The organism is Nocardia australiensis, assembly GCF_020733705.1.
GTDB classification, from domain to species: domain Bacteria; phylum Actinomycetota; class Actinomycetes; order Mycobacteriales; family Mycobacteriaceae; genus Nocardia; species Nocardia australiensis.
In genome coordinates, this window is sequence record NZ_JAJFZM010000001.1 from 3,163,273 (window position 1) to 3,219,608 (window position 56,336).

General features: G+C 66.6%; 56 protein-coding genes and 1 tRNA gene (2 of these 57 only partly in view). 31 read left to right on the forward strand and 26 right to left on the reverse strand.

The features are described 5' to 3' along the window. The 3 genes from cmrA to LKE06_RS14345 all read right to left on the reverse strand — a co-directional run. On the reverse strand, positions 1–22 hold the 5' end (the start) of the coding sequence (cmrA, locus tag LKE06_RS14335) for a mycolate reductase (RefSeq protein WP_227999126.1). It extends 782 nt beyond the left edge of the window; only the first 22 of its 804 coding nucleotides appear in the window; the start codon lies at positions 20–22; its stop codon lies off the left edge, out of view. 208 nt (positions 23–230) lie between these two features. Beyond that, on the reverse strand, positions 231–2,261 hold the full coding sequence (locus LKE06_RS14340) for an NADPH-dependent 2,4-dienoyl-CoA reductase (protein WP_227999127.1): 2,031 nt from the start codon (positions 2,259–2,261) through the stop codon (positions 231–233). Between the two features lie 9 nt (positions 2,262–2,270). After that, entirely contained in the window at positions 2,271–2,840 is a 570-nt protein-coding gene (locus tag LKE06_RS14345; RefSeq protein ID WP_227999128.1) for a PadR family transcriptional regulator, read from the reverse strand. Between the two features lie 101 nt (positions 2,841–2,941). Between LKE06_RS14345 and LKE06_RS14350 the strand changes: the two genes are divergently transcribed. Beyond that, entirely contained in the window at positions 2,942–4,273 is a 1,332-nt protein-coding gene (locus tag LKE06_RS14350) for an MFS transporter (protein ID WP_227999129.1), read from the forward strand. On the opposite strand, the gene LKE06_RS14355 is transcribed toward LKE06_RS14350, so the two are convergent. Next, the gene (locus LKE06_RS14355) at positions 4,270–4,887 is read right to left on the reverse strand and encodes a TetR family transcriptional regulator (protein WP_227999130.1); all 618 of its coding nucleotides are present in this window, start codon (positions 4,885–4,887) and stop codon (positions 4,270–4,272) included. The two genes, LKE06_RS14350 and LKE06_RS14355, sit on opposite strands and share 4 nt — an antisense overlap. A gap of 178 nt (positions 4,888–5,065) precedes the next feature. On the opposite strand from LKE06_RS14355, the gene LKE06_RS14360 reads away from it, so the two are divergent. The 5 genes from LKE06_RS14360 to LKE06_RS14380 all read left to right on the forward strand — a co-directional run bounded on the left by LKE06_RS14360 (position 5,066) and on the right by LKE06_RS14380 (position 9,054). Continuing rightward, the gene (locus LKE06_RS14360; RefSeq protein ID WP_227999131.1) at positions 5,066–6,187 is read left to right on the forward strand and encodes a ferredoxin reductase; all 1,122 of its coding nucleotides are present in this window, start codon (positions 5,066–5,068) and stop codon (positions 6,185–6,187) included. A gap of 25 nt (positions 6,188–6,212) precedes the next feature. Beyond that, complete coding sequence (locus LKE06_RS14365; RefSeq protein ID WP_227999132.1) at positions 6,213–7,361, forward strand: fatty acid desaturase family protein; 1,149 nt, start codon at positions 6,213–6,215, stop codon at positions 7,359–7,361. Between the two features lie 42 nt (positions 7,362–7,403). After that, positions 7,404–7,670 (forward strand): hypothetical protein, encoded by a 267-nt coding sequence (locus LKE06_RS14370; protein ID WP_227999133.1) that lies wholly within the window; start codon positions 7,404–7,406, stop codon positions 7,668–7,670. A 75-nt stretch (positions 7,671–7,745) separates the two neighbouring features. Continuing rightward, positions 7,746–8,132, forward strand: coding sequence for a hypothetical protein (locus LKE06_RS14375; RefSeq protein ID WP_227999134.1), 387 nt, complete (start codon positions 7,746–7,748; stop codon positions 8,130–8,132). A gap of 220 nt (positions 8,133–8,352) precedes the next feature. Then, positions 8,353–9,054 (forward strand): DUF4389 domain-containing protein, encoded by a 702-nt coding sequence (locus LKE06_RS14380; RefSeq protein WP_227999135.1) that lies wholly within the window; start codon positions 8,353–8,355, stop codon positions 9,052–9,054. Here LKE06_RS14380 and LKE06_RS14385 read toward each other — a convergent pair. Genes LKE06_RS14385 through LKE06_RS14395 form a run of 3 tightly spaced genes read right to left on the reverse strand, consistent with a single transcriptional unit; the run spans position 9,006 to position 11,708 of the window. After that, positions 9,006–10,025, reverse strand: coding sequence for an ABC transporter ATP-binding protein (locus LKE06_RS14385; protein WP_227999136.1), 1,020 nt, complete (start codon positions 10,023–10,025; stop codon positions 9,006–9,008). The two genes, LKE06_RS14380 and LKE06_RS14385, sit on opposite strands and share 49 nt — an antisense overlap. Before the next feature lie 2 nt (positions 10,026–10,027). Continuing rightward, positions 10,028–10,861, reverse strand: a complete 834-nt coding sequence (locus LKE06_RS14390; protein WP_227999137.1) for an ABC transporter permease — start codon at positions 10,859–10,861, stop codon at positions 10,028–10,030. After that, a complete protein-coding gene (locus tag LKE06_RS14395; protein WP_227999138.1) occupies positions 10,854–11,708 on the reverse strand; it encodes an ABC transporter permease in 855 nt (284 codons plus the stop codon). The genes LKE06_RS14390 and LKE06_RS14395 overlap by 8 nt, the downstream gene beginning before the upstream one ends. A 157-nt stretch (positions 11,709–11,865) precedes the next feature. Here LKE06_RS14395 and ectB point away from each other — a divergent pair, with 157 nt between their 5' ends. Continuing rightward, complete coding sequence (ectB, locus tag LKE06_RS14400) at positions 11,866–13,161, forward strand: diaminobutyrate--2-oxoglutarate transaminase (protein WP_227999139.1); 1,296 nt, start codon at positions 11,866–11,868, stop codon at positions 13,159–13,161. A gap of 30 nt (positions 13,162–13,191) precedes the next feature. On the opposite strand, the gene trpB is transcribed toward ectB, so the two are convergent. From trpB to LKE06_RS14455, 11 genes are all read right to left on the reverse strand, one after another. Beyond that, the gene (gene trpB / locus LKE06_RS14405; protein ID WP_227999441.1) at positions 13,192–14,436 is read right to left on the reverse strand and encodes a tryptophan synthase subunit beta; all 1,245 of its coding nucleotides are present in this window, start codon (positions 14,434–14,436) and stop codon (positions 13,192–13,194) included. A 349-nt stretch (positions 14,437–14,785) separates the two neighbouring features. Next, a complete protein-coding gene (locus tag LKE06_RS14410; RefSeq protein WP_227999140.1) occupies positions 14,786–15,646 on the reverse strand; it encodes an alpha/beta fold hydrolase in 861 nt (286 codons plus the stop codon). After that, a complete protein-coding gene (locus LKE06_RS14415) occupies positions 15,643–15,801 on the reverse strand; it encodes an FAD-dependent monooxygenase (RefSeq protein WP_227999141.1) in 159 nt (52 codons plus the stop codon). Before LKE06_RS14415 ends, LKE06_RS14410 begins: the two co-directional genes overlap by 4 nt. Positions 15,802–15,803: 2 nt before the next feature. Beyond that, positions 15,804–16,766: an aromatase/cyclase gene (locus LKE06_RS14420; protein WP_227999142.1), complete on the reverse strand. Its 963-nt coding sequence runs from the start codon at positions 16,764–16,766 to the stop codon at positions 15,804–15,806. Positions 16,767–16,811: 45 nt separating this feature from the next. Then, complete coding sequence (gene fabG, locus LKE06_RS14425; RefSeq protein ID WP_227999143.1) at positions 16,812–17,597, reverse strand: 3-oxoacyl-ACP reductase FabG; 786 nt, start codon at positions 17,595–17,597, stop codon at positions 16,812–16,814. Beyond that, the gene (locus LKE06_RS14430; RefSeq protein ID WP_227999144.1) at positions 17,594–17,857 is read right to left on the reverse strand and encodes an acyl carrier protein; all 264 of its coding nucleotides are present in this window, start codon (positions 17,855–17,857) and stop codon (positions 17,594–17,596) included. The genes fabG and LKE06_RS14430 overlap by 4 nt, the downstream gene beginning before the upstream one ends. 68 nt (positions 17,858–17,925) lie before the next feature. Beyond that, positions 17,926–18,378: a hypothetical protein gene (locus LKE06_RS14435; protein WP_227999145.1), complete on the reverse strand. Its 453-nt coding sequence runs from the start codon at positions 18,376–18,378 to the stop codon at positions 17,926–17,928. Between the two features lie 65 nt (positions 18,379–18,443). Further along, positions 18,444–19,154: a class I SAM-dependent methyltransferase gene (locus tag LKE06_RS14440; RefSeq protein ID WP_227999146.1), complete on the reverse strand. Its 711-nt coding sequence runs from the start codon at positions 19,152–19,154 to the stop codon at positions 18,444–18,446. 85 nt (positions 19,155–19,239) lie between these two features. Next, the gene (locus LKE06_RS14445; protein ID WP_227999147.1) at positions 19,240–19,863 is read right to left on the reverse strand and encodes a dTDP-4-dehydrorhamnose 3,5-epimerase family protein; all 624 of its coding nucleotides are present in this window, start codon (positions 19,861–19,863) and stop codon (positions 19,240–19,242) included. 2 nt (positions 19,864–19,865) lie between these two features. Further along, positions 19,866–20,738: a glucose-1-phosphate thymidylyltransferase RfbA gene (gene rfbA, locus LKE06_RS14450; RefSeq protein ID WP_227999148.1), complete on the reverse strand. Its 873-nt coding sequence runs from the start codon at positions 20,736–20,738 to the stop codon at positions 19,866–19,868. 14 nt (positions 20,739–20,752) lie between these two features. Continuing rightward, entirely contained in the window at positions 20,753–20,980 is a 228-nt protein-coding gene (locus tag LKE06_RS14455) for a hypothetical protein (protein WP_227999149.1), read from the reverse strand. 320 nt (positions 20,981–21,300) lie between these two features. Here LKE06_RS14455 and LKE06_RS14460 point away from each other — a divergent pair, with 320 nt between their 5' ends. Both LKE06_RS14460 and LKE06_RS14465 read left to right on the forward strand, forming a co-directional pair. Beyond that, entirely contained in the window at positions 21,301–22,080 is a 780-nt protein-coding gene (locus LKE06_RS14460) for a cyclase family protein (RefSeq protein ID WP_227999150.1), read from the forward strand. Beyond that, positions 22,077–23,216 carry an acyltransferase family protein gene (locus LKE06_RS14465; protein WP_227999151.1) on the forward strand — a complete coding sequence of 380 codons (1,140 nt, stop codon included), beginning with the start codon at positions 22,077–22,079 and terminating at the stop codon, positions 23,214–23,216. Before LKE06_RS14460 ends, LKE06_RS14465 begins: the two co-directional genes overlap by 4 nt. Positions 23,217–23,430: 214 nt before the next feature. Here the strand turns inward: LKE06_RS14465 and LKE06_RS32900 are convergent, their stop codons facing one another. Further along, positions 23,431–24,273, reverse strand: coding sequence for an AfsR/SARP family transcriptional regulator (locus LKE06_RS32900; protein ID WP_227999152.1), 843 nt, complete (start codon positions 24,271–24,273; stop codon positions 23,431–23,433). A gap of 509 nt (positions 24,274–24,782) precedes the next feature. Here LKE06_RS32900 and LKE06_RS14475 point away from each other — a divergent pair. The 14 genes from LKE06_RS14475 (at position 24,783) to LKE06_RS14540 (ending at position 38,757) form a co-directional block, all read left to right on the forward strand. Next, positions 24,783–25,583 (forward strand): NmrA family NAD(P)-binding protein, encoded by an 801-nt coding sequence (locus LKE06_RS14475; RefSeq protein WP_227999153.1) that lies wholly within the window; start codon positions 24,783–24,785, stop codon positions 25,581–25,583. A 240-nt stretch (positions 25,584–25,823) separates the two neighbouring features. Continuing rightward, the gene (locus tag LKE06_RS14480) at positions 25,824–26,723 is read left to right on the forward strand and encodes an alpha/beta fold hydrolase (RefSeq protein WP_227999154.1); all 900 of its coding nucleotides are present in this window, start codon (positions 25,824–25,826) and stop codon (positions 26,721–26,723) included. 141 nt (positions 26,724–26,864) lie between these two features. Continuing rightward, on the forward strand, positions 26,865–27,308 hold the full coding sequence (locus tag LKE06_RS14485) for a nuclear transport factor 2 family protein (RefSeq protein ID WP_227999155.1): 444 nt from the start codon (positions 26,865–26,867) through the stop codon (positions 27,306–27,308). Between the two features lie 52 nt (positions 27,309–27,360). Continuing rightward, complete coding sequence (locus tag LKE06_RS14490) at positions 27,361–28,113, forward strand: SDR family NAD(P)-dependent oxidoreductase (protein WP_227999156.1); 753 nt, start codon at positions 27,361–27,363, stop codon at positions 28,111–28,113. Positions 28,114–28,188: 75 nt separating this feature from the next. Next, positions 28,189–28,542, forward strand: a complete 354-nt coding sequence (locus tag LKE06_RS14495; RefSeq protein ID WP_227999157.1) for an antibiotic biosynthesis monooxygenase family protein — start codon at positions 28,189–28,191, stop codon at positions 28,540–28,542. A 33-nt stretch (positions 28,543–28,575) separates the two neighbouring features. Next, on the forward strand, positions 28,576–29,832 hold the full coding sequence (locus LKE06_RS14500; protein WP_227999158.1) for a beta-ketoacyl-[acyl-carrier-protein] synthase family protein: 1,257 nt from the start codon (positions 28,576–28,578) through the stop codon (positions 29,830–29,832). After that, positions 29,829–31,079 carry a ketosynthase chain-length factor gene (locus LKE06_RS14505; protein WP_227999159.1) on the forward strand — a complete coding sequence of 417 codons (1,251 nt, stop codon included), beginning with the start codon at positions 29,829–29,831 and terminating at the stop codon, positions 31,077–31,079. The genes LKE06_RS14500 and LKE06_RS14505 overlap by 4 nt, the downstream gene beginning before the upstream one ends. After that, the gene (locus LKE06_RS14510; protein WP_227999160.1) at positions 31,076–32,104 is read left to right on the forward strand and encodes a cytochrome P450 family protein; all 1,029 of its coding nucleotides are present in this window, start codon (positions 31,076–31,078) and stop codon (positions 32,102–32,104) included. Before LKE06_RS14505 ends, LKE06_RS14510 begins: the two co-directional genes overlap by 4 nt. A 16-nt stretch (positions 32,105–32,120) precedes the next feature. Beyond that, a complete protein-coding gene (locus tag LKE06_RS14515) occupies positions 32,121–33,383 on the forward strand; it encodes an activator-dependent family glycosyltransferase (RefSeq protein WP_227999161.1) in 1,263 nt (420 codons plus the stop codon). Positions 33,384–33,426: 43 nt separating this feature from the next. Next, entirely contained in the window at positions 33,427–33,738 is a 312-nt protein-coding gene (locus LKE06_RS14520) for a muconolactone Delta-isomerase family protein (protein WP_227999162.1), read from the forward strand. Further along, a complete protein-coding gene (locus tag LKE06_RS14525) occupies positions 33,735–34,895 on the forward strand; it encodes a class I SAM-dependent methyltransferase (RefSeq protein ID WP_227999163.1) in 1,161 nt (386 codons plus the stop codon). The genes LKE06_RS14520 and LKE06_RS14525 overlap by 4 nt, the downstream gene beginning before the upstream one ends. Positions 34,896–34,912: 17 nt before the next feature. Further along, complete coding sequence (locus tag LKE06_RS14530) at positions 34,913–36,067, forward strand: aromatic ring-hydroxylating oxygenase subunit alpha (RefSeq protein WP_227999164.1); 1,155 nt, start codon at positions 34,913–34,915, stop codon at positions 36,065–36,067. A gap of 3 nt (positions 36,068–36,070) precedes the next feature. Continuing rightward, positions 36,071–37,264, forward strand: coding sequence for a cytochrome P450 (locus tag LKE06_RS14535; protein WP_227999165.1), 1,194 nt, complete (start codon positions 36,071–36,073; stop codon positions 37,262–37,264). Further along, entirely contained in the window at positions 37,261–38,757 is a 1,497-nt protein-coding gene (locus LKE06_RS14540) for an FAD-binding oxidoreductase (protein WP_227999166.1), read from the forward strand. The genes LKE06_RS14535 and LKE06_RS14540 overlap by 4 nt, the downstream gene beginning before the upstream one ends. A 43-nt stretch (positions 38,758–38,800) precedes the next feature. On the opposite strand, the gene LKE06_RS14545 is transcribed toward LKE06_RS14540, so the two are convergent. Both LKE06_RS14545 and LKE06_RS14550 read right to left on the reverse strand, forming a co-directional pair. Then, entirely contained in the window at positions 38,801–39,361 is a 561-nt protein-coding gene (locus LKE06_RS14545) for an SWIM zinc finger family protein (protein WP_227999167.1), read from the reverse strand. Next, positions 39,358–41,241, reverse strand: a complete 1,884-nt coding sequence (locus LKE06_RS14550; RefSeq protein ID WP_227999168.1) for a DEAD/DEAH box helicase — start codon at positions 41,239–41,241, stop codon at positions 39,358–39,360. The genes LKE06_RS14545 and LKE06_RS14550 overlap by 4 nt, the downstream gene beginning before the upstream one ends. A gap of 152 nt (positions 41,242–41,393) precedes the next feature. Between LKE06_RS14550 and LKE06_RS14555 the strand changes: the two genes are divergently transcribed. Then, positions 41,394–41,864, forward strand: coding sequence for a MarR family winged helix-turn-helix transcriptional regulator (locus LKE06_RS14555; protein ID WP_227999169.1), 471 nt, complete (start codon positions 41,394–41,396; stop codon positions 41,862–41,864). Between the two features lie 35 nt (positions 41,865–41,899). On the opposite strand, the gene LKE06_RS14560 is transcribed toward LKE06_RS14555, so the two are convergent. Beyond that, entirely contained in the window at positions 41,900–44,632 is a 2,733-nt protein-coding gene (locus LKE06_RS14560) for a family 78 glycoside hydrolase catalytic domain (RefSeq protein WP_227999170.1), read from the reverse strand. Positions 44,633–44,772: 140 nt separating this feature from the next. Here LKE06_RS14560 and LKE06_RS14565 point away from each other — a divergent pair, with 140 nt between their 5' ends. Next, complete coding sequence (locus LKE06_RS14565) at positions 44,773–45,993, forward strand: class I SAM-dependent methyltransferase (protein WP_227999171.1); 1,221 nt, start codon at positions 44,773–44,775, stop codon at positions 45,991–45,993. 27 nt (positions 45,994–46,020) lie between these two features. Here the strand turns inward: LKE06_RS14565 and LKE06_RS14570 are convergent, their stop codons facing one another. After that, the gene (locus tag LKE06_RS14570; RefSeq protein ID WP_227999172.1) at positions 46,021–46,947 is read right to left on the reverse strand and encodes an NAD-dependent epimerase/dehydratase family protein; all 927 of its coding nucleotides are present in this window, start codon (positions 46,945–46,947) and stop codon (positions 46,021–46,023) included. Positions 46,948–47,092: 145 nt separating this feature from the next. Between LKE06_RS14570 and LKE06_RS14575 the strand changes: the two genes are divergently transcribed. The 4 genes from LKE06_RS14575 (at position 47,093) to LKE06_RS14590 (ending at position 51,618) form a co-directional block, all read left to right on the forward strand. Next, positions 47,093–48,202 carry a DegT/DnrJ/EryC1/StrS family aminotransferase gene (locus LKE06_RS14575; RefSeq protein WP_227999173.1) on the forward strand — a complete coding sequence of 370 codons (1,110 nt, stop codon included), beginning with the start codon at positions 47,093–47,095 and terminating at the stop codon, positions 48,200–48,202. A 335-nt stretch (positions 48,203–48,537) separates the two neighbouring features. Then, positions 48,538–49,572 (forward strand): cytochrome P450 family protein, encoded by a 1,035-nt coding sequence (locus LKE06_RS14580; protein ID WP_227999174.1) that lies wholly within the window; start codon positions 48,538–48,540, stop codon positions 49,570–49,572. A 38-nt stretch (positions 49,573–49,610) separates the two neighbouring features. Beyond that, positions 49,611–50,897, forward strand: a complete 1,287-nt coding sequence (locus LKE06_RS14585) for an activator-dependent family glycosyltransferase (protein WP_227999175.1) — start codon at positions 49,611–49,613, stop codon at positions 50,895–50,897. Position 50,898: 1 nt separating this feature from the next. Beyond that, positions 50,899–51,618, forward strand: a complete 720-nt coding sequence (locus LKE06_RS14590; protein WP_227999176.1) for a class I SAM-dependent methyltransferase — start codon at positions 50,899–50,901, stop codon at positions 51,616–51,618. Here LKE06_RS14590 and LKE06_RS14595 read toward each other — a convergent pair. After that, the gene (locus LKE06_RS14595) at positions 51,602–52,186 is read right to left on the reverse strand and encodes a dTDP-4-dehydrorhamnose 3,5-epimerase family protein (protein ID WP_227999177.1); all 585 of its coding nucleotides are present in this window, start codon (positions 52,184–52,186) and stop codon (positions 51,602–51,604) included. The genes LKE06_RS14590 and LKE06_RS14595 overlap by 17 nt on opposite strands. Further along, positions 52,173–53,660: an NDP-hexose 2,3-dehydratase family protein gene (locus LKE06_RS14600; protein ID WP_308188357.1), complete on the reverse strand. Its 1,488-nt coding sequence runs from the start codon at positions 53,658–53,660 to the stop codon at positions 52,173–52,175. Before LKE06_RS14600 ends, LKE06_RS14595 begins: the two co-directional genes overlap by 14 nt. Positions 53,661–53,857: 197 nt before the next feature. Between LKE06_RS14600 and LKE06_RS14605 the strand changes: the two genes are divergently transcribed. Continuing rightward, entirely contained in the window at positions 53,858–54,151 is a 294-nt protein-coding gene (locus LKE06_RS14605; protein WP_227999178.1) for a hypothetical protein, read from the forward strand. Here LKE06_RS14605 and LKE06_RS14610 read toward each other — a convergent pair. Then, positions 54,117–54,193, reverse strand: a tRNA-Arg gene (locus LKE06_RS14610). The two genes, LKE06_RS14605 and LKE06_RS14610, sit on opposite strands and share 35 nt — an antisense overlap. A gap of 255 nt (positions 54,194–54,448) precedes the next feature. Here LKE06_RS14610 and LKE06_RS14615 point away from each other — a divergent pair. Next, positions 54,449–56,336, forward strand: the 5' portion of a protein-coding gene (locus LKE06_RS14615; RefSeq protein WP_227999179.1) for a bifunctional copper resistance protein CopD/cytochrome c oxidase assembly protein. Its footprint extends 155 nt past the window's final position; only the first 1,888 of its 2,043 coding nucleotides appear in the window; it begins with the start codon at positions 54,449–54,451; its stop codon lies beyond the right edge, outside the window.

The following is a 56,336-nucleotide window of genomic DNA, read 5'->3' on the forward strand; positions in this document are numbered from 1 at the left end:
GGGTAGGGGAGGGCAAGCTCACCACTGGAGCCTATGCGATGTGGCCTCCCCGGGACCGCTGCCCCGCCACCCGAGCGCGGGGCAGCGAGTCGCACATGATCGCGGCATAACGCCGACTCGGGTCCGAGGGTTAGGTGCGCCGCGGCTGTTGTGATGGCGGGTCGCCGCGCGACATGCCACTCGCCGGGCACCGGCATCGGGGGCCGGTGCCCGGACGAGGTGGCGTTGGGTTAGAGCCGCGCGGCCAGGCGCGTGCCCTGATCGATGGCTCGTTTGGCGTCCAGTTCGGCGGCCAGGTCGGCGCCGCCGATGAGATACAGGTTGACTCCCGCGGTGCGCAGTGGGTCTTCGAGTTCGCGGACGGATTCCTGGCCGGCGCAGATGATGACGTTGTCGACTGGGATCAGTTGCGGGCGTTGGTGTTTCGCGCCGAAGCTGATGTGCAGGCCGTGGTCGTCGATGCGTTCGTAGTTGACCCCGCCGACGTGTTCGATGCCCTTGGCCTCGAGCGCGGCGCGATGCACCCACCCGGAGGTTTTACCGAGATCCTTGCCGAACGCGCTCGACTTGCGTTGCAGCAGTACGACTTCGCGGGCGGCGGGGGACGGCTTGGGAGTGGCGAGCTGACCGCGGACCTGCTCGTCCTCGGAGTCGACGCCCCATTCCTCTTTCCATTCGTCGAGTTTGAGCGCGGGATGTCCCTCGACGGTGAGGAATTCGCTCACGTCGTAGCCGATGCCGCCCGCGCCGATCACGGCGACGCGTTTGCCCACCGGCCGCTGCTCGCGCACCAACTCGGCGTAGGACAACACCATCGGATGGTCGATGCCGGGAATATCAGGAATGCGTGGGCGCACACCGGTGGCCAGCACCACCTCGTCGTATTCGGCGCCGATCAACTCCTGCGCGGTGACCCGTTTGTTGAGGTGCACACTCACTCCGGTGACCTCGAGCATCCTGGTGAAGTAGCGGATCGACTCGCTGAACTCTTCCTTGCCCGGGATGCGGCGGGCGATATCGAACTGGCCGCCGATCTTGTCGTCGGCCTCGAAAAGCTCGACGCGGTGACCGCGTGCGGCGAGGCTCACCGCGGCGGAGAGACCGGCCGGGCCCGCGCCGACCACCGCGACCCGCTTGGTGCGCCGGGTCGGCAGCAGCTTCAGTTCGGTCTCGTGGCCGGCGCGCGGGTTGAGCAGGCAGGTGACGGTTTTGTGCTGGAAGGCGTGGTCGAGGCAGGCCTGGTTGCAGGCGATGCAGGTGTTGATCTCCTCGACCCGGTTCTGCTTGGCCTTATTGACCCATTCGGGGTCGGTGAGGAACGGCCGGGCCAGCGAAATCAGTTGTGCGTCACCGCGAGTGAGGATTTCTTCGGCGATTTCCGGCATATTGATCCGGTTGGACGCGCAGACCGGAATGTTCACCTGTTCGGTGATCTTCGCGGTGAATTCGACGAACGCCGCGCGTGGCACGGATGTGACGATGGTGGGGACGCGCGCCTCGTGCCAGCCGATATCGGTGTTCAGAATGTTCGCACCCGCGGCCTCGAGATCTTTTGCCAGCGCGATGATCTCGTCGAAGCTTTGGCCCTTTTCGACCAGCTCGGCCATGGACAGTCGGAAGATGATGATGAAGTCCGGGCCGACAGTGGCCCGGGTGCGGCGCACGATCTCCACCGCGATTCGGCGCCGGTTCTCCGGTGATCCACCCCATTTGTCGGTGCGCTTGTTGGTGCGCGGCGCGAGGAACTGGTTGATGAAATATCCTTCACCGCCCATGATTTCGCAGCCGTCGTAGCCGGCCAGCTTGGCCAGCTCGGCGCAGCGGGCATAGTCGCCGATGGTTGCCTCGACGCCCTTGGCCGAGAGTTTGCGCGGCCGAAACGGGTTGACCGGGGCCTTGATCGAGGACGCTGACACGCTTCCGGGCATATAGGAGTAGCGGCCCGCGTGCAGAATTTGGATGGCGATCTTGCCGCCCTCTTTGTGCACGGCCTTGGTAATCGCCCGATGCCGGTATGCCTCGGACTTATTGGTGAGCTTCGCGCCGAAGGGCAGCAGCCAGCCGGTGCGATTGGGTGCGTAGCCGCCGGTGACGATCAGTCCGACGCCGCCGCGGGCACGTTCGGCGAAGTAGGCCGCCAGCCTGTTGGTATCCCAGGCGCGATCTTCCAGGCCGGTGTGCATCGACCCCATGATCACGCGGTTGCGCAGCGTGGTGAAGCCGAGGTCGAGCGGCTCGAACAGGTGGGGGAAGGAACTCATCCGCGAGTCTCACCTTTCTCCGGGTTCTGGGTGCGGGGCTGTCGCACTCGGTTCGAGGGATTGCAGAATTTCGTCGTACCATTCGACGAACCCCGTTTCGACGCGGATTCCCCCACGTAGGACGAGGTACTGGTGCAGTGGCGTACCGCAGAGCTGATCCGGTGCCGCGAAGTCACGCTTTTCGATGAGCCGAAATAGCTCGAGGCGTTGATTGTGCTGGTCGCGATGGCGCGCGACCTCGTCGCAGAGCGCGCCGATATCGCCGTGTGCGGCGGCGCGGATCTTCACGCCGAGCTCATTGCGTGGCATGCCGGTGTCGGTGGGTTCGGCTATCCACCTGGCCAATTCGGCGCGCCCCGCGTCGCTCACGGAGTAGACCTTCTTGTCGGGCCTGCCCGCCTGCGTCACCGATTCGCCGGTCAACCAGCCGGATTCCGCCATACGCTTGAGGACGCGGTAGATCTGCTGATGGGTGGCGCTCCAGAAGTAGCCGATGGACTTGTCGAATCGGCGAGCCAGCTCGTATCCCGAGCCGGCCCGCTCGGTCAGCGAAACCAGCAGCGCGTGCTCGAGGGCCATGCGGCAAGGTTAACCATTACATCCGGTACTATGCAACTGAGTGCATAGGGGTGCCTGATGATAGCCGTGATTAGCCCGGCCATGTCCATTATGCTGCGCGCATGACCGAGGTGGACGCGCGGGCGACTGTCGGGCAGGCCGCCGGGCGTGGGCAAGTGGTGGCATGGGGATTGTGGGACTGGGGGTCGTCCGCATTCAACGCCGTAATCCTGACGTTCGTCTTCTCGGTGTATCTCACCGACAAGGTGGGCGACGAACTGCCCGGCGGCATTTCGGCGAGCGCGTGGCTGGGCTGGGCGCTCGGCATCGCGGGTCTGGTGGTGGCGCTGACGGCCCCGATCACCGGCCAACTCTTCGACGCGAGTGCGAAACGTAAACGCTCACTGGCCGTTCTGACGGCGCTGACCATTCTCACGATGGCACTGATGTTCTTCGTCCACGAGGACTATCACTTTCTCTGGTTCGGGCTGACGCTACTCGGCCTCGGCTCGGCGTTCTTCGAGCTCGCGGGCGTGCCCTACAACGCCATGCTGCGCCAGGTGTCGACGCCGGCCACCGTCGGCCGGGTGTCCGGATTCGGTTGGTCCATGGGATATTTCGGCGGCATCGTCATCCTGTTGATCTCATATTTTGGATTCATCTCCGGACACGGCGACAACCGGGGGTTGCTCGGCATACCAACCGATGACGGCCTGAATATCCGGTTGGTCGCGATCCTGGCCGCCGTATGGTTCGCCACCTTCGCGCTGCCGGTGTTGTTCGCCGTGCCCGAACTACCGCGCACCGATGCCGATCCCGGCGCGGCCAGCGCCGGGTTCTTCGGCTCCTACCGCGTGCTCTGGCGCGACCTGCGCGAATTGTGGGCCATCGACCGGCGCCCGGTCGGCTTCCTGGTGGCCAGCGCGATATTCCGGGACGGCCTCGCGGGGGTGTTCACCTTCGGCGCCATTCTCGCGGTGCGCGTGTACGGCATCGCGGACTCGGATGTCCTGCTGTTCGGTATCGCCGCGAATGTCGTTGCGGCCCTCGGCGCTATCACCGCGGGCCGGTTCGATGACCGGGTCGGTCCGAAGATCGTGATCGTGGTGTCGCTGGTCGCTATGTTGATCTGCGGCTCGATGCTGCTAGTGGTATCGGGCCCGGCCATGTTCTGGCTGTTCGGCCTGCTGCTCACCATCTTCGTCGGCCCCGCCCAATCAGCCGCCCGCTCATTTCTCACCCGTCTCACCCCGCCCGGTCGCGAGGGGCAGATGTTCGGCCTCTACACGACAACCGGGCGCGCCGTATCCTTCCTGGCCCCAAGCCTTTTCGGGCTGTTCGTCTGGATCTTCGGCGCCGACCGCGCGGGCATCATAGGCATCCTGCTGGTGCTGGCGATCGGGCTGGCAGTGCTCCTCCCGGTTCGGCCACCGGACCGGGACGCGGCCGTTTAGTCCGGCTTCGGTGACCACGCGCCCATGCCGAGGGCGACGAGGCGGACCTGGCGGACGGTGCGGTCGATAATCGCCGGCTGGTCGCGCGGGGTGGCGGCGACGTAGTCGGCGATGCAGTCGGCGACGGTGGAGACGATCAGGTCGGCGGCAAGCTCGAGGTCTTCTGGGGACCAGGAATCGAGATCGGGGATTCGGGAGAGGTCGACAACCAACTCTCGGACGATCAGTTGCAACTCCAGCGCGATCGCGCTCTGCAGCGCCGCGGATCCGCCGCGGCGTTCGCGGGTGATGAATCCGAACAGTGCGCGCCTGGCGGCGACCTGTTCGAACACGAAGCGCACAGTTTCCGACAATCGGGCGTCGGGGGTGCGGCGCAACTGCCGCAGAGCCAGTCGCAGGGCCTTGACGCCCTCGTCGACGAGCGTCGCGCCGAGATCGTCCAGCGAGGCGAAATGCCGATAGAACGCGGTGGGCACGATGCCGGCGGACCGCGCGATCTCACGCAGGCTGAGCGCGCCGAAGCCGCGTTCGGCGGCCAAGGAGAGGGTGCCCTCCAGTAGGGCCTGGCGGGTGCGCTCCTTGCGCTCGATTCGAGTTGCTACTGGCTCAATCATCACGGTGAGCATACATCCGTTCACCGTACGTCCATGCCGAGGATGTCGTTCACGTCACATGGTTTGCAGGTTGACATCGGACCGGGTTCGTCAGTCACACTGGTTGAGTGTACGAGCGTGCACTGAAAAAGTTCTTCGCACGCCGCCCACCCCGACGAGCAGAGGCATGGAGAACCAAATGGTGGGACTCATCGATCTGGTGCAAACCCTGACCACTCCGCATCCTCTCGACCGCTACCTGGAACTCGTCCGCCCGACGCTGACGGCACGGGACATGCGGGCCGAGATCACGCACGTGGATCGCTCGGTGCCGGAATCGGTCACCCTGACCCTGCGGCCGACCCGGCAATGGCGCGGGCACGCCGCCGGTCAGTACGTCCAGATCGGCGTCGTTATCGACGGTGTCCGGCACCGTCGCTGCTATTCGCCGATAGATGTGGCCGGCAGGCGTGACCGGCAGATCCAGCTGACCGTCAAGGCGCACCCGAATGGCCTGGTGTCGCGGTACCTCCACCGCACCGCCGCACCCGGAATGGTGGTCGACCTCACGCCGGCCGCTGGTGTATTCCGCCTGCCCGATACGCGCCCCGACCGGGTCGTGCTGATCGGCGGCGGTAGCGGCATCACCCCGGTGCTGTCGATGATGCGGACCCTCGCCGACGAGGGCTACCGTGGCGACCTCACTTTCCTCTACTACGCGCAGGCGCCCGAGCTCGTGCCGCACCGTGTCCAGCTGACGGCACTCGCGGAGCGGTTCGAGAACTTCCGCGTCGAGCTGCGGTATCCGGGGCATTCGGCCAGGGGTTCCGAACGGCTCGGCCGCGGTGCGGGTGAGCCGTCGGCGCGGCTCGAAGGCGCCGCCCGGTACTTCGACTATGACGAGTTGGCGCACGTCGCACCGTGGTTCGCCGACGCGCAGACCTTCATGTGCGGTCCGCCCGGATTGATGAACGCGGTGCGAAAGGTCTACGAGGCCGAGCAGCTGGCCGACCGGCTGCATTCCGAGGAGTTCACGCTGTCGGTGCCCCCCGTCGATGCGGGGGAAGCATTCGGCACGGTGAGTTTCTCGGGCAGTGGGATCAGCACCGCCAACGACGGCGCCGTGCTGCTGGAGCAGGCCGAAGCCGCGGGCCTGACACCGGAGTTCGGCTGCCGCATGGGGATCTGCTTCTCCTGCACCGCGGTACGGCGCACCGGATGCACTCGCAACGTGCGCACCGGCGAAACCGATAGCGACCCCGATCAGCCCATCCAGCTCTGTGTCAGTGCGCCGGTCGGCGACGTCGACATCGATATCTGATATTCGAAACAAGGGGAGTAAAGCCATGACGATTTTGACCGAAACCAAAGACGGCCCACTGGTATTGAGCCCGGAACAGGTCGAGGAGCTCGGCCGCCAACTCGACGAGCTGCGCGCCCGCGTCGTCGCCGACCTCGGCGACCGCGACCGTGAATACATCTACTCGATCATCAAGGCACAGCGCGGATTCGAGATCGCCGGGCGCGGTTTGATGTACCTCGGCTTCCTGCCGCCATTCTGGTTGGCGGGCGTGGCCGCGCTCGGCGTATCGAAGATCCTCGACAATATGGAGATCGGCCACAACGTCATGCACGGCCAGTACGACTGGATGCGTGAACAGGGCCTGAATTCCCGTGTGTTCGAATGGGATACGGTCTGTCCGGCCGACCAGTGGAAGCATTCGCACAACTACATGCACCACACCTACACCAATATCCACAACAAGGACCGCGATATCGGCTACGGCATTCTGCGGATCGATGAGGCCCAGAAGTGGAATCTCTACTACCTGGGTAACCCGCTCTACGCATTCGTGCTGATGATGTTCTTCGAGTGGGGTGTGATGATGCACGACCTCGAGGCCGAGAACATCATTCAGGGCAAGCGCAAGTGGTCCGATCTGAAGCCGCTGCTCACGGGCCAGTGGCGCAAGGCGGGCAGGCAGGTACTCAAGGACTACCTGATCTTCCCCGCGCTGTCGGGTCCGCTCTTCGTCTCGACGTTGGCCGGGAATGTGACCGCCAACCTGGTCCGCAACGTCTGGGCCTACTCGATCATCTTTTGTGGACACTTCCCTTCCGGCGTACAGACGTTCACCGAGGAGGAGACCGCCGAGGAGACCCGTGGCGAGTGGTACGTCCGCCAGATGCTCGGTTCGGCGAATATCGAGGGCGGCAGGCTGTTCCACATTATGTCCGGCAATCTGTCGCACCAGATCGAACATCACCTGTTTCCGGATATGCCCGCGAATCGGTATCCGGAGATGGCGCCCGAAGTCAAGGCGCTGTGTGAGAAATACGGGCTGCCCTACAACACCGGGTCGTTCGGCAAGCAGATCGGATCGGTATGGGCGAAGATATTCAAGCTCGCACTGCCGCCGTTCTTGGTCCGGAAGGAGAACGCACCCGGTGTTATCGTGATGCGACAACAGCAGCCGACCGAAGTGGGCGTGTGAATGATCGGGAAATTGGAAAGCAATAAGGATTTGATTCAAGAATTGACTTCTTCGGGTGCCCGGCATGTCGGCAATATCGCCGGCATCATCACCGGCACCGTGCAGGAGGTCACTCGGGAGATCGGTGACTGGATCACCGATGCCATCGAGATGAAAGAGGCCGCCGAAGCTGCTCGGCACGACGCTGAGCCGTTGCGCGACAACGGATTCGATGACACCGGGCTCGAACGGGATGTCGATGACACCGCGGCGGAACCCGTCGCGAGCGCGTCCGTTGTAGAGGCCGAGGTAGTCGAGCCGCCGAAGTGATCGCGGCACCGGCGGACTACGCCGGTGCGCGAATGCTGCCGGTCAGCCGCCAAGCCCCGTGCGCTCCGGGAGCGTATGGGCAGCAACCGGTTCCGGCGCGGCGGCCGCAGTGAGTCGTTCAATCCGCTAGCCTCGACGTTTGTGCCTGCCTATGTGTCCTCGCCCGAGTTGACATTCGGCTTTATGTTCGCGCTGGAAGACCCAGAGCGAATTGCGGAGGTCGTGCGCACCCTCATCGTCCGCAAAACGGTGTCGGTGTTCAGGCTGGCACGACTGTCGGATGACGACGGTCCACCGGAACGCTACGTCGTGAACTGGGCGTCCATTCCGCAGATCTCGATCACCACCAGCGCACCCGACCCGGATGAGATGGCGGCCAGTCGCACCATGCTGGTGAACGCCTTCCTCGGTGAGGACGGCGAAGTGAGCTTGTATTCGTCCACCGGCAAGGCGCCGAGCTGACCGGATTCGAACGAAATCAGTGGTGGCGCGGGCTTAGCGCGCCGCAGGGATGCGCAGCCTTCGCGTGCGGCGGGGATGCGCAGCCTTCGCGCCGGTCGGCGGGTGATTTCGTTGGCGTGTTGGTACCGGAACGTCCGGAAGCGGTCGTCGAGTTTGGGACAATCGGGCTATTCCTGAATGGAGTACCGCCGTATCGAAGCACCTGGAAGGAGCATCGATCATGGAACCCGAGAACACTGTCGAGTCCGTCAATCCGATCCGTGTCCGAGGAGATCTCGACCCCGCGCTGTCGCGGTGGATGTGGTTGGTCAAATGGATTCTGGCCATACCGCACTACATCGTGCTGTTCTTCCTGCATATCGCGTACTTCGTGGTCTCGGTGATCGCCTTTTTCGCCATCCTGTTCACCGGGAAGTATCCGCGTGGTCTGTTCGACTTCAATGTCGGTGTGATGCGCTGGACGTGGCGGGTCGGTTTCTACGCGTTCTCGGTGCTCGGCACCGACAAGTACCCGCCGTTCAGCCTGCTGCCCGCCCCCAACTACCCGGCCGACCTCGAGGTCGACTACCCGCAGCGACTGCACCGTGGTCTAGTGCTGATCAAATGGTGGCTGCTGGCCATTCCGCAGTACCTGATCCTGGGCGCGTTGTTGAACAGCGGAAACATCTGGGCTGGTGACAACGACGATATGGTCGGCGTTTTCACGATTCCGGTGATCGGGATCCTGCTACTGGTCGCGCTGATCGGCCTTTTGTTCACCGCGCGCTACCCACGGGGTCTGTACGACTTCGTCGTCGGCATCAATCGGTGGGCGATCCGAGTGCAGGCGTATGCCTCGTTGATGCGAGACGAATACCCGCCGTTCCGGCTCGATCAAGGTGCGCGCGAACCCGGCGAGATTGGACACCAGGCGGATTCGTAAATCCGCCGGACCACATCCTCGATGCCCGGTTCTTCGATGGACAGATCCCGGACTTCGGCGCGATCGGAGACGGCGGTGAGCAATCGGGCGGCCGTGATCTGCTCGGCGTCGAAAGCCAGGCGCTGTCGCATCCCACCGGCCTCGCTGGTCAGCAGTTCGGAGCAGGGCAGATCGTCGAGGTCACGGGTGGGCACGGCCAGATCGACGGTCAGCACCCGTCGAGCGCCCACCCGGACCGCGAGCCCGGTCACCGAACCGTCGTAGACCAGGCTGCCGTGGTCGACCACGAGCACTCGATCGCAGAGCCGTTCGATATCGACCATATCGTGGGTGGTCAGCAACAATGTGGTGCCGCGATCGGTGCGTTCGGCGCGCAGGAATTCGCGTAGTCGCTGTTTGGACAGCACGTCGAGACCGATGGTCGGTTCATCCAGGATCACCAATTCGGGGGAGTGCAGCAGCGCGGCGGCGACCTCGGCGCGCATGCGTTGCCCGAGGGAGAGTTGTCGCACCGGAGTGTCCAGGGTTTCGGCCATCTCGAGTTGCTCGACCAATTCGTGCGTGCGTTTGTGTGCGATATCCGGCTCCAGCCGATGGATCGCGGCGAGGATCGAAAACGATTCGCGCAGTGGCAGATCCCACCACAGCTGTGAACGCTGACCGAAAACCACTCCGATTCTCGCGGCCAGTTCGCGCCGCTGCCGCACCGGTTCCAGCCCGCAGGTACGGACACTGCCCGCGGTGGGAACCAAGATGCCGGTGAGCATTTTGATGGTCGTCGACTTACCCGCGCCATTGGCGCCGATATAGCCCACCGCGGCGCCGTGCTCGATCCGGAAGGTCATCCGATTGACGGCGATCAGTTTTTCGCGGCGTCTTCGCCAGCGGTGGCCGTTCTTGCGATGTAGGATGAATTCCCTTGTCAGGTTATCGATGTCGATGATCGCTTCCGGTAGTTCGCACTGCGCCATGGCTATCCGCCGCCTCCCTGGTAATGCCGAGTACCGATACGCCAAAACCCAAGTGCGAGAAGCCACACCCACAGCGCCGCCAGCGGTGTCAGCCAGGCCAGCCACGACGGCATCAAAGGCGGACCGGGTAGGCGCAGCAGCGCGATGGTGGGCAGGTAAGCCGTGAAAGATACCGGGATGGCGAAGCCGAAAAGCAGCTTCAGCGGTGTCGGGAATACCGACGCGGGCTGCATGGCGGCGAATGACCCGCCATAGGTGAAGCTGTTGGTCAGCTCCGAACCGTCGATCAAAAAGAACTGTGCGCCCGCCGCGCATACGAACAGGCCGCCGAACACCCCAATGCCACCGATCAAAGTCGCGGTCAATAATACGAATGTATCGGCGCTCCAGTCGATATCGTTACGGATCAGGCCGAGGCCGAGAACCACGATCGCGACCGACGCGCGCGCGAACCGGCGCAACGAGATATCGCTGGTGATCAGTTGCAGCAGCAATGGCTGAGGGCGCAGGTAATAGGCATCGATCAGGCCCATTCTGATCAGCGTCGGCAGAGAATCGAGGTGACCGAACAACACCTGAGCCAATGCGAAACTGGTATTACTGAGCCCGAACAGCAGTAGCGCGCCATTGAGATCGAGACCACCGAGTACCCGGACATTGTTGAAAATGACCCACACCTCGGCGAATTCGACGAGCCCGGTCAGTAGGGCGCTGACTATCTCACTGGCGAAGGACAATCGGTAGGTCCGTTGAGCGCGGACGCGTGACGCGAGCACGGCCGCGTACGGGGTGAACCAGGTTCCAGCGGGAGTGGGCACGTACGGCGGCTCAGCCACCCTGCACCTCCAGCCTGCGGCTCCCGGCCGCCAGCAATATCCGGCCGAGCGCCCCGATCACGAGCAACCAGAACACTTGCGCGGCAACGACCATCAGCGCGTCCGTCCCGATGACTCGGCCCGAAATTATGTCGATCGGGGATTGCAGGATCGACGGGAACGGAGTGGCGTGCGCGACGGTGCGTAGCCAGTCCGGGAACATGTGCACCGGCACGAACAGCCCGGCCAGAAACGTGCCGCAAATCTGGTATAGCACTCGCAGGCCACGTGTTTCTACTACCCAGAAGCCGAGCAGTCCCACCGCGAACAGGCACAGAAACGACAGCGCCACCGCGAGAAAGACGCTGAGCGTTCCGATCAGGTAGGGGCCGGGCGTGTTCGGCATGGTCAACCCGAAGGTGAGGGTGCCGACCAATACGCTCGGTACGCCGCGCGGCAGGATGGTCGCCGTTGCCCGGCCGATATCGGCGGCGAGATAACCGAATTGAACATCGACAGGTCGCAAGAAGTCGATCGCGATATCACCATTCTTGACCCGGTCGACGAGTTCCAGTGGCGGACCCATGAATTGGGTCGCGCCGAGCAGTCCCTGCGACAGCCAGACGTAGGCGCCGATCGTCCCCTCGTCGTAGCCGCCGAAGCCGTCGGAGGCGCGTACCGCCGCCATCATCACCGCCGCCCGGACGAAACCGAACACGCAGTTCGTGAAAAGCCCGGCGAACATTGCCAATTTGTATTGCGACTGCCGCCGGAAACCCGCTCCGGCGAGGCGGATGTAGACCATCACCGCTCGCCGAATGTGTGCTGCCGCGGCGAGCCGACCGTCCCCCTTCGCTCTGGCGCGCACAAACAGTCAACTGTAGAGGCCGCCGCCGGACCCGCGGAAGGCTTCCGCGCGAATTTTGGAAAAGTGCGACGAACTCGGTGCCCTAGTGTTAGAAACACAGTCACTTCACATTGCGTCTGCCGACGGCGTCGCTCGCGCAGGACAGGAAGGATCGTTCATGACTGTCACCGCTAGCGATTGCTTGCAGGTCGCTCGGAACACGACCCAGGTGACCGTTTTCGAAGAGCTCGAATCGAATGTTCGCGGGTACTGCCGCGCCTGGCCGACGGTCTTCGACACCGCGAGCGGAGCCTGGCTGCGCGACGAGAACGGCAAAGACTACCTGGACTTCTTCGCGGGTGCGGGCGCGCTGAACTACGGCCACAACAATCCGGTTCTCAAACGGGCCCTGCTCGACTACATCGCCGGTGACGGCATCACCCATGGTTTGGATATGTCCACGGTTGCCAAGCGTCGCTTGCTGGAGGCCTTGCGCGACACCGTCCTCGCCCCGCGCGGGCTCGACTACAAGGTCCAGTTCCCCGGACCCACCGGCGCCAACGCGGTGGAAGCGGCCTTGAAACTCGCGCGCAAGGTCACCGGGCGCCCGACAATCCTCAACTTCACCAATGCCTTTCACGGAATGTCGCTCGGGGCGCTGTCGGTCACCGGCAATGCCGCCAAGCGCGCGGGAGCGGGAATTCCGCTCGCGCACGCGATGCCGATGCCCTACGACGGCTACCTCGACGCCGACGACGGCCTGTGCTGGATGCGTCGCGCCCTCGACGACTCGTCCTCGGGCGTCGACCGGCCCGCCGCGGTGATCGTGGAGACGGTGCAGGGCGAGGGGGGCATCAATGTCGCTAGCGCGCAATGGCTTCGGCAGTTGGCCGAACTGTGCGCGGCGCGCGGCATCATGCTGATCGTCGATGACGTGCAGATGGGTTGCGGTCGCACCGGCCCGTTCTTCTCCTTCGAGTCGGCCGGTATCACGCCCGATATCGTCACGCTCTCGAAATCGATCGGCGGTTACGGATTGCCGATGGCGCTGGTGCTTTTCAAATCCGAATTGGACCAGTGGGCTCCCGGCGAGCACAACGGAACCTTTCGTGGCAACAATCCGGCGTTCGTCACGGCGCGAGTGGCATTGGAGCACTACTGGTCCGATGGTGTGCTGGAGGCGGCGACATCGGCGAAGGGGCAGCGGATCGCGCGGATGCTGAGCGATCTCGCGGCCGGTATCCCCGGCGTCTCGACCCGGGGGCGTGGGCTGGTGCACGGCATCGTCTTCGACGATGCCTCGCGCGCGGGCAAGGTGTGTCAACTCGCGTTCGAACGTGGACTGCTGATGGAAACCTCCGGCTCCGAGGACGAGGTGGTGAAGCTGCTGCCGCCGTTGACGATTACCGACGACGAGATCGACCACGGTGTCTCGATCTTGACTGACGCCGTCGCCGCGATCTGTCCGGGCTGACCCGAGTGCCGGCCCGCGCTCATTTGACGATTACCCGCCGATGCCCAATCGCTGTGCCGCGATGGCCAGGTCCTTGTCACCGCGACCGGAGAGCGAAAGTACCGTCACCGAATCGGCCGACAGCTCACCGTGGCGCGCCATCTGCATCAGGTAACCGACCGCGTGCGCGGATTCGAGGGCGACGATGATGCCCTCGCTGTGGCTCATCGCCCGCATGCCACCCAACGCCACCGCGTCGGTCGCGGTGCGATAGGTGACCCGGCCGGTGTCCTTGAGGTAGCTGAGTTCGGGGCCGACACCGGGGTAGTCCAGGCCCGCGGCGATGCTGTGCGTGCGAATGATCTGACCGTCCGAGTCCTGCAGTAGATAGCTGTAGCCGCCATCCATTTCGCCGGGCGTGCCCACACTGAGGGTTGCCGCGTGATCGCCGGTCTCCATACCTCGGCCCGCGGCCTCGACACCGATCAATTCGACACCGGAATCGCCAGCGAAAGAGTGGAACAGCCCGATGGCATTGCTGCCGCTGCCCACACATGCCATGACGTAATCGGGAAGCCTGCCTTCGGATTTCAGGATCTGGGCTCTGGCCTCGGCGCCGATCACCGTTTGGAAATCCCGCACGATCATCGGGTAGGGCGCGGGTCCGGTCGCCGTGCCGAACAGGTAGTAGGTGGTGTCCAGGTTCGCCACCCAATCGCGGACGGCTTCGGTGATCGCGTCCTTGAGTCTGCGGCCGCCGGTCTGTACCGCGCGAACCTCGGCGCCGAGCAAGTTCATGCGCACGACGTTGGATACTTGTCGCCGCATATCCTCGGCGCCCATGTAGATCACGCAGGCCAAGCCGAGCATCGAGCACACCGTCGCCACCGCGACGCCGTGCTGACCGGCGCCGGTCTCGGCGATGATCCTGGTCTTGCCCATCCGTTTGGCGAGCAGACCCTGGCCGAGTGCGTTATTGATCTTGTGCGCGCCGGTATGAGCCATATCTTCGCGTTTCAGATAGATCTTGGCCCCCGGCACCGCCAGCAGTTGCGCGAACCGCGGCGCCTGATGAAACAGCGTGGGACGGCCCACGCGGTCGCACAGCAGACGGTCGAGTTCGCTCATGAATTCGGCGTCATCGCGGGCCGTTCGGTACGACTGTTCGAGCTCGATCAGCGCGGCCATCAGACCTTCCGGAACATATCTGCCGCCGAACTCGCCGAATCGTCCGTGTTCGTCCGGAAATACTCCGTGCCGATACGCGCCCTGCGCCACGCTGTGATCAATAACCATCCGTACCAACGCTTTCAATCGTGTAGCTCCTCGCGCCGCAGTCTGTCCCGCGGGTGCGAGCGCTACGCCACCAATCGGCAACGGTTTAGTTAATAGACCGTGATCGTCGTTCTTTCCGACAGTGGGAATAGGTGAGGCTTGCGTGACACGGTTCGAGTTCGACCGGTGCCGGTGAAATGGGCGGCGCCGTTTCCGAGATCGCGTGGAGATGATCGAGCCGTACTCGCTGCGTTGTGTTGCGAAGGCGACGAGCGGCCGAAAATCGGGATATGGGCGCTCTTTGCGCAGGCGGCGTCGAGGGCTGCGATGATCTCGCGGGCCATCGCGTCACGACGGAGTCGTCATGTGCTCAGCTCGCGCTTCGCCGTACCAGGCATTCTTCGAAGAAGCCGAGCGACCGCAGATGATATGACCGCGCGGCCCAGCCGAGGCTGATGTTGTGCCCGGCGCCGAGCTGGTGTTCGACGAGAATGGTTGGCGCACTCCGGAAAGCGGCGCTCAGCTCGCGGACCGACTCGGCGTCGTGCCGCCAAATGGCCTCGTATTCGGCGAAGGTGAAGCGAACGGGGACCGGGATTCTCGCTGCGACGTCCGCGAATATCGCTGTCCAGCCGAATACTTCAGCACGCTCACTGGGCGGTGCGGGGCCGAGCATCGCCGCACCGGAGCGAAACGTGCCCGGCGGGTACAGCCGCAGCGCGCCCCAGTGCAGACGCACCGTGTCCGGTTTCAAGCGGTCCGCGAAATGTGAGCCCCATCCCGAGATGTCGAGGCCGAGCACGTCGGTGCCGTCCGGATCGGCGGCTATGGTCATGGCGACCGCGCTACCGAAGGAGTGTCCGAGCAGGAAGAGCCCTTGTCCCACCGCATGGTTCGCGCGGAAGTTCCGCAGGGCGACCGCAATGGTGTCGGCCTGCCGCGAGATCGACTGTCCACCAGTCAGGTCGGGTGTGGATCCGTGGTATCCCGGCCGGTCGATCGCCAGCATCGTGTATCCGAGCCGTGCCCCGAGCGTCAGTAATGACACGTCGGGGTGCGCACGGCCGTCGAAGTAGTGCGCGCTGGTGCCCGTGCCGTGCAGTGCGACGACCACCGCGCGCGGGTTCTCGGCCGCGCACAGCAGCGCCGACAGAGTGAGTTCGCCTGCCGCCAGATCGATCCGGCGGACCTCGGGGACCGAGACGCTCGGCGTGGGTATCGACAACGTCATCGCACATCCCGCATGTGCGTCGGGCCGGCGAACCAGCGGCGGACCGCGGTCACTGCGGCCGCCGCGCCGCCGAGCCGCAGCTCGGCGGCGAGCAGCAGACCCAACGGCCCCGCACCGACGACGATGACATCCGCATCGAAATCGTTGGCAGCCACGATCACTCGACGGCGGGTGCACCCGCTCGGTCCTCGGCATATGCCTTGGCGAGTTCCAGGGTGGCGCTGCTGTTGGTGCTCAGGGCATTTCGTACGTAATCTCGCGCATCGGCCGTAGTCGCGGTGTCGCCGAGAATCGAGGGGATGTTATCGGTGTTCAACACCACGGTGTGTCGTGACGATGCGAGCACTCCGCCGTCGGTCGGTGTGAAGGTCCACACGCCCGTGTGCAGCGCAAGCAATTTCGGCAGGGTGACCTGTTTGTACACGATCCGCTCCCCGGGAAATACCACCCGATACGACATCGTGCGGTGGGTGGATCCGTCCTTGGTCTTGGTATCCATCTCGAGGGTCTGCACCCCCTGTTCGGTCTGCTCGAATCGGACCGACGCCACATGGGGGAGTCGTTCGACCCATCGATCCGCCTCGTTCACGAAGTCGTACACATCATCGGCACCGCCGTGCACCACGACCGAATCCTCGAAGGAGAAGGTCGATTCCGTTGCGGCGACGGCAGATTCGATATTGCCCCGCAGCGCGGTCAGTTCCGCGCGGGAATTGCGGTCGACCGCGGCATCGATCCACGCCAGGCTCTTCGGATCGTCGTCGATCGCTCGATAGCCGTGCAACAACCGCACTCGCGAATTGCCTGCCCGATCCGGCTCGATGATCCACTCCCCGCGCATCGCGGCCACTGGCGGCGCCGAAACCTCCTGCTGGAAGCGGATCCGAGACCGGTCGGGATCCAGTGTGCGCCGCGACACCCAGCTCTTCGGCTCGCCATTCGCCGTGGCCCAGATCCGAATGCGTTCCTCCCGATCGCCGGTGGTCACCTGGTCGACGTGGATGGTGGGCGGGAAGATACGCGGCCAGTTCTCGACCTCCGCGATCATCCGGTAGACGACGGCGGCGGGTGCCGCGATCGTGACCTCATGTTCGCATTCGCGCTGATCGACTGTGGGCATGATCGCCTCCTGGACGGAGTGGATGAATAGCGGAGTGGATGAATATCAGAAGTTGCCGAGGCCGCCGCAGACGTTGAGCGCCTGGGAGGTGATGGAGGCGGCCACATCCGAGACCAGGTAGCCGACCAACCCCGCGACCTCGTCAGGTGTCGAATACCTGCCGAGCGGAATTTTCGACTGGAACCGCGTCAGGATCTGTTCCTCGGTGGTGTCATAGGCCGCGGCGTAGCCCTGCCGGACTCGTTGTGCCATCGGCGTTTCCACGTAACCGGGGCATACTGCGTTGACCGTGATGCCGGTCGGGGCCAGCTCGTTGCCGAGCGCTTTGGTGAAGCCGACCACTCCGTGTTTCGAGGCCGAATAGGGTGCGCCGAGGACGACGCCCTGTTTGCCCGCCGTGGACGCGATGTTGACAATCCGCCCCCACGGTTTGTCCCGCATGCCGCCGGTATCGAGCACCTCCCGCGTCATCCGGAATACGCTGTGCAGGTTGGTGTCTATGACGTCGAACCACAATTCGTCGGTCAAGTCGGCGGTGACACCGCCACCGCTGCGGCCGGCATTGTTCACCAGGATGTCGACAGCGCCGAAGCGGGTAACCGCGGCGGTGACGAATTCGTGCACCGCGTCGCCGGATCGGACATCGAGTTCGGTGCCGTCGGCGTGTAGACCCCGTTCCCGCAGGGCTTTCACCGTCTGGGCGACGGACTCCGCCGTGCGTGCCCCGATGAAGACCCGATGTCCTTGGCTCGCGAGCTGATTCGCAACCGCCAGGCCGATGCCACTGGTCGCCCCGGTGATCAGCGCGACACGGCCGTCCTGCGCACTCATGCCGCCGTCCCGGCCGCGATGGCATTGTTGACGGCGTCGACGAATGACCGCGGTGTCCTCGAACCGGTCAGCACCGAATCGTCCAGGGAAATACCGAATTCGCGTTCGATATGACCGCCCGCCTCCAGCAGTGCGAGCGAGTCGTAGCCGAGATCCTCGAACTCCTGCTCGCTATCGGAGACGAAATTGGCACCGTCGCCGCCGACCGCGGCGAACATGATGCCCTGGAATTCCTCGATTGTGAGATGCCTGTTGGCCATGGTTGATACCTCTCCTAGAAAACTTGCTCGGGCAGCGAATTCCCTTATCTCGACGGTGTTACGTCCGTTTACGGGCAGGTCGGATTGGTTCGGCTGGTCCGGGTCGCGATGACCGAGGACGGCCCGGACTTCACCGGTTGGCCATCGGGATCGGTGACGTCGGTGCGGCCGGAGCTGGTGAACCTGTCCCGGTCTTGGCCGGCCGAGTGGTGCACCGTCACGTAGGCGGCCAACGTGCCGTCCGGGAGGATCACGTCGTGGGTGAGCGCGTAGGTGAACTGGTTCGGCCCGGTTTCCTGCCAGGTACCGGTACCACTGCCGGTGGCATCGCCGGGGTGGCCGAAGGTCAGGCAGACCTTGCCCGCCTCAGTGAACTGGAAGGTGGCCTCGTGTGGCGGGTCCTCGCCCGCCGTCACCTGGCCCTGCCAGGTGCCGATCGGCAAGAACTCGATGGGCGTCGCCTGCGCGGGCACTGCGGTGGCAGCTAGCACCCCGAGGAGCAGCATTAGTGTTCTGGTCACGTGGCCGATCTTGGGCGCAGCTGCTCGCGTCGCACTTGAAATCCTCTGAAGACTGTCTGGGCGACTCAGACGCGGTCGGCCTCCAGTACCCAGATCGGCAGTAGCATCGACCCGTCGTCGTCGAGTTCGGGCCGGAAGCCGCTCTCCGCGAAGGATGCCAACATGGGCTCGGATGCCACCGCCGCCAGGTTACCGAGACACAGGGTGTTGATCGACCACACCGGCGCACCGAACGTACTGCGCAAACCGTCCTCATCGATCGCATACGGCGCAAAGGCCCCGCTGAATTCGCTTGTGGCGAAGGTGAACTGGATGAGCCGCGCCCCCGGCCTTGTCACTCGCAACAACGCGGCGACATGCTGCTGCCGCTGCTCCGGCTCGAGGCAGTGGAACAGCGCGCTGCTGACGACCGTGTCGAACCGGTCTTCATATCCGGCGAGTTCGGTGGCGTCGGCGACGGCGAACGACACCGTGACTCGTTCGACCACCGCTCGCGCGCGAGCCTGCTCGATGGCCGTCGGCGAGAGATCCAGCCCGGTCACCTGATATCCGCGATCCGCCAGAAATATGGCGGAATCACCTGGACCGCAACCGATATCGAGCACCTTGCCCCGAATGCGACCGGCACTTTCGAACCTGACCAGTTCGGGTTGTGGCCGACCGATCTCCCAGGGCAGCCGGTCCATCACGACGTCGCCGGGCATGAGCCTGTGCTCCTGATAGCTCTGTTCGAAATCGACCATCGATGGATCGGTCTCCGGATTTGCGTCAGTCATCTGATCTCGCCTTTCGCCTCGGGTGGATATTGTTGGGACTGTGGGGTTTCCGCTGGATGGGTGCCATGAAGATTTCCCCCTGGGTTCACGTGCCGTCGATCAGCGAGTGGCGGTGCCCTATACGACGACGGTGCCTCGTACCACGACGGGGAACGGCCAGGTCTCGCAGACGTGGCGCCGCGGCGTCCTTGGGCGAGCGGAGCAGGTGCAACGACTGTCCGTCGCGGCCGGTGGCAGGCCACGCGATACCGATGTCCGGATCGAGCGCGTCCACTTCATGGTCGAATTCGGGGCTGTACTCCAGTGAGCACAGGTAGGTGACGGTCGAGGCGTCCGCCAGCGACAGCAGCGCGTGGCCGAGCCCCTCGGACAGGAAGACCCAGCGTCGATCCACATCGTCGATAATCACGCTGTCCCACGCGCCGAAGGTCGGTGACCCCGGCCGCAGATCCACGACCACGTCCACGAACGCGCCGCTCGTGCAGGTCACGTATTTCGCCTGCCCGGGCGGGTCCTCGGTGTAGTGGATGCCGCGCAGCACGCCCGCGCCCGAGGTTGAGGTGTTGATCTGCAGCAGGTCGAACGGCCGCCCGACCGCCTTCTCGAACTCCGAGGCCTTGAACATCTCGGCGAAGGCGCCGCGCTCGTCGCCGCGCATGGTCGGGGTGAATTCCCACGCCCCTGGTACCGCCAGCTCCCGAATCCGCATATTCACCAATCCCGTCCGTGTTCCAGTAGTCCGAGCAGGTACCGGCCGTATCCGGAGCGCACCAGCGGGTCGGCCAGCCGGCACAGCTGCTCGTCGTCGATGAAGCCCATCCGCCAGGCGACCTCCTCGGGCACGCTGATCTTCAGACCCTGCCGTTCCTCTACGGTGCGGACATAGTTGGCCGCGTCCAGCAGCGAGTCGAAGGTGCCGGTGTCCAGCCACGCGGTGCCGCGGGCGAGCACATCCACCCGCAGCCGGCCCTGTTCCAAGTAGGTTCGGTTGATATCGGTGATCTCGTATTCGCCGCGGGCCGAGGGGCGCAGGCCACGCGCGATCTCGACCACGTCGTTGTCATAGAAATACAGGCCTGGGATGGCGTAGTTGGAGCGTGGCACCTTGGGCTTCTCCTCGATGGAAACGGCCCGGCCGTCGGCGAATTCGATCACGCCGTAGGCGGTCGGATCCGACACCGGGTACGCGAAGACCGCAGCACCGTCCAGACCATGGAACCGGCCCAGCCGGGTACCCAGCTCCGGACCGTGAAAGATGTTGTCGCCCAAAACTAACGCAGCCGAATCGCCACCGATATGATCGGACCCCAGCACGAACGCTCGCGCCAACCCGTCCGGCTCCTGCTGCACCACATAGCCGATGTTCAACCCGTACTGCGAGCCGTCACCCAGCAACCGCCGGAACGCTACGGCATCCGCCGGCGTCGTGATCACCAGAATTTCCCGGATGCCGGCCAACATCAATGTCGACAACGGGTAGTACACCATCGGCTTGTCGTACACCGGGACCAGCTGTTTGCTCACCCCACGCGTGATCGGATGCAACCGCGAACCGGTTCCGCCCGCCAGGATTATGCCCTTCATTACCGGCCTTCCGGTCAGCTCGGCTGACCGGAAGGCACCCGATCGCCGACCAGTCGTTCCAGTTGCTCGACCACCTCGAACGGTGTCGGCCGCGCCAGCATGCCGGCACTCAGTTTGCCTGCGGCAGTGCGAAATTCGGTCTCGAGCAGCCGCTGCGCGGCAGCATCGCTGTCGCTGTCGGTGCGGTCGGCGCCCGGGAGATCCAGCCCCGCTATGTCCCACGTTGCGATCAGGACGCGCATCTTCGTCTCCATCCACAGGGTTCGCCGGCGAGGGTCGTGTGCACAGCGTCCTGCGGCGCGCTCGAATATCGCTCCAGCGGTGGTCGGCGCGGACCCGGCAGGGTGCACCGAGGGACGCTGGATTCGTGCTCCGGTCGTTCTCGACCCGCGACGGCGAGCATCGGTGTACAGCAAGCAGAGTGGAGGATGGCTTTGGCGCGTATTCGAGAGCCGCTAGGACGCGGATAGCAGCGCGGGACCGGTGCGTTCTCTCGAACCTCCACCGAAGTTCTAGGGCCCGCGACCACCCTCGATGATGCATGAATCATCTAGGAGGGCGGATGCGCATCATCGACCTGTCCTCGCCTGTGGACAGCGAGCAGTACGAACCCGATCCGGTGGAGCACACCGTGCTCACCCCGGCGGCGGGCGCTCGGCACATGAGCGAGGAGATGGCCGAGCACTTCGGGCTCGGCTTCGACGTGGACGACCTGCCCGACGGCGAGTTCCTCTCGCTGGACCGGCTGAGCCTGACCACGCACACCGGCACACACGTGGACGCCCCGTCGCACTACGGAACGCGGGCGTCCTACCGGGACGGCGGTCCCCGGCACATCGATGAGATGCCGCTGGACTGGTTCCACCGCCCCGGTTTCGTGCTCGATCTGACCGACGCGCCGACCGGCGCCGTCGGCCGGCAGGTGCTGGAGCGGGAGTTCGCGCGGATCGGCCGACTGCCCGAGCCGATGGACATCGTGCTGCTGCACACCGGAGCGCAGCGGCACCAGGGCACCCCGAAGTATTTCACCGACTTCGCCGGGCTGGATGGGGCAGCCACGAACTACCTGCTGGACCTGGGGGTGAAGGTGATCGGTACAGACGCGTTCAGCCTCGACGCGCCGTTCACCGACATCATCGCCCGGTACCGCGAGACCCGGGACCGGTCGGTGCTGTGGCCCGCGCATTTCGCGGGCCGCGACCGGGAGTACTGCCAGGTGGAGCGGCTGGCGAACCTGGAACTCCTGCCGTCGCACGGGTTCACGGTCGTGTGCTTCCCGATCAAGGTGGCGCGGGCGGGGGCGGGTTGGGCCAGAGCCGTGGCGCTGGTGGAGGAGTCGTGAGCGGGGAAGAGATTCCGCCGCGCCGGATATCCCGGCTGCCGTCGCTGACCGGGTTGCGCTGGATCGCCGCGCTGCTGGTGTTCACCACGCACGCCGCGTATCAACCCGGTCTGTTGCCCCCCGGCGCCGCCGCCGAGGGGTTCATGAGCGTGGTGAAAATGGGCGGCTATATCGGAGTCGGCTTCTTCTTCGTGCTCAGCGGGTTCGTGCTCACTTGGTCGGCGCGCGCGGACGACAGCCCGAAAAGGTTCTGGCGGCGGCGGTTCTTCAAGATCTACCCGAACCACTTCGTCGCGTTCCTGCTCGCGGTCGGACTGATGTTGCTGACCGGGCGCGAGATCGTCGGCTGGGTGCAGCAGCTCCTGTTGGTGCACGCCTGGTGGCCGGATCTCGACGTGGCCTTCGGCGTCAACGACGTCAGCTGGTCGCTGGCGGTGGAGGCGCTGTTCTATCTGTCCTTTCCGCTGCTGATCGTGCTGGTGCGCAAGATTCGTCCGGAGCGGCTGTGGTGGTGGGCGGGCGGGATCATGGCCGCGGTCGTGCTGATGCCGGTGCTGGCGAAGCTGCTGCCCGCGCAGCCGCAGGTGTGGTGGGAAGCTACGCCGGAGTACGAGTACTGGTTCGTCTACGTGTTCCCGCCGGTGCGCGCGCTGGACTTCGTGCTGGGCATGGTGATGGCGCGGATCGTCATGGTGGGCAGCTGGCCGCGGGTGCGGGCGCTGTGGGCGGGACTGGCGTTCGCCGCCGGGTACCTGGCGGCGTCGTTCCTGCCGACTACGTTCGGGATCGTGGCGGCCACCATCGTGCCGCTGGCGTTCCTCATTCCGGCAGCGGCCGCCGCTGACAGCGACGGCAGGCCCTCGTGGCTCGCCGGCCGTCCGATGGTCTGGCTGGGTGACATCTCGTTCGCGTTCTATTTGCTGCACGAGCTGGTCCTATACAACATGTACCGGCTCTACGGCACCGAGTTCCAGCCGACCCTCGCGCAATCGATCGGGCTGTGGGCGCTGGGGCTCGGCGGGACGGTGCTGTTGGCGTGGGGGATGCACCGGCTCGTGGAGCTTCCGACGCAGCGCCGGTTCTCCAATCCGCGCAAGCGAATCACGCCGCGGAAGCTGAGATCGGGGCCCTCCTGACCGGCTGCTGAAAGTTTCTATGTGCGAACGCCCCCTGAGCTTGGCTACAGTGTTCGATATAACGGCCAAGATCCCTCCGGGGACGTATTCGCTTTCATATCAAGGACATTGGAGAACTGTGCAGATTCTCGTCGCTCGAGTGAGATCGTGGACGACGCTGTCCACCATCCCCACTCGGGCAACGAACCGCGGTACGGGAGCGGGCCGACGCGGTTCAGCGCAGCCGGGCCACCGCACCGGCCAGCACTGCCGGGCGGGTGGTGCGGGTGAGGATCGGGCGGGTGGTGCGGGTGAGGATATGGGCGTCGTCGTCGACGCCGAGGATCGCCGCGTGGAGTTCCTGCAGGCCGCGTTCCGGGTCGAGCCCCAGTTCGTTGACCAGGGTGGCACGCAAGCGGTGGAACACCTCCAAGGCCTGTGCACGCCGCCCGCTCAGGTGGAGCGCGCGCATGTACTGCGCGTGCAGCCGCTCGTTGAGGGGGTATTCCGCGCACAGCGCGGCGAGCCGGGACAGGACTTCCCGATAGCGACCCAGGCGAAGTTCGCCGTCGAGCATGTACTCGATGGTGACGAGCCTCGACTCGGACAGTTGGAGTGCCTTGGACTCCAGTACCCGTCCCGCGGCGATGTCCACCAGGGCAGGTCCCCGCCACGTGCGCAGTGCGGCGTCCAGGTCGGCGATGCCGTCTTCGTCGTTTCCGTTGGCCAGCGCGGCTAATCCGGAATCGACCAGGGCCTCGTAGCGATGCATGTCGAGCGCATCCGGTTCAACGTGTAGCAGGTACCCGCCGGGGCGGGTGATCAGGATCTTCTTGGCGACCTCCGTTGCGGACAAGCCGGTTACCCCGACGAAGTACTTGCGCAGGTTGAGCACGTAGGTCTGGAGCGTTGTGAGCCCGCTCGCTGGTGGCAGTTCATCCCACAGATCGGTGATCAGAGCCGACACCGGTACCACCTGATCCGAGTGGACCAGCAGCATCGCCAATACGGTCCGAAGTTTCGGAGCGCTGGGGACGTTCGACTTCCCTTGATGCTCTACCGCAAGTGGACCGAGCACGCCAAATTCCATACTTCCCCCTAAACGGCGGCACCCGCTCTTGGCGGTGTTCAGCCTTGAGAAAATGGGGACGGTGATCCCCATGGATCTTCGAGTCTCCCTGGACCAATAGCCTGGTCGGTACGTTTCGACGCTATACCGATTTGCCCGGATTCGTCAACGAAATGTGTTGATGTCGAGCTGGCCTGTGCCCGTTGGTATTTGGGCCTTGACTGACCGGCAACGTCAGGGCAAGTTGGGGGCTGCACCGCGAAAGTTGAAGTGTTTTGTCCATGATTGGCCAGCGGTCGTCGAAACAGGTTGCGGTACAGTCAAATAGAGCCGCCGAATTGCAAGGTCGCACCGAAAATCTTTAGCCCCAGCAAATTCCAGGTGTGTCGTATGTTCGCACTGCGGCTCGGGGCGTGCCCGGTCGAAGATAGGTCGAGGATCGATCGAAGTATGGCAGGAGCTGGGGCGCGCCGGGATTCTATATGCGCGACTGCCCATCGTCGGGATAGCTTGGGGACATGAAGATTCTCGTTACTGGTGCCACCGGAAACATCGGCCGGAAGGTCGTGAACCACCTCGTGGATCTGGGGGCGGATGATATTCGCGCACTATCGAACCACCCGGAACGCACCGCGTTCCCGCCCGAGGTCGAGGTGGTCAAGGGCTATCTGAAACGGCCGTCCTCGCTACCCGCCGCCTTCGAAGGCGTCGACCGGATGTATCTCGCACCGTCTGTCGAAACCGTCACCGAGGTAGTCGATTTGGCGCATCAGGCGGGGATTCCACACGTCGTCGCTCTGTCCGGCGACGAGAACACCAACTGGCATCCCATCGCGCAGGCGGTCGAAAAGTCGGGTGTCGGCTGGACTCACCTGTGGACGGGTGAATTCATGGAGAACGCCACCGACTGGGCGGAGCAGATTCGCGCGACAGGCGAAGTACGCGAACCGTATCCGGATTCCGGGAACGCCCCCATCGCCATGGACGATATCGCTCGGGTCGCCGCGACGATCCTGGTCGGCGACGGGCACCTCGGCAAGACCTACAACCTCACCGGTCCCAAAACCATCACCAGGGCACAGCGTCTCCAGTACATCGCCGAGGCGATCGGCCGCGATCTGAACTTCGTGACGGTGCCACCCGAGGAGCTCATCGCGCTGCTCGAGCCTGCGATGGGCGACTACGCGGGTTACTTCGTCAATGGCCTCGCCACCAGGGTCGACAACCCGCAGATCGCCACCGGCACCGTGGCCGACCTCACCGGCCATGCCACTACCTTCAGCGCCTGGGCCGCCGAGAACGCCGACCTGTTCCGCTGAGCCGAGCAGTCGGCGCGCGGTGCCCGAGGGTGCGGTCCAGGGCCGAGATCTGTTGTGCGAGTGAGCTGATCAGATCTGGCCGCACCCTTGCGCAGCGGTGCGCGAGCACGCGCAGCAGGGCTCCCACCGAAGTTCGAGCGTACTTCGAACCGACCCTCTAGCCAGGTGCGCCATGGTGGATCCGGGCCACACGACGACTTCAGCTGAGTCGGGTCCCACCAGAAAGGAAGCGTGAATCCCATGGCAGAACGCGTTGTCTCCACAGCTGATCTCCATCTGTGGACCGAGGATTTCGGCGACCCCGGCGACCCCCCGCTCCTGCTGCTCGGCGCGCATAGCTCGCGGGGCTGGCCCGACGAGTTCGTGGCGGAACTCGTAGCGCAGGGCCTGCACGTCATCCGGTACGACCACCGGGACACCGGGCGGACGGTTTCGCTGGACGCCGAGCAGAAGCCGTACACCTTTTATGAACTCGCCGCCGACGCGATGGCGGTGCTGGACGGCTGGGGCATCGAACGGGTCCACCTGGTCTGTTTCGCGCTGGGCGCGGCGACCGGGCAGCTCATCGCCATCGACTATCCGGACCGGCTCCGCAGCCTGACCATGACCGGCGCGGCCGCGCTGACCGTGGACTTCTTCACCAGCTGCGACTGTGCCTACAGCGGAAAGCCGACCCCGAGCGGGTTGCCCGCGCCACGCCGTGAGGTGCTCGACCTGATCATGCAATCGCCGATACTCGACGACGTCGACGCCGAGCTGGACCGGCGGGTCGCGTTGGCCCGGGCGATGTCGGGCACCGCGCTGCCGTTCGACCCGGCCGAGTTCCGGCGCTGGGAGGAGCGGGAGATCGCGCACTCGGGCATCGCGGGACGGAACGCGCCGAATATCGACGAGAGCGCCGACATCACCGGCCGCGGCGGCGAATTGGCGAACGTCGCCACGCCTACGCTGGTGATCCAGGGCCCGCTGGACCCGGTCCACCAGCCGCCGCACAGCGCGTTCCTCGCCGAGTCGATCCCGGGCGCCCGGCTACTCGAACTTCCCGGCCTCGGCCACAGCTTCCCGACCGCCGTCCATTCCGCACTGGCCGCCGCGATCGTCGAGCACGTCCGGCGCGCTGAATCCGTCACCGCCGCCTGATCGCCCACCGAAAAGGACCCGCACCCCGGATCGGGGCGCGGGTCCTTTTCGGTGTGCACGAGGGCCCGAGGGCTTCTCCAGTGGACTTCGACCGAGTGCCGTCAGGTTTAGGGGATCAGTCCAGTCGAGAGGCGGTAGGTCGTGAGTGCAGTGGTACGAGAGCAGACATACGAGGAGATCTGTGCCGAGGTGGGGCGGTTCTACGCCCGGCACGTCCAATTGATGGACGAGGGGCGCGCCGAGGAGACCGCAGCCACCTTCACCGAGGAGGGCACCATGGTCTCCACACCCAAGATCTCCACACCGATCGTGGGGCGGGCGGCGCTGGCGGCCGGCCTGCGGGCCAATGCCGACCAGTTGACCGCCGACGGCATTCGGTACCGGCGGTGCTACAGCACGATCCTGGTCGAGGTGCGCGAAGATGGGTCGGTTTTCGCCCGGTCCTACGTGCAGGTCGTCAAGACCGAGCGCGGCAAGGGGTCATACCTGCACGCCATGTGCGTGTGTGAGGACGTGCTCGTCCGCGCCGACGGCGAGTTGAAGGTCGCCGAACGGGTGGTCACCCGAGACGACGAATCTATCTGACCGCCATCCGATTTCGACTGCGCTGCGAGCGGGCGTACCTAGCTTCAGGGGTATGACCTCGAGGCAAAGACGCGGTGTGATCATCACCGGCGGTGGTACCGGAATCGGACGGGCGCTTGCCCATGGCTACGCCGAGGAGCACGACGTGCTCGTGGTGGGGCGGACGGAGTCCACCCTGCACGAAACGGCCACAGGGTACGACAACATCCACGTGCTCGCGGCGGATATCACCGATCACGGTTCCGCCGAACTCGTGGTCAAGACGGCACAGCGTGCGCTGGGCCGGGTCGATGTCCTGATCAACAACGCGGCGACGGCGGCTCCGGCCCCGCTCGAGCACGTCGAACCGGCCGCTGCCGAGAGTCAGATGGCGGTCAATCTGCTGGCACCCATTTTCCTCACCCAGGCAGCGCTCGACGCGCTCGCCGAAAACCGGGGCACCGTGCTGAACATGAGCAGTTCCGGGGCGTCCGGCGGGCGCGCGTGGCCGGGGTTCTCCGTCTACGGGGCGACGAAGGTCGCGCTGGAGTTCCTCACCCGGACCTGGGCCCTCGAATTGGCGCCGCGGGGGATTCGGGTCGTGGCGATCGCGGCCGGTGTCGTGGAGTCCGGAATGGGCGTGCGCATGGGGTCCACGCCGGAGCAGTACCGCGCGTTCCTTGCCGATATCGCGACCCGAACGCCTGCCGGTCGCGTCGGGCGGCCGGCGGAACTGGCCTGGTGGGCGCGGCAGTTGACCGCGCCCGAGGCCGAGTATGCCACCGGCTCGGTCGTCGTCGTCGACGGGGGTTTGAGCCTTATGTGAGTCGAGAATTTAGCCGGGTACGAGGCGCTCGGCGCACCGTTGGTGGCACCAGGAAACGATCTCAGGAGCAGCACGATGACAACATCCGCCCAGACCGCCAAGGACCGCTACGACGCCACCGGCAAGGGGGTCGTGACCTTCGTGAACACCTTCACCGTGACCAGCGACCCGCTGGAATTCGAGCGGGTGTTCGCAGACATCTCGGAGTTCATGGCCGCACAGCCGGGTTTCCTCCGGTTCACCTTGTCGAAGCACGTGGACTCCGCGCGGGCGAACGAGTACGTGAATATCGCGCTGTGGACCGACGTCCAGTCGTGGCGGGACGCCATCGCCGCGCCCGGTTTCGCCGACCACGCCAAGGAAATTCGGGCGCGGGCGACCAACGTCGCCAACCTTTACGAGCCGAGGCTGGAGTTCGTCAAGGCCTGAGGCCGGCCCGCAACCGTTAAGGATGTCTGAAAGATGAAACGTCGTGTCGTCATGACCGGCATCGGGGTCGTCGCGCCCGGTGGCACCGGTGCCAAGCCGTTCTGGGATCTGCTGTCGTCCGGCCGCACCGCGACGCGGCGGATCACCTCGTTCGACGCCGGGCGGTTCCGCTCGCAGGTGGCTGCCGAGTGTGATTTCGATCCGGTGGCCGAAGGTCTTACCCCGCAACAGATCCGGCGGATGGACCGGGCCGCGCAGCTGGCTGTGATCAGCGCGCGTGAGTGCCTGTCCGACAGCGGTCTGGACCCGGCCGAGCTCGACCCGGCCCGCACCGGTGTGGTGGTCGGCAGCGCGGTCGGTTGCACGATGGGCCTGGAGCAGGAGTACGTGGTGGTGTCCAACGGCGGGCAGCACTGGAACGTCGATGAGGCCTACGCGGTCCAGCACCTGTACAACCACTTCGTACCCAGTTCCCTGGCGACCGAGGTGGCCTGGGAACTGGGTGCCGAGGGCCCGGTGTCCACCGTGTCCACGGGCTGCACCTCCGGGCTGGACTCGGTAGGGCACGCGGTCGAACTGATCGCCGAGGGCTCGGCCGACGTGGTGGTGGGCGGCGCCACCGATGCGCCGATCTCGCCGATCACCCTGGCCTGCTTCGACGCGATCAAGGCCACCACGCCGCGCAATGACGACCCGGAGCACGCGTCCCGGCCATTCGACCGCACCCGCAACGGTTTCGTACTCGGCGAGGGCTCGGCGATGTTCGTGTTCGAGGAGTACGAACACGCTCGCCGCCGCGGCGCGCAGATCTATGTCGAAGTCGTCGGGTATGCCTCGCGCTGCAACGCCTACCACATGACCGGCCTGCGCCCCGACGGTGTGGAGATGGCCGAGGCGATCCGGGCGGCCATGGGCCAGGCCCGGGTGAACGCCGAGGACGTGGACTACATCAACGCCCACGGCTCCGGCACCGTGCAGAACGACCGGCATGAGACGGCCGCGTTCAAGCGCAGCCTCGGTGAGCATGCGTACCGCACGCCGGTCAGCTCCATCAAGTCGATGGTCGGCCACTCGCTGGGTGCCATCGGTTCGCTGGAGGTCGCCGCGTGTGCGCTGGCGATCCGCGACGGCCTGGTGCCGCCCACGGCGAACCTGCACGAGCCGGACCCGGACTGCGACCTGGACTATGTGCCGCTGACCGCCCGCGAGGTGCCGCTCGACACGGTGCTGACCGTGGGCAGCGGTTTCGGCGGCTTCCAGAGCGCCATGATCTTGCGAAAAGTCGCATGAGGACGGTTATCACCGGCATGGGCGTGATCGCCCCGACTGGTCTGGACGCGGGGGAGCACTGGGCGAACACCCTTGCGGGGCAACGAAAGATCGGGCGGATCACGGCGTTCGACCCGTCCGGCTACTCGGCCACCCTGGCCGGGGAGGTCACCGGATTCACCGCCGCGGACCATCTGCCCGGCCGACTGCTGCCGCAGACCGACCGGATGACGCAGTTGTCGCTGGTGGCCGCCGATCACGCGCTGGCGGACTCGGCGGTGGCGGGTTCGGTGCTGGCCGGATTCGATGTCGGCGTGGTGACGGCGAGCTCGGCGGGCGGCTTCGAATTCGGCCACCGCGAGCTGGACAAGCTCTGGCGCAAGGGGCCGCAGCACGTCAGCGCCTACCAGTCGTTCGCCTGGTTCTACGCGGTGAACACCGGGCAGATCTCCATCCGGCACGGCATGCGCGGTCCCGGCGGCGTATTAGTGACCGAGCAAGCGGGCGGGCTGGACGCCCTGGCCCTGGCTCGGCGGCGGGTGCGCGCGGGGCAGCCGGCGATGGTATGCGGGGCCGTGGACGGCTCGCTCTCGCCCTGGGGCTGGGTTGCCCAGCTCACCAGTGGCCGGATCAGTACTTCCGGCGACCCCGCGCGCGCCTATCTGCCGTTCGACGCCGCCGCCTCCGGCCATGTGCCCGGCGACGGCGGGGCACTGTTCGTCATGGAGTCGGCGGAAGCCGCGACGGCGCGCGGCGCGGTGTCCTGGTACGGCGAGGTGGCGGGCTACGCGGCCACTTTCGACCCGCCGCCGTGCTCCGGGCGGCCGTCCACGCTGCGCCGCGCCATCGAGGGCGCGTTGGCGGACGCCGGGCTCGCGCCGGCCGAAGTGGACGTCGTATTCGCCGATGCGGCGGGCACGCCGGACCTGGACCGGGTAGAGGCCGACGCGCTGCGCGCGGTGTTCGGCCCGCACGGGGTTCCGGTGACCGCGCCCAAGACCATGACCGGTCGGCTCAGCAGCGGCGGTGCGGCGCTCGACGTCGCCACCGCGCTGCTGGCGATGCGCCACGGCCATATCCCGGCCACTGCCGGTGTCACCGATCCGGTCCCTGAGTACGAACTGGACCTGGTGACCGAGACCAGAGCGCTGCCGTTGGCGGTGGCGCTGGTCGTGGCCCGCGGTCACGGCGGCTTCAACGCCGCGATGGTCCTGACCGAGCAGGGCCACTGCGGTATTCGACAAACCACTGAGCAGGAGGCGGCATGAAGCACCCCGGCTTCGATATGACCCGGACGGACACCGACCTGGGCCGGCGGTTGCTGACCGAGCGCGGGATGCACTTCCTGTTCGCACACGGTGGCGACCCATACGCCGCGTTGCTCCGTGCCGAGAACGAGGACACCCCGGCGCTCACCGCCCGGATCAAGGAGCGAGGGCCGGTGTACCGCAGCCGACCCGGTGCCTGGGTGGTCAGCGATCCGGAACTCGCCGCGCGCGTGCTCACCGATCCGCGCCTCGGAACCGAGCTGCCGTCCGGGCATGTGCTGGCGGATGTGGACCCGTTCCCCGAGACGGCCTGGACCGCGCCGGCCCCTACCGGCGGCGTGCCGCTCGACGGGCTCGGCGCCCGGTTCGACCTGGTGCGTGACGTACTGCGTCCGGCGGTGGCCGGGCTGGCCGCGCAGGTGCTGACCGTGCCGGGCGCAGACCTGGCCGCATACACCGGGTACGCCGTTGCGGCCGGACCGGCGGTGGACGCGGTGCTCTGCGCGCCCCGACTGGCCGACGCCCGTGCGGTCATCGCCGCCTGCGCCGGCTTGCGGACGCTGGTACCGGACAGTGCCCTACTCCTGTCCACCCTTGGCGTGGAGCTCACGGCGACGCTGGCCGCGGCGGCGGCGCATGTGCTGCTCGCCGACCCGGCGCGCTGGCAGGCGTTGTCCGCCGATCCCGCGGCGGCCGGCGCGATTCTGGACGGCGTGCTCGCCGAGCACCCGCCGATGCGGCTGGACCGCAGGGTGGCCCGCGAAGACCTGCGACTCGGTGCGGAACCGATCGCGGCGGGCGACGAGGTCGTCGTGCATATCGGCGCGGCCGGGATCGGCCTGCGCGGTGTGCCCCGGATCGCGGCGTTCACCCGCGGTGCGGCGGCGACCGTACTAGCCGCCGTGGCGGTCCGCTTTCCGCGGCTGCGCCTCGACGGCGCGGAAGTGCGACGACTGCGTGCACCGGTGACGGGCGCTTTGGTCCGCCTGCCGGTCGCCGACTCGAATTCCCCGACAACCCACTGACGAGGAGCTGCCCGCAATGCGTGTACTCATGACGTCCCTCGCGGTAGAAGCGCACTTCAACGGGACCGTGCCGCTGGCCTGGGCGCTGCGCGCGGCCGGGCACGAGGTGCGCTTCGCCAGCCAGCCCGCGCTCACCCGAGCGATCACCCAGGCCGGGCTGACCGCCGTCCCGGTCGGGACCGACCACACCCATCATGAGATCGTGCGCGACCTGGGGGACGAGCTCACCGGCTTCTACCGGGACATCGACTTCACCGGTGAGCGCGGCGGCCCGCGCGACCGCAAGGCCGCCAACTCCCTGCTCACCGCGACGTTCTACGCCCAGGCCAACAACGACTCCATGGTGGACGACCTGGTCGCCTACGCCCGCTGGTGGCAGCCGGACCTGGTGATCTGGGAGCCGTTCTCGTTCGCGGGTGGGGTCGCCGCCCGCGCCTGCGGTACTGCGGGCGCCCGGCTGCTGTGGGGGCCGGACCTGTTCGGTCTGTCCAGGGCGGGATTCCGGGCGGAAACCGCCGCGTTGCCACCGGAGCTGCGCGACGACGCCCTCGAGGAATGGCTGACCTGGACCCTCGCTCGACACGGCCTCGACTACGACGAGCGGGTCGTCACCGGGTGCTTCACCATCGACCAGATGCCCGAGGGCGTGCGGGTGCCCAGCGACAGTGAGTCCGTGCCCATGCGGTACGTGCCCTACAACGGCGTGTCCGAGGTGCCCGATTGGCTGCGGGAAACGCCCGCTCGGCCGCGGATCTGTCTGACCCTGGGCATCACCTCGCGGGACATGAACTACCCGAACCTGATTTCCCCGGCAGAACTCTTCGACGCGGTCGCGGACCTGGACGTGGAGATCGTAGCCACGCTCAATGCAGCCCAGGTGGCCGAGATCGGCCCGGTGCCCGACAACACGCGGGTGGTGGACTTCGTGCCGCTGCACGCCCTGATGCCCACCTGCGCGGCGATCATCCATCACGGTGGCGCGGGTACCTGGTCCACCGCGGCCGTGTACGGCGTGCCGCAGCTGGTGGTCGCCGGCATGTGGGACAACGTCTACCGCGCCCAACGGCTCAGCGATCTGGGTGCGGGCATATACCTGCCGCCGCACGAGCTGACCGGGAGCCGACTGCGGGAGGGCGTGCTGCGGCTGCTCGCAGAGCCCGCGCTCCGCGCCGGTGCGCAGGCTCTGCGGGACCGGATGCTCGCCGAGCCCAGCCCCGGCGAGGTCGTGGAAACCCTGGTCGCCGCCGCTGCCCGGCACAGCGCCCAGCTGACGCACTAGCCGCGTCCCCGAAACCTGAACAGACAGAAGCGAAGGAGCAACCATGGCTTTGTTTGCCGTCCTGGCCACGCAGGCCCCGGCCCCGGGGGAGGCGAAGGAGTTCCGCGAGCGTCTCGGCGAGGGCTTCGCCTACACGCGGGCCTTGGTGGAGAAAGGCACCATCGTGCACAGCTGGATCCGGGTCGGTGCGTCCGGCGGGCTCAACATCTACGACGTGGCCTCGCACGAGGAGCTGCTGAGCGTGCTGTACGACAACCCGGTCAGCCCGCACCTGAAGTTCGAGGTGATCCCGCTGGCCCGCCCCGACGCCTTCGACCAGCTGGCGATCTGGAACAAGCAGACCGAGCAGTCATGAGCGGACTGCTGGACCGCCTGCTGCGCGCCGGCACGACGTCGGACGCGGAAATCTCCTTGCTGGTCAAAGAAGAGGGCGTGGACGCGGTGCTCGCTGCCTTGGTCGACGAGGTGCTGTTGCGCGCCTCGGTGCCGACCAACCCGGAGCCGGTGGACATCGCACTGGACCTCACGCACGACACCGAGACCCGCCGCGTGGTGTTCCATTGCGTCGGCAGCGAGCGCATCACGACGTCGGCCGGCGAAGCACCGGCCGAGATCACCCGCGAGCTGGGCATGTCGCTGACACACCTGCTCCGCCGCGTCTACGGCCGACCCGACCAGCGCCGAACCGGGGACTTCAGCGACGTCTTCCTGCCCAGCCGCCCCGACGATCTGTCCCGGTTGCCCGGCCTGGTCGTCTCGACCAGCCTGGCCTCCGGCGCGCTGATGACCGGGCTGACCATCCCGCGCCACGAACTGGGCGCGCTGTGCTCGTCATCCGGTTCGGACAAGTGGGCCAGCTTCCACTGGTACACCGGGCACTACGAACGCGAGTTCGCCCCGTACCGCGACGAGCCGGTGCGCCTCCTGGAGATCGGCATCGGCGGTTTCGACGGCGACCTGGGCGGTGGCTCGCTGCGGATGTGGAAGCGGTACTTCCACCGGGGGCAGGTGTTCGGTATCGACCTGTTCGACAAGTCCGCGCTGAACGAGCCCCGGCAGACCGCGCTGGTCTGTGACCAGAGCAACCCGGCGGCGCTGACCGCGCTGGCGCGAGAGTACGGGCCGTTCGACATCGTCATCGACGACGGCAGCCACGAGAACGAGCATGTGCGGACCTCGTTCGACGCGCTGTTCCCGTATGTGCGTCCGGGCGGGCTCTATGTCATCGAGGACATGCAGACCGCCTACATCCCCCACATGGGTGGCACCGAGGGCCCGTCGGCGGGTCCCGACACCTCCATCGGCCTGATCAAACGGCTGGTGGACGACCTGCACTACCACGAGCACACCCCCGGCGGCACCCCGACGGTGACCCAGCGGGACGTGGTGGGGGTGCGGGCGTACCGCAATATCGCCTTCGTCGAGAAGGGCACCAACGGCGAGGTCGGTATCCCGCCGTGGATGGACGACGCGGCGTGGGCGGCGCTGGGCGCCCTCTCGCCCACCGACTGAATCGAAAAGAGACCGCAGTGAACACAATCGTCCGAACCGGACCCGCCCCTGACCAGTCGGTGGCCGAGCTGCTGGCCGACGTCCGCGGCTACGCAGAGCCCGAACCGCCCGCGATAAGTCTGCCGCCACAGATGTTCACCTCGCCGGAGGTGTACGAGCTGGAGCGGGAGCAGATCTTCCACCGCTCCTGGATCATGGTCGCGCACACCGACCAGCTGGCCGCGCCCGGCGACTACGTGGCGCTGTCCATCGCCGGCGAGCCGGTGGCGATCACCCGAGGCCAGGACGGGCAGCTACACGGCATGTCGCCGGTGTGCCGCCACCGGGCGATGCCGCTGGTGGAACCGGGCGAGGGCACGGTGCAGGACTTCACCTGCTCCTACCACCTGTGGCGCTACAACCTGGACGGCTCGCTGCGCGCGGCCACCTACATGCGCGACAACCCCGACTTCGACCCGGCCACCTGCCGCCTGCCCGGTTTCGCGGTGCGCGAGTGGCACGGCCTGGTGTTCGTCAACCTCGACGCCGGTGCCCGCTCGTTCGAACCGGATCTGGCCATCGTCGAGACCGAGATGACCAATTACCGGCTGGACGACATGGTCCAGGTGAGCCACTGGACCGAGGAGTGGGCCTGCAACTGGAAGGTCGCGGTCGAGAACGGGTACGAGAACTACCACGCCATCGGCCTGCACCCGGAGACCGTGCGCCCGCTGATGACCGGCGGCATCGACATGACCGTGCATCTGGACTCGCCGTGGGTGACCCGGCTGCTCAGCGCCGCGGGGACCCCGTTCGAGGCGCCGATCCTGCCGCTCACCGAGGCCGAGCGGTCCATCATGTACAGCTATCGGCTCTTCCCTTGCGGTGCGGTGGCGACCTTCGGCGAGTCCGTGGCCTGGATCAGCATCATCCCGCTGTCGCTGGACCGCACCCAGGTCCGGGGCGGCACCCTGGTACCTCGCCAGGCGCTGGAGCACGTCTCCCTCGAGGGGATGCGCAAGGAGATCGAGTCGATCACCAGCGTCATCAACGCCGAGGACCAGGCCGGCATGGAGGCGGTGCAGCGCACCCTCAACTCCCGCTTCATCGAGCGGGGTCACCTGAGCCCCAAGGAACCCGGCGTGCTCGCGTTCTACCGCCAGCTCGCCCTCGCACTCACCCAGGAGGTCTGACCCATGGGCGGTCCGCACATCTCTCCGAAACTGCGCGCGATCATGGACGACTACGCACACGGCCGTGTGCACGAGCCGGTCCGGTTCGACGAGCCGACCGGCCGCTGGGAGGTGCTGCGCTACGTCGACGGGCTGCGGGTGATCTCCGACTTCGAGGTCTTTTCCAACGACCTCAGCGAGTTCATTCCGGACCACGAGGAGCTACGCAACTTCAGCAAGGGCAACTTCCAGGCGATGGACGAGCCTCGGCACAAGGAGCTGCGCGGACTGGTCACCCAGGGGTTCACGCCGAAGTTCGTGCAGAGCCTGGTGCCCAGGGTGAAGCAGGTCGCGGCGGAACTGCTGGACGCGACGCTGGAACGTGGCCAGGAGCGGGTCGACATCGTGGCCGAGCTGGCGGCCCCGCTGCCGGTGATCGTCATCGCCGAGGTGATGGGCCTGCCCGTGACCGACCGGTATCTGTTCCGCAAGTGGGCGGACGCCCTGCTGGTGGACAACGGAGTGGACGCGCTGTTCAGCGAGGAGGGTGTGGCCGCGATGGCGCCGTCCATCCGGGAAATGAACCAGTATCTGCTCAGCCACGTCGACTCCTACCGCCGCTCCGACAAAGAGGGCATGATCGGTGACCTGCTGGACGCGGAGCTGAACGGCCGCAAACTGGACGACTTCGAGATCCTCGGGTTCCTCGCGCTGCTGCTCATCGCCGGGCACCTCACCACCAGCACTGTGCTCACCAATGCGTTGCTGTGCTTGGACGAGAACCCGGGTCTGGTCCAGCGGCTGCGCGCCGAGCCCGCGTTGCTGGCGCCGACGATCGAAGAGGTTATGCGCTACCGATCGCCGCTGGTGTGGGTGGACCGCCGCGCGCTCACCGACGTCGAGCTGGGCGGCCGGCTGATCCCGAAGGGCTCGCTGGTCAGCGCGTCGCTGGTCTCGACCATGCGCGACGAGACCGAGTTCGTCGAACCGGATGTGTTCGACATCCATCGCAAGCAGGCGCGGCATCTGGCCTTCGGCAAGGGCATCCACTTCTGTCTCGGCGCACCGCTGGCCCGGCAGGAGGTCCGCATCGCGCTGACCGCCCTGTTCGAGCGGTTCGAGGACTTCCGGGTGGCCGAGGACGAGGAGATCGTGTTCCACGACCCCAAGGACTTCAACGGCACCAAGAAGCTCCCGATGAACCTGGTGCGCCGATGACCGGCATGCTCGATCGCACCGCCATCACCCCCGCGGACCCCCGGTACGCCGAGGTGACGACGGCCGCCAACGGCCGCTTCCGCTGCACGCCGCGCATCGTCCACGTGCCCGCCACACCGGGGGAAGTGGTGGCGGCGGTGCAGTCGGCGGCCGACACCGGCGCACGATTGGCGGTACGCAGCGGGGGCCACTGTCTGGAGGACTTCGTCGACTCGCCGGAAACCGAGGTGCTGCTGGACCTTTCGCGGCTGAACCGGGTGGACTACGACCCACGGATGCGGGCGTTCGCCATCGAGCCGGGCGCGCTGCTCGGCGAGGTCTACCGCAGTTTGCTCAAGGGCTGGGGCGTCACCATCCCGGCCGGCCTGGAGTACACGGTCGGCGCCGGCGGGCACATCCTCGGCGGCGGCTATGGGCCGTTGACTCGCGCACACGGTTGCGTCGTCGATCACCTGTACGCGGTCGAGGTCGTCACCGTGGACGCGGCGGGAACGGCCCGGACTGTCGTTGCCACCCGGGATCCGGCCGACCCGCACCACGATCTCTGGTGGGCGCACACCGGTTGCGGCGGTGGGAATTTCGGTGTGGTCACCAAGTACTGGATGCGTGCGCCGGAGGCCATAGGCGACGACCCGGCGGGGCTGCTGCCGCAACCGCCTGCCGAGGTGCTGGACGGCCTGACGTCCTGGTCGTGGTCGGACCTGACACCGGAGTCCTTTCGCCGGCTGCTGGCCAACCACGGCCGTTGGCACGAACAGCACAGTGCGCCGGGCATGCCGGAGAATGCGCTGTTCTCCATCCTTACGGTGCTGCGTGCCCAGACGAATACCATCGCCCTGCTCACCCAGGTGGACGCGACCGCCGACGCCGCCGAGCAGATGCTGTCGGATTACCTCGACGCGCTCAATGAAGGTGTCGGTGTCGATTACCGCCATGACGTGCGGCAGCGACCGTGGCTGCGGTCGATGCTGTGGCCCCGGATGCGCGGCGACGTCTATGGACAGCGGGCGAAATGCAAGGCCGCCTACCTGCGGCGGCGGTACACCGACGAGCAGATCGACGTCATCTACCGCTACCTGACCGACGACGCGTACGACAACCCGACCGCCGGGGTCATCCTCGCCGCGTACGGCGGGCAAGCGTCGGCGGTGGCACCCGATGCCACTGCCACCGCGCAGCGTGACTCGGTACTGAAGGCGTTCTACCTGAACAATTGGACCGACCCGACCGGGGAAGACCGGCACATCGCCTGGATCCGGTCGTTCTACCGCGATCTGTACGCGGGCAGCGGCGGCGTCCCGGACCTGAACGGGCAGGCAGACGGGTCATATATCAACTACCCGGACACCGACCTGGCCGATCCGTACTGGAACACGTCGGAATCGGCCTGGCACGACCTGTACTACAAGGACAACTACCCGCGCCTGCGACGGGTCAAGGCCGCGTACGACCCGACCGGCTTCTTCCGGCACGCGCTGGGCATCACGGCTTGAGACCAGGCCCAATCGCCCCGCACGGGCGACCGGGCCGGCTCGATCAGCCGTAGAAGGTCGCTGGATCCAGGTCGGTCAGCGGGATCCAGTCCGGGTCGGCGTCCTCGGCCGCCGCCGCACTGTCCATCCGCAGCTCCACTGCCAGCCGCGGTCGCTCGTCCACCCGCATCGATAGCGCGTACAGGCCGGCGAGGATGTGCACGCACGGCCGCTTGCGGGTCCGGCAGTCGCAGGTCGCGACCTGCTCGGCCAGCGGAACTGCGAAAGTGATGCCCGCGGCAGTGAACTCGGCCTCGAGACTGTCCGGCAGGTCGCCGGTGGCCAGGCCGGGGTTGGCCGCCAGCGACTTCGCGATCAGCCGCTCGGCGTCGTGCTTGGTCTCCTCGGGCCACGGTGGCAGCTCGATCCGGACAGTGGACTCGGCGCCCGACACGACCACCTTCGCGGTGACCACGCCGACCTCGGTGGTCAGCGTGGCGCCGTGGTTGCGGGCGATGCTGCGCGCCTTGGGCAGCAACGGGTTGGGGACCGCGGTGGCGGTGGTCTCGACGGTGCGGGTCCAGCAGCGCCCCCAGGGGGTGGCGCCGAATTCGGCGGGAATCACGAGATCGCTCCCAAGTCGAGGTCGAGGACGGCGTGCAGTTCGTCGTCGGACAGCTTGGCGAGCGCGGCCTCGGTGTCACCGCCGACGACGACGTCGGCGACCCCGCGCTTGGCGTCGTGCATCTGCGCTATGTGGTCCTCGATCGTGCCGCCGGAGACCAGCGTGTACACGTTGAGCGTGCGCTGCTGGCCGATGCGGTGGGCACGGTCGGTGGCCTGCTCCTCGACGGCCGGGTTCCACCAGCGGTCGTAGTGCATCACGTGCGCGGCTCGGGTCAGATTGAGCCCGAACCCGGCCGCGCGCAGACTCAGCAGCAGCACCGGCGGCGAGTCGTCGTCCTCCTGGAACGCACGAACCATCTCGTCCCGCTTGTCGCCGGAGAGCCCCCCGTGCAGAAACGGCACCGGGCCGGTGCCCAGCGTCTTGCCGAGCGACGCCGACAGCAGCTCGCCCATGATGCGGTACTGGGTGAATACCAGGGCGCGGTCGCCGTCGTCGACGATCTCGGACAACATCTCGGTGGCCCGGTCGAACTTGCCGGACCGGCCGGGACCCGCGGGGCCGTCCTCGAGGTAGTGCGCCGGGTGGTTGCAGATCTGCTTGAGCGCGGTCAGCAGCGCCAGCACCCGGCCGCTGCGCCCGATACCGCTGCCCAGGCCCTGGTTGAACGCCCGGTCCGTGGCCTCCCGGTACAGCCGCACCTGCTCGTCGGTGAGGGTGCAGATCATCGAGGTGTACTGCTTGGGCGGCAGTTCGGCGGCGACCAGGGCCTTGGTGCGGCGCAGCATATGCGGGCGCACCAGGGCGTTGAGTGCGGCGGCGGCGGGTGCGGAGCGGCGTTGTTCGATCGGCGCGACGAACCGCTGCCGGAACCGTCCGCGGGTGCCAAGCAGTCCCGGGTTGGTCACGTTGAAGATCGACCACAGCTCGTCGAGCCGGTTCTCCACCGGGGTGCCGGTCATGGCGATCCGCACGGTCGCAGTCAGCCGCGCGGCAGCCCGGCTGGCCTGCGCGTCCGGATTCTTGATCTGCTGGGCCTCGTCCAGCACGACGATGTCCCAGGCGGTGTCCAGCAGCGGCTTGTCGCTGCGCAGCACTGGGTAGCTGGTGATCACGACGGTGCCCGGTTCCCACTGCTCCGGCAGGTCGCGGGTGCTGCCGTGGTAGCGGAGCACCGGGGAGGTAGGGGAGAAGCGCGCGAGTTCGCGCCGCCAGTTGCCGATCAGCGAGGTCGGGCAGACCACCAGGTGCGGGCGCTCGGAGCGGCGGATCGCCAGCAGGCAGATGGCCTGGAGTGTCTTGCCGAGGCCCATCTCGTCGGCCAGGACGCCGCCGGTGCCGAGTTCGGGGCGCGAGTTGAGCCAGGCCACGCCGTGCACCTGGTAGGGGCGCAGTTGGGCGTCCACCGCCGTGGCGTCCAGGGTGGCCGTGGTGTTCGCCGCCCGGCGGAACTGGGTCAGCAGCGCCGCCGGGGCGGCGACCGCCGCACCCTCCTGATTCGTCACGGCGTGCGCGGCGACGGGCATCCGGTCGGCCAGGTCGGCGAAGTCGGCGTCGTTGGCCGCGCCGTCGCCGTCCAACAGCCGGGCGGCCGCCTGCCAGTTCCTGACCGACTTGCCTACCTTCGCCCGCCGGTCCAGCGCGATCAGGGCGGGCACGGCCTCGTTCAGATCGATGAGCCGGACGTCCCGGTCGGCGGCGACAACCACGTCGCCCTCGGGTGCGGCCAGCGAACAGGTCGCGACCCGTCCGGTAGGCAGGCCGTGTTCGCGCACGGCCGCGTCCAGGTCGTCGGGCCCCCACCAGGCGAAGGCGTTCTCGGCGGGAATGAATGTGGCCTGCAGGCGGGGAACTTGCGTTCGTCCAGACAGTAGGACCAACTCCTTGCTTATCCTGCGGTCGCGAATGACCTTGCGTGGGGCAACTACTGCTCGCCGCACTATTGTGTAGCGGTGATATTGTGTACCGGAAATATTGTGCAGCGTGAAAGTTGTGCGACGCAAGGATACTTCCACGGATCGGGTCGTGTCACATGACTATGGGACAGCAGGAGAAACCACAGGTCAGCGCATTGCTGGAGCTGCTGCCGGACTGGCTTCAGCAGCTGATCCGGATCAACAGCCTGGTCGCGGCCCGGATGGGCGTGATCATGACCGACTTCCACTGTCTGCACGCACTCCAGCAGAGCGGGCCGACCACGCCCGGCGCGCTGGCCGCCCGCGTGGGCCTCACGGCGGGTTCGGCCACGCGCATGGTCGACCGGCTGGAGGCGGCGGGCTGCGTCACCCGCGCGCCCGACCCCAAGGACCGGCGCAAGGTCGTGGTCGTGCCCACTCCCGAAGGGTTGGAGCGAGCCAGTTCCTACTACGCGGGCCTGACCGCCCAGACCCACCGTGACCTGGCCGATTTCACCGAGGAGGAGTTGCAGGTGCTGCTCCGGTTCGTCGAGCGCAGCCTGGCCAGTGCCATCGCGGAGGCCGAGCGGTTGAGCGCGGGTTCGTGACGGCCGGCCACTCGGTTCACGACGAAATCAAGCGCTCAGTGCTGGGTAAACGTCCATGCTCCGGATCCGGTCCGGTAGGTGGCATGCTTTTCGTTCCGGTCGATTAGTCGCGTCTCCTCGGCAGCTTTGATTTCCGCGTTTTTCCGCAGCAGGGGTACCACGACGGTGGCGGTGCTGTTCGCTGGTACGACGACGTCCAAAGTCACTGCGGTGCCGTCGCGGTGCCAGCGGCTGACGATCTTCCCGCGGACGGTCCGGATCGTCGCGGTCACCGTTGTCAGCGAGCCGACAATGGCGGGGGCGATGCGGATCCTGTCGAAGGCGACCGCGTCGGGGTCCGGCTGAATTCCGGCGAGGCCACGGGTGAACCACGAGGTCAATCCGCCGAGGATATTCAGGTCTGCCACGCCTTCGCGGCCGTTCCATTCCCAGCTTTCCGGTAGTGCGGTGGCACCGTGCTCGAGCCAGTATCCGTAGCTGGGGTAGCTGGTTTGGACAGCGACGTCGTAGAGAACGTCGTGCCGGCCGGCGTCGGTGAGGACACGGACAATCGCGACCAGTCCGATCATCCCGGCGTTGAGGTGGTTTCCGGATTCTCTGATGTTCTCGACGAGAGTGGCCAGCACCGGTGCACGCAATTCCTGCGGGGGTGCGCCGATATCGAGGGCGAGAGCCGTGGCTGTCTGCGACCCCCGCGCGTACGTGGCAGTGGCAGGGTCGAAGAATTTCTGGTGGTACCGGGTTGCTATCGCCTCGGCTTTGCGCCGGTACTCGAGCGCGTCGTCGGGGTGGTTCAGGGCGTGCGCGATGCCGGCCATGGCGGTAGCGATTTGCCAATATCCCCAGGCCACTGTCATTTCGGGTGGGGTGAAGTGGGCGTTGTCCGGGTCGAACGGATATTGCCAGTGCTGGCCCGGGTACATCCAATCACCGAAGTAGCCTTCCGCGAACTCGCCCGCCAGGTAGATCCCGTCCTGCTCGCGCGATTGCAGCAGCCGAAAGAATTGCCGCATTCCCGGATAGTGGCGTCGTAGCGACGCGGTGTCACCGTAGCGGCGGTAGCTTTCATAGGCTTGCACGATCGGCGCTCCGGTCCAGTTGATATCGCCGATGTACCAGAAATCGGTGGGATCGGGGACGATGCCGGGCAGGGCGCCGTCCGGGCGTTGCGCGTCGAAGACGTCACGCAGCATCGCTTGGTTGTAGGCGGCGAAGTCGTAGCGGTGGACACTGCTGAGCGCGACACCGCGGTCGGCCTGCCAGCCGGCCTTCTCCCGGTTGGGATCGGTGGGCATGGTCGGCGCGATCATGGCGCTTTGCATGCTGCGATCGGCGATTCGGTCTATGTCGTTCAGCAGTTGGTCGGAGCAGTCGAACTCGGCGGTGGCGCCGGTTGCGGCGCGCACCGCGATCCCGGTCACGCTCGAAAGGAGCGGCCGGTTCGGCAGTCCGCGAATTTCGAGGTACCGGAATCCGTGGTAGGTGAAGCGGGGATGCCAGGTCTCGACTCCGTTGCCCGCCAACGTGTAGTGATCGGCGACAACGACATTCGGCACCCACCCGACCATGCCGCTCTGGCTGACTCGTCCGTTGTCGAGGTACCAGCCCGGAAAGAGCGCGATCCGCGTCCCGGCGGGCCCTTCGACGTTGATCTGCGGCCATCCGACGAAGGACGTGCCGAAATCGAAGACGTATACGTCGGGCTCGGGTTCGGTTATCGCGACCGCGGGTAGCCGCTGCGCCTCGACCACAGCGGGTTCGAATTGCGCGCTGAGCGCCGCGGGAGTGTCAGCGGTGACGGCGGCGGATCGCCACCCGGAGTGGTCGCCGTCGGGCCGATCCCAGCCGGGTTGCCAGCGGCGGGCGTCGTAGTCCTCGCCCCCGTAATAGCCCGAGAAGTCGAGGGGCCCGTCGTCGACCCGCCAGGTGGCGTCGCTGGACACCCGCTGGAGTGTCCCGTCGGCATAGCGGATCTCCAACTGTGCGATAACCTTCGGCTCGCCGGACAGCCGGACCGTCTCTCCGCTGCCGCCGAGACCGTTCTTCCAGGTCACCGACTCCCAGTAGCGGCCTTCCCGTTCGGGCACATTGAAGAAGCCGTTACCGACCAGCAGTCCCACGACGTTGTCGTCGGCGCGCAGGTATTCCGCGACATCGTAGGTCCGGTACAGCGCTCGTTTGCGGTAGTCGGTAATGCTCGGCACCAGGACGTCCGCGCCGACTTTGCGGCCGTTGAGCCGCGCTTCGAACAGGCCGAGCCCCGACACGTACAGGCGCGCCTGCTCGATCCGCTGGCCCGGCGCGGTGGTGAAACGCTTGGCGAAGATCGGTAATGGTCGCTGCTTCCGGGGCGTGGGCGCAGAGTCGGTGATCCATTCCGCCGTCCAATCGGCCGGCTCGAGCAGGCCCATATCCCAGCGGGCGATCGGACTCCAGGCCGATACGCGATCATCGTCAGTCCAGACCCGGACCTGCCAGAACACCTGCTCGCGCGCGGACAACGGCCGTCCGCCGTATCCGATATCCACCTGCTGATCCGATGCCGTCGTGCCGGAATCCCACAGGTCCGGCTGGTCCAGTTCGAGGTAGTGCGGAGTCGAGGCGGCTCTGATCTGGTATGCCGATTGAGTGACGGCACGGTCGGCCGAGATCAGTCGCCAACCCAGCGCAGGTGCCCGGTCATCGATCCCGTGCGGGTCGACGAGGTAGTTCGCCATCAGGCCCGCGACCACGACTTCGCCGTGCGCCTCCGCAACATTGCTGTCCATACAAGCTTCTTCTCCCCAATCGGAACGGGCCGTAAAAGTAATTCGATCAATCGCGATGCTAGTGCGCAGAATTGTTTCGCGCAGCGGGGCTATAGCAGAATTAAAGCGTTCTTCGCTAGAGTGTGGATACAGTTCGCGATATGGTCGAATGTCGAGTCTGTGGCGATGTGGTTATCGAGTTCATCGACTTCGGGCAGCAGCCGTTATCGGATGCTTTCCGGGCCCCTGAACAGGGCGATGAGGAGTTCTTCTACCGGCTCGCGGTCGGTCGATGCGAGTCGTGTGCAATGGTTCAATTGCTCGAGGAGGTGCCTCGGGTAAAGATGTTCCACACCGATTATCCGTATTTCTCGTCGGGTTCCTCGGTAATGTGTGAACATTTCGAGAATACGGCGAACAAATTCCTGGAAAACGAACTGACCGGAGCCGATCCGTTCATTGTGGAACTCGGCAGCAACGACGGCATCATGCTCCGTACGATCGCGAAGGCCGGGGTGCGGCATCTCGGGGTCGAGCCCTCGGGCCGGGTCGCGGACCACGCCCGCGCACAGGGCATCAACGTGCTCACCGAGTTCTTCGAGGCGGGCACCGCGGCCGCTGTGCGCGCTGAATACGGCCCGGCCGACGTCGTCTACGCGGCCAACACGTTCTGCCACATCCCCTACGTCGACTCGATCTTCGCCGGACTGGACGCGCTGCTCACCCCGGGCGGCGTGTTCGTGTTCGAGGACCCGTACCTGGGCGAGATCGTCGAGCGCACCTCGTTCGACCAGATCTACGACGAACACTTCTATTTCTTCAGTGCCACCTCGGTGCACGCCATGGCCCAGCGGTTCGGCTTCGAACTGGTGGATGTCGAACGGCTGACGGTGCACGGCGGCGAAGTGCGCTACAACCTGGCCCGCACGGGTGCCCGCGTGCCGACCCCGGCCGTCGCCGACCTGCTGGCCGAGGAGTCGGCGCGTGGCCTGCACGACGCGGCCACCCTCGACGGCTTCGCCACCGCGGTCGGGGGCGTCCGCACCGATCTGATCGCGTTGCTGCACAAGCTGAAAGCCGAGGGCGCCACCGTCGTCGGGTACGGTGCCACGGCCAAGAGCGCCACGGTCACCAACTACTGCGGCATCACCCCGGATCTGGTGAGCTACGTCTGCGACACCACCCCGGCCAAGCAGCACCGGGTGACCCCCGGCGCGCACCTACCGGTGCGGCCCGCCGAAGCCTTCGCGGAGTCCTACCCGGATTACGCGCTGCTGTTCGCGTGGAATCACGCCGAGGAGATCATGGCCAAGGAAACCGGTTTCAGCGCCGCCGGCGGCAAATGGATCCTCTACACCCCGAACGTCCGCGTTGTCGGCTGACGGCGAGTCTGCTCGAATGGGGGCCCGCTACCGGGCCGCCCACATGTCCCGCAGGGACTCCTCCAGTGACCACCGGGGTTTCCAGTCGAGCACGTCGGCGGCCTTCCGCACGTCCGCCTGCAACCACGACCCGCCGTAGCTGTGGACCTCGCTGGAGGTGTCTTCCACCACCGACCTCGGGAACCCGGCCTCCCGTACGAAGATCTCCACGAATTCACGCATCGGCACCGCCTGGCCGCTGCCGATGTTGACCACCCCGGTTACGCCCGGCCGCTGCGCGGCTGCCACTGCGGCGCGCGCGAGGTCTCGGACATCCAGCCAATCTCGGTGCGCATCGGCGATCGGCAGCCGCACCGCGCCCGCCACGAGCAGTGCCACCAGCTTCCCCGGCAGGCTCGCCGGCGACGGGTGCGGCCCGCACACGTTCACCGCCCGCAGCACCATGCCGTCCACCGCGCCGGTTCGCGCAGCCTCCAGCACCGCCTGTGAACCGGCGAGTTTCGTCCTCGCGTAAGCGGATTCGGGCGCGCACGGCACGGATTCGTCGACCGGCGTGCCGAAGGCGACGGGTGAATACTCGTGCATTGTGCCGATGTGTACCAATCGCACCGGCCGGCGCTGCGTCCGCACCGCGTGCAGTACTTGTTCGACCAGGGAAACGTTGGCCCGCACCAGTTCTGCCTCGGTGCGGTCCCACCCGTCGGTCGCGTTCGCGGCGTCGGTCGCGTTGACCACGAGGTCGGCCGATTCCTCGTGCAACAGGTCTGCCGTTGTGGCGGCGGGCGCAGTGGCCAGGTCGAGCGCGGCGAACCGATCGCAATGCAGTCCCTCGGTGCGGCTGCGAGCTACCGCCACCACGCGCGTGCCGTGTTCGGCCAGCGCCGCGCACAGGTGCCTGCCGACCCAGCCCGTGCCGCCCAGCACTACGGCTGTCCTGATCTCGTTGTGTGCCAACGGCTTTCTCCTCTCAGTGGTCTCAGGCTAGAAGTGGTGTCAAGCCGTCGGTGCCGGAAGGACCCTCCAGCGCAGGCTCCAGCCAGGTTCGAGTTGCCATTGGTAGACCCGAAAGGGAATCGACCCGACTGCGGAGGACTGATCCTTGGCTACCCTTGTGTGGGACTATCTCCCGGAATACGACCGCGAGCGCGACGACATTCTCGCCGCCGTGGACAAGGTCTTCCGGTCCGGCCAGCTCGTGTTCGGCGAGAGCACTCGCTCGTTCGAGCATGAATTCGCCGCGTACCACGGACTTCGGCACGCGGTGGGCGTGGACAACGGCACCAACGCGATCAAGCTGGGCCTGCAAGCCCTGGGTATCGGGCCCGGCGACGAGGTGATCACGGTGTCCAACACCGCCGCGCCGACCATCGTGGCCATCGACGCCCTGAACGCGACCCCGGTGTTCGTGGACATCCGCGCCGAGGACTACCTCATGGACACCGCGCAGGTGGCCACGGCGATCACCGAGCGCACCAAATGCGTTGTGCCGGTGCACCTGTACGGCCAGTGCGTCGATATGGCACCGCTGGAGCGGTTGGCGGCCGAGCACGGACTCTCGATCCTGGAGGATTGCGCGCAGTCACACGGCGCTCGTCAGCGCGGGCGTATGGCGGGCACCATGGGAGATGCGGGAGCGTTCTCCTTCTATCCCACAAAGGTTCTCGGCGCCTACGGCGACGGCGGCGCCGTCGTCACGGCGGCGGCGGAGATCGAGCAACGGTTGCGTCGGCTGCGTTACTACGGCATGGCAGAGCGGTACTACGTCGTCGAGACCCCGGGCCACAACAGCCGACTGGACGAGGTGCACGCGGAGATCCTGCGCCGCAAGCTCGGCAGGCTCGACGAGTACATCGCGGGTCGCCGCGCGGTCGCCGTCCGCTATGCCGAGGGCCTGGCGGACACCGACCTCGGTCTGCCCGCGCTGGCCGACGGCAACGACCACGTGTACTATCTGTACGTAGTCCGCCACCCGCGTCGCGACGAGATCCTGAAAGCCTTGCTGGACTACGACATTCAGCTGAACGTCAGCTACCGCTGGCCGGTGCACACCATGCCCGGCTTCGCGAAGCTGGGCTACGCCGAGGGGGCGCTGCCGGTAACCGAAGCGCTGGCGGACGAGATCTTCTCGCTCCCGATGTACCCTTCGCTGCCGTTGGACGTGCAGGACAAGGTGATCGGCGCGCTGCGTGAGGTTCTCACCCGCTTCTGAGCCGGAAAGTTTAACGACATTATTTCCCCATTCCTTCTCCGCGAATACAGCGACTCAGCAGAGGGTACGAGGATTTTTTCGCAGCGCACATAAGAAATCGAATCGATAATGTCAGAAAAATGTATCTTAAAATGGAGTGCATCGTGCGTTCCAATCGGTTATATGGCATTTAAAGACCTGGTAGAAGACGTTTTGTTGGGTGATTTTTCCGCCTATATTGTCGCGAATCTACGTGGTAATCAGCCTTTCGATGCCGAGGCATCGCGCACCGCAGTCGGGTGCGGCGGGTTCACTTTTATGACTGCTGCTTTTTCGATATCTACGAGCGTGCCTCTATGCGACTTCAACCAGATTTGGAGGCTGCCGCGTTAGCGTCCGAGCAGATCGAAAGTGGACACTCGGGAAGCGAGGTCGGAGTGGACAGTGGGCTACGACGACGGTTACAGCTCGTGCGCGGGCTGCAATGGGTACGAGCCGCGGAAGGGGACCCGCTGGCGGTGCTGTTGCGCGGTTACCCGGGGGACGCGCGGTCGGTGAGCACGGATCCGATATCCCGCAGCGCGACCGGAACGGTGCTGGTCGGCGGTGCGCAGGCGGCCGAGCTGCTCGCGGCCGGCACCGGGCTGGCCGACTGGCGCCCGACCGGGACCCGGGTGATGGCGGTCGCGGCCGAGGACATCGAACCCGCCGACCCGGCGGACGTCACCGCGCTGGTCGACGCGCCGGCGCCACCGGTGGCCGACGTACCCGACGAGCTGACCGACCTGGTGCCCACCGCAGAGCTGTTGTGCGCCAAGGCATACGCGGACCTGCTCGGTGCGGAACCGGACAGCCTGCTCGGCGCGACCCCGGTGCTGGACAACCTTCTGTGCCCGCAGGGGACCGCGGTCACCGAGCGCATGCTCGCCGCGGTCGACGACCTGCGTGCCGCGCTGTGCGCCCGCACGCCCGCGTTCTTCCTCGCGGTAGTCGCACTACGACTCACCGCCGACCTGGTCACGCGCACGGCCGCCGCGCTGCTCGCCGACGGTCAGTGGCCGGACGTCGAAGGTGCGGTCGAGCGGACTCGGGCGGTGTACTCGCCCGTGCGACTGCACCTGACGACCACGAGCGCGGAGGTGACCATTGCCGGGGAGGTGGTTCCCGGCAACAGTCAGGTGGCCGTGCTCACCAGCCCCACTGTGTTGCCGCGTTTGCTGGACCTGCCACTGGTGGATGCCACCGCTGACGCGGTCCTGACCGCAATCGCTCGGCGCCACCCGCGTCTGGTGTCCACGGGCGCCCCACTGGACCGCCCGCTCGCACCGGCCACCGGTGGTCTGGCCCACCTGCCGGTCGCGTCCTTGCGCACCGAGCTGGTGCAGTCGTAACCGGCGGATTCGACGCCCATCAGAGAGTTGGTATTCGTATGAAGGTCGTGCTGACCTGTTTCGCCGCGCCCACGCACTTCTACTCCATGGTTCCGCTGGCCTGGGCGCTGCGCGCGGCCGGGCACGAGGTTCGGGTTGTCAGCCAGGCGGCGATGGCGCCGACCATCACCGGCGCGGGGCTCACCGCCGTCACGGCGGGGCCCGCCGAGTGGTTCAGCGACGAGCACGCGCCGGACTTGCTCAATGCGATTTTCCCCGGCTGCCTCAACCACGTGCGCGACTTCGACTACGCGGGCACCGACACCTGGACGCACACCGGACTGCTCGCCCTCGAGCACATGGCGAGTTCGGCGATGTTCGCCACCATGAACGACGACCGGATGGTGGACGAGATGGTGGCGTTTGTCCGGGACTGGCGGCCCGACCTGGTCATCTCGGAGACCTTTACCTTCGCCGGGAGTATCGCCGCCCGCGTGGTCGGTGCCGCGTACGCCCGTTTCACCTGGGGCCCGGACGGCGCCCTGCGCGCCCGGCAGACCCTCCTGCGCATGTCGGCGGAGCTGCCCTCGAGCCACCGCGAGGACCCGACCGCCGAGTGGCTGTCGAACACCCTCGGTCGGCACGGATCGTCCTTCGACGAGAAGGTGATCACCGGTCAGTTCACCGTCGATGTCACTCCGCCCGGCATGCGGCTGGAAACCGGGCTGCACTACGAGTCCCTGCGTTACGTCCCGTACAACGGCCCGACGGTCGTGCCGGACTGGCTGCGCACGCCGCCCGAGCGCCCCCGCGTCTGCCTGACACTGGGCGTGACCGACCGCAAGCATGGGCAGATCAACCACCTGGACGCCGTGCTCGGGGAGTTGAGCCCAGTCGAGCTATTCGACGCGGTGGCGAGCTTGGACTGCGAGGTGATCGCCACACTGGACCCGGAGCGACTGGCCATCCCGGTACCGGACAACGTGCGCGCTGTCGGCTTCGTCCCGCTCAACGATCTGCTGCCCACCTGTTCGGCCGTCGTCCACCACGGCGGCAGCGGTACCCGCTCCACGGCCGAGGTGCACGGTGTGCCGCAGCTGATGGTCGCGGAGGGCTGGGACGTGTTGCGCGGCCACGGCATCGAGGCGGCGGGCGCGGGCCTGTGCGTTCCGGTGGAGAAGCTCACCGCCCAAGTGCTGCGCGACAGTCTCCGCGCATTGCTGGAGGATCCGTCATTCGCCGCGGGCGCGCGGCGGTTGCGCGACGAGATCCACACCCTGCCGACGCCCGCGGCGCTGGTGCCCAGGCTGGAAGCGCTGGTCGACGCCTATCGAGAGGAACGCTGAGATGTACGAGGGCGAGTTCGCCGACATCTACGACCGCATCCACGCCCACCGCGGCAAGGACTATGCGGGGGAGGCCCGACTGGTTGCCGATCTCGTTCGGGCCCGCAACCCCGAGGCCGCGTCCGTGCTGGACGTTGCGTCGGGGACCGGCAGCCACCTGCGGCACCTGCGCGCGGACTTCCCGGACGCGGCCGGCCTGGAGCAGTCGCCGGAAATGATCGCGGTGGCCAAGCGGCGCATACCCGAGATCACCATGCACCAGGGTGACATGCGGGACTTCGATCTCGGCCGCACGTTCGACGTCGTCACGCTGATGTTCAGCAGCATCGGCTATGTGGACGATTACCCCGATCTGGTGCGGGCGCTGGCCGCCCTGGGCCGGCACCTCGCCCCAGGCGGAGTACTGGTGATCGAGCCCTGGGTGTTCCCGGACTCCTTCGCTGCCGACTACCTGGCCACGGATCTGGTTCGAGACGATCAAGGTGCGGTGACCCGCTTCTCCCACTCGGTGCGGGAAGGGGATGCGGTCGTGATGAGCGTGCACTACCTGGTCGCGACTCCGGAGCGCGGGATCGGCCACCTCACCGACCGGCATCGGCTGGCGCTGTTCACCCGCGAGCAGTACCTCGCGGCGTTCGCGGCGGCGGGGTGTCCGGCGGAGTTCGTGCAGCCGGCGGCGTTCGGCCGGGGTTTGTTCATCGGGGTCAGGGCTCCAGCGTGAGGCAGTCCGCGTAGCGGGGGAGCAGGTCGCGTTCCAGCGCCTCGGCCAGGGTCGGGGCGCTGGTGTCGCGTTCGGACAGGATCAGGGCGCCGCGCAGGTCCAACCCGAGGTTCGGGTCGCGCGGATCGAGCGCGTACTCCTGCTCCGGGATGTAGCCGCCGGAAAGCAGGTACGTCATCACCGTGTCGTCCTCCAGCGCGAGAAAGGCATGGGCGACACCGATCGGCAGATACAGACCGCGCTCGCCGCTCCTGTCCAGCTCCAGCACCTCGTGTGCGCCGAAAGTGGGGGAGCCGACTCGGACGTCCAACACGATGTCGAGGCAACGGCCGTGCGCGCACCACACATACTTCGCCCGGCCGGGCGGCGGCATCGTGTAATGCACTCCCCGAAACACGCCCTGCCGGGAACGGCTGATCGCGCCCTGCGCCACCGGGAACAGCGGGCGACCCAGCTCGGCGGCCAGTACCTCGGCGTCCAACGGCGTGGCGAAGCTGCCCCGGTCGTCGGCGAAGGCCGGAGCCTCGAACTCCAGCGCCCCGGCGACGGCGAGGTTACGCGCCCGCATCGGTGGGCCGGGTGGTCAGGCTGTGCAGGCAGGCCACCAACGTGCGGGCCTGCACGTTGACGTAGTGGCTGTGTCGCAACAGGTCCACGAGCTGATGCATCGGCATCCAGCGGAAGTTCGGCTGTTCGTGCCTGCTGTCGCGCTCGACCTCGATCACCGCATAGGTGTTGCGTGACTGGTAGAACCGGCCGCCCTCCTCCGACAGCAGCGTGCGGTAGCGGATCTGCTCGGGCCGGGCGGCCAGCACCTCGTCCACGAACCTGGGCCGGGCGGCGGCTGGCAGGTGCCGGTAGTTGTCGGGGGTGCATTGCACGGTCGGGGCCAGCTCCACCACGTCGAGGTAGCCGGGTTCGGCGCGGGCGTGGACCAGCGCATGCAGCACGCCGTGCACGCGGGCCATCAGGAACGCCACCAGGCCGGTGCCCTTGGCCGCGATCATCGGCTGGCTCCAGCCGGGCACCTCCCGCGTCCGCGTCTGCACCTGCACCCCGATGACGTCGAAGAACTGCCCGCTCTGGTGCGAGATCGCCCCGTCGACCCGGTGCCAGTCGGGCACGGCGGCCAGCGGCAGCTCTCGGGTGGCGACCTCGGTGCGGGTGCGCACGTCGGTGATCCAACTGAGCACCTCGGCCATACTGTGCAGGCTGCCCTGGTCCGCGTCACAGGAAGCCAGCAGCGCCGCGTGGAACGCACCGCGTGGCGCACGCACCGTCTCGTTCAGCGCGGGCCCGGCGAAGGACAGGCACGCCAGCACGGTGCGCGCGTCCATGTTGATCAGGTCCTCGACGGCCAGCAGCCGGTGCACCTGGCCCAGCGTCAGCCAGTGGAAACCGGGCAGCACCGGCACTTCCTCGGTCACCTCGACGACCATGTTGCGGTTGCGTTTCTGCCGGAACCACGCGCCCTGCTCGGACTGCCGCACATCCGCGAGCACGCGGTGTCGTGCGGTGTCGCGGAAGATGTCGAGGTAGGGGACGGCGGAGCCGCCGTGCACGCGCGTGTAGTTCGACCGGGTCGCCTGCACGGTGGGCGAGAGCTGTAGTCCCAGCGCGTTGCCCGGTTCGACCTTGCCTTGCATCAGCAGGTGGAGCACACCGTCGAACTCCTTGACCAGGATGCCGAGTACGCCCACCTCGGGCTGGTTGATGATCGGTTGGCTCCAGCTCGACACCGGCGCCCCGGTCAGGTGCACTTCCAGGCCGCCGACGGTGAAGAACCGGCCGCTGTCGTGGGTGATGTCGCCGGTGTCCGGGTCGGTGTGCCAGCCGGCCAGGTCGTCCAGCGACACCCGGCGCACCGCGATAGTCGCGCGCGCTTGGCATTGTTCGAACCAGTGCCGGAACGCGCCGAGGTCCCCGAGTGGCCCCGCCGGGTCGGAGCCCGCCACGGCCGACACCGCGAACCGGCGCGGTGTGTCCGCGTCCGGACCCACGGACAGTGGTGAGGTCTGTTCCGCTGTGGTGTGGTGCGCCACATCAAACTCCCTGCTCGGTCCGCTCCGGGTTAGCGGGCCGACCCGGTGCGGGCGGGCCCCGATCCACCCTGCCGCACCCGGCTAGAGGGTCGGTTCGAAAGACGCTCGAACTTCAGTGGGAACTGCGTGGAAACCCATCCGGCCACGAACGTGCGCAAACAGCAGCTCGCTGACCGTTGCGCGAGTCGACTCCTGGGTTGATTAATTCTCTGCCGATTGGGTACTTGCGCGTGGAGGAGTTGTTGCCGCACGCGTTGGCGCGTCAACTGTTCGATGCCCTACGGCTGGAGGTTCGCTACAACAAGACCCACAACCGGCTCAGCTACCGGATAACCTTGGTCGGTCGCACCCTGGCTCTCGTGGACCGCTTGGTGCAAAAGGTACTGGTCACAGCCATAAATGAAAAGGCCGTCACCCCCGGCGGGGGTGACGGCGCGATGGTTGGCACCATCTGTGTGGCGCCCCCGGCAGGAATCGAACCTGCGACCTAGGGATTAGAAGGCCCTTGCTCTATCCAACTGAGCTACGGAGGCAGCGGTATACACCATGGCCGACATTGGCCGCGCTGTCCAGCGCGGCCAGTATAGCGATCGGCCAGGTCGCCCGATTCTCGGCGTTTGCAACACCCCGGCCAACCCCAGGTCGAGCGATACGGCCGACCACCGCGTTTCGGCGAGGTCGAGCACAGGCGGATCGCCTCCTGTCCCACGGCCGGCGAACCCTCGGCCGAGGTTATCGGCCCAAACCCAACCGTGTCGCGCGATATCGGGCCAACTACGCTCGGTCGTATGTCGTTGCCCGTTGAGCCGAATGCCCAACCCGAGATAGCGCCAGGGCAATCGGGTTCCGGGGCGAGGTTCGCGGTGCTCGCCGCGTTGGCCGCCGCGACGGCGTCCGTGGTGGCGGCGCTGGTCGTCGGACTGTCCGCCGCGCAGGCGCTGAGTCTGCTCGGCATACCCGATCCCGGGACGCTGACCACCTACGGCTTGCCCGCCGTCCGGGCCTTCGCCGATCTATTCGCCGCATTGACCGTCGGTTCGCTGCTGTTCGCGGCATTCCTGGTGCCACCGCAAGCGGATGGGTTGCTGGATGTCGGCGGGTATCGCGCGGTGCGGCGCGCCTCGAATTTCGCCGTCGTCTGGGCCTGCTGCGCGGCGCTGCTCGTTCCGTTGACCGTGTCGGACACCACGGGCCAGCCGGTCGCTGATGTATGGCGTCCCGAACAGCTGTGGCGGGCGATCGGTCAGGTCGATTTGGCCGGAGCCTGGCGAACGACGGTGGTACTCGCGCTGATCGTCGCGGTCGGTTGCCGGCTGGCGCTGCGCTGGGGCTGGACGCCGGTGCTGTTCGGCGGCGCGCTGCTGACCATGATGCCACTGGCGCTGACCGGGCATTCCGCTTCGGGTGGCGCGCACGACGTCGCCACCAACAGCCTGATCCTGCATCTGGTTTCGGCCGCGGTGTGGGTCGGCGGATTGTTCGCGGTGCTCGCGCACGCGATCCGCGGCGGCGCGCATACCGATGTCGCCACCCGGCGTTTCTCTCTGACCGCCACCATCGCCTTCGTGGTGATCGGCCTGAGTGGTGTGATCAATTCCTGGGTGCGGGTGCCCAGCTTGGAGGACCTGTTCACCACCACATACGGGCGACTTGTGCTGGCCAAAGTGGGCGCGCTTGTCATGCTCGGCGTGTTCGGCTACTTGCAGCGCAGGGCCGCATTGCCCGCACTGGCCGCGAACCCGCGTGACCGCGCCGCGCTGATCCGATTCGGCGGGGTAGAAGCGCTGGTCTTCGCCGCGACCATGGGCCTTGCCGTTGGTCTCGGCCGCACGCCGCCGCCACCGCCTGTCTCGGTGCCGACGCCGGCGGAGGTGGAGTTGGGTTACAACCTCGCTGGGCCGCCGAGCGTCGCACGCATGCTGTTCGACTGGCGATTCGACCTGATGTTCGGCACGTTGGCCATCGTGCTCGCGGTGGTGTACCTGCTCGGGGTGCGACGGCTGCGCGCGCGCGGCGACGCCTGGCCGCTCGGGCGGACCATTGCCTGGCTGTCGGGTTGTGCGGTGTTGCTTTTCGCCACATCGTCGGGTGTCGGACGCTATTCACCCGCGATGTTCAGCGTGCATATGGGCCAGCACATGGCGATATCGATGCTGGCGCCGATCCTGTTCGCGCTGGGCGGCGCGGTGACGCTCGCATTGCGCGCGTTGCCGCCCGCTGGTCGAGGGGGAATTCCGGGGCCACGTGAATGGATCCAGGCGGCGGTGCACAACCCGGTATCGCGTTTCCTGACCCATCCGATCGTCGCGTCGGTGATCTTCGTCGGCGGCTTCTACGCGCTGTACATGGGCGGCATCTACGACTCGTTCGTCGATTCGCACACCGCGCATCTGTTGATGAACGTGCACTTTCTGCTCAGCGGCTACCTGTTCTACTGGGTGGTGATCGGTATCGATCCCAAGCCGCGTCAGGTCGAGCCGCTGACCAAGCTGGGGATGGTGTTCGGCTCGCTGCCTTTCCACGCCTTCTTCGGTGTCGCGTTGATGAGCATGACCACGGTGATGGGCGGCTGGTTCTTCCGCAGCCTCGCCCTCGGCTGGAACAACAACTTGCTCGACGACCAGCGCACCGGCGGTAGCCTGGCGTGGGCCAGCGGCGAGGTACCGCTGGTTGTGG

What these genes read in the sequence shown, in the direction of transcription:
- LKE06_RS14340 (WP_227999127.1), bottom strand. Translation starts at nt 2,261, where the DNA reads ATGAGTTCCTTCCCCCACCTGTTCGAGCCGCTCGACCTCGGCTTCACC.
- LKE06_RS14345 (WP_227999128.1), bottom strand. Translation starts at nt 2,840, where the DNA reads ATGGCCCTCGAGCACGCGCTGCTGGTTTCGCTGACCGAGCGGGCCGGC.
- LKE06_RS14350 (WP_227999129.1), top strand. Translation starts at nt 2,942, where the DNA reads ATGACCGAGGTGGACGCGCGGGCGACTGTCGGGCAGGCCGCCGGGCGT.
- LKE06_RS14355 (WP_227999130.1), bottom strand. Translation starts at nt 4,887, where the DNA reads ATGATTGAGCCAGTAGCAACTCGAATCGAGCGCAAGGAGCGCACCCGC.
- LKE06_RS14360 (WP_227999131.1), top strand. Translation starts at nt 5,066, where the DNA reads ATGGTGGGACTCATCGATCTGGTGCAAACCCTGACCACTCCGCATCCT.
- LKE06_RS14365 (WP_227999132.1), top strand. Translation starts at nt 6,213, where the DNA reads ATGACGATTTTGACCGAAACCAAAGACGGCCCACTGGTATTGAGCCCG.
- LKE06_RS14375 (WP_227999134.1), top strand. Translation starts at nt 7,746, where the DNA reads ATGGGCAGCAACCGGTTCCGGCGCGGCGGCCGCAGTGAGTCGTTCAAT.
- LKE06_RS14380 (WP_227999135.1), top strand. Translation starts at nt 8,353, where the DNA reads ATGGAACCCGAGAACACTGTCGAGTCCGTCAATCCGATCCGTGTCCGA.
- LKE06_RS14385 (WP_227999136.1), bottom strand. Translation starts at nt 10,025, where the DNA reads ATGGCGCAGTGCGAACTACCGGAAGCGATCATCGACATCGATAACCTG.
- ectB (WP_227999139.1), top strand. Translation starts at nt 11,866, where the DNA reads ATGACTGTCACCGCTAGCGATTGCTTGCAGGTCGCTCGGAACACGACC.
- trpB (WP_227999441.1), bottom strand. Translation starts at nt 14,436, where the DNA reads ATGGTTATTGATCACAGCGTGGCGCAGGGCGCGTATCGGCACGGAGTA.
- LKE06_RS14410 (WP_227999140.1), bottom strand. Translation starts at nt 15,646, where the DNA reads ATGACGTTGTCGATACCCACGCCGAGCGTCTCGGTCCCCGAGGTCCGC.
- LKE06_RS14420 (WP_227999142.1), bottom strand. Translation starts at nt 16,766, where the DNA reads ATGCCCACAGTCGATCAGCGCGAATGCGAACATGAGGTCACGATCGCG.
- fabG (WP_227999143.1), bottom strand. Translation starts at nt 17,597, where the DNA reads ATGAGTGCGCAGGACGGCCGTGTCGCGCTGATCACCGGGGCGACCAGT.
- LKE06_RS14430 (WP_227999144.1), bottom strand. Translation starts at nt 17,857, where the DNA reads ATGGCCAACAGGCATCTCACAATCGAGGAATTCCAGGGCATCATGTTC.
- LKE06_RS14440 (WP_227999146.1), bottom strand. Translation starts at nt 19,154, where the DNA reads ATGACTGACGCAAATCCGGAGACCGATCCATCGATGGTCGATTTCGAA.
- LKE06_RS14445 (WP_227999147.1), bottom strand. Translation starts at nt 19,863, where the DNA reads ATGCGGATTCGGGAGCTGGCGGTACCAGGGGCGTGGGAATTCACCCCG.
- rfbA (WP_227999148.1), bottom strand. Translation starts at nt 20,738, where the DNA reads ATGAAGGGCATAATCCTGGCGGGCGGAACCGGTTCGCGGTTGCATCCG.
- LKE06_RS14455 (WP_227999149.1), bottom strand. Translation starts at nt 20,980, where the DNA reads ATGCGCGTCCTGATCGCAACGTGGGACATAGCGGGGCTGGATCTCCCG.
- LKE06_RS14460 (WP_227999150.1), top strand. Translation starts at nt 21,301, where the DNA reads ATGCGCATCATCGACCTGTCCTCGCCTGTGGACAGCGAGCAGTACGAA.
- LKE06_RS14475 (WP_227999153.1), top strand. Translation starts at nt 24,783, where the DNA reads ATGAAGATTCTCGTTACTGGTGCCACCGGAAACATCGGCCGGAAGGTC.
- LKE06_RS14480 (WP_227999154.1), top strand. Translation starts at nt 25,824, where the DNA reads ATGGCAGAACGCGTTGTCTCCACAGCTGATCTCCATCTGTGGACCGAG.
- LKE06_RS14490 (WP_227999156.1), top strand. Translation starts at nt 27,361, where the DNA reads ATGACCTCGAGGCAAAGACGCGGTGTGATCATCACCGGCGGTGGTACC.
- LKE06_RS14495 (WP_227999157.1), top strand. Translation starts at nt 28,189, where the DNA reads ATGACAACATCCGCCCAGACCGCCAAGGACCGCTACGACGCCACCGGC.
- LKE06_RS14500 (WP_227999158.1), top strand. Translation starts at nt 28,576, where the DNA reads ATGAAACGTCGTGTCGTCATGACCGGCATCGGGGTCGTCGCGCCCGGT.
- LKE06_RS14505 (WP_227999159.1), top strand. Translation starts at nt 29,829, where the DNA reads ATGAGGACGGTTATCACCGGCATGGGCGTGATCGCCCCGACTGGTCTG.
- LKE06_RS14510 (WP_227999160.1), top strand. Translation starts at nt 31,076, where the DNA reads ATGAAGCACCCCGGCTTCGATATGACCCGGACGGACACCGACCTGGGC.
- LKE06_RS14515 (WP_227999161.1), top strand. Translation starts at nt 32,121, where the DNA reads ATGCGTGTACTCATGACGTCCCTCGCGGTAGAAGCGCACTTCAACGGG.
- LKE06_RS14520 (WP_227999162.1), top strand. Translation starts at nt 33,427, where the DNA reads ATGGCTTTGTTTGCCGTCCTGGCCACGCAGGCCCCGGCCCCGGGGGAG.
- LKE06_RS14525 (WP_227999163.1), top strand. Translation starts at nt 33,735, where the DNA reads ATGAGCGGACTGCTGGACCGCCTGCTGCGCGCCGGCACGACGTCGGAC.
- LKE06_RS14535 (WP_227999165.1), top strand. Translation starts at nt 36,071, where the DNA reads ATGGGCGGTCCGCACATCTCTCCGAAACTGCGCGCGATCATGGACGAC.
- LKE06_RS14540 (WP_227999166.1), top strand. Translation starts at nt 37,261, where the DNA reads ATGACCGGCATGCTCGATCGCACCGCCATCACCCCCGCGGACCCCCGG.
- LKE06_RS14555 (WP_227999169.1), top strand. Translation starts at nt 41,394, where the DNA reads ATGACTATGGGACAGCAGGAGAAACCACAGGTCAGCGCATTGCTGGAG.
- LKE06_RS14560 (WP_227999170.1), bottom strand. Translation starts at nt 44,632, where the DNA reads ATGGACAGCAATGTTGCGGAGGCGCACGGCGAAGTCGTGGTCGCGGGC.
- LKE06_RS14565 (WP_227999171.1), top strand. Translation starts at nt 44,773, where the DNA reads ATGGTCGAATGTCGAGTCTGTGGCGATGTGGTTATCGAGTTCATCGAC.
- LKE06_RS14580 (WP_227999174.1), top strand. Translation starts at nt 48,538, where the DNA reads ATGCGACTTCAACCAGATTTGGAGGCTGCCGCGTTAGCGTCCGAGCAG.
- LKE06_RS14585 (WP_227999175.1), top strand. Translation starts at nt 49,611, where the DNA reads ATGAAGGTCGTGCTGACCTGTTTCGCCGCGCCCACGCACTTCTACTCC.
- LKE06_RS14590 (WP_227999176.1), top strand. Translation starts at nt 50,899, where the DNA reads ATGTACGAGGGCGAGTTCGCCGACATCTACGACCGCATCCACGCCCAC.
- LKE06_RS14595 (WP_227999177.1), bottom strand. Translation starts at nt 52,186, where the DNA reads ATGCGGGCGCGTAACCTCGCCGTCGCCGGGGCGCTGGAGTTCGAGGCT.